This window comes from Winogradskyella aurantiaca, assembly GCF_003362725.1.
Lineage (GTDB): Bacteria > Bacteroidota > Bacteroidia > Flavobacteriales > Flavobacteriaceae > Winogradskyella_A > Winogradskyella_A aurantiaca.
Genome location: NZ_QKTV01000002.1, coordinates 288,357 through 346,027, shown reverse-complemented (window position 1 = coordinate 346,027; position 57,671 = coordinate 288,357). Strand labels below are relative to the sequence as shown.

The 57,671-nt window shown below is 36.6% G+C and carries 51 protein-coding genes and 5 tRNA genes (2 of these 56 cut by a window edge); 45 read left to right on the top strand and 11 right to left on the bottom strand.

Features of this window, described 5'->3' with window-relative positions; all coding sequences use genetic code 11:
- On the top strand, positions 1-977 hold the 3' portion of the coding sequence (locus DN064_RS05750; RefSeq protein ID WP_115461672.1) for an NAD(P)-dependent oxidoreductase. Its footprint begins 232 nt before the window's first position; 977 of the gene's 1,209 nt are visible here — the last part of the coding sequence; the start codon falls outside the window, past its left edge; it ends in the stop codon at positions 975-977.
- A gap of 6 nt (positions 978-983) precedes the next feature.
- Here the strand turns inward: DN064_RS05750 and DN064_RS05745 are convergent, their stop codons facing one another.
- On the bottom strand, positions 984-1,295 hold the full coding sequence (locus tag DN064_RS05745) for an EthD family reductase (protein ID WP_198659405.1): 312 nt from the start codon (positions 1,293-1,295) through the stop codon (positions 984-986).
- Between the two features lie 110 nt (positions 1,296-1,405).
- Here DN064_RS05745 and DN064_RS05740 point away from each other — a divergent pair, with 110 nt between their 5' ends.
- Entirely contained in the window at positions 1,406-1,765 is a 360-nt protein-coding gene (locus DN064_RS05740; protein ID WP_115461670.1) for a DUF1801 domain-containing protein, read from the top strand.
- Here DN064_RS05740 and DN064_RS05735 read toward each other — a convergent pair.
- Both DN064_RS05735 and kdsA read right to left on the bottom strand, forming a co-directional pair.
- Complete coding sequence (locus tag DN064_RS05735; RefSeq protein WP_115461669.1) at positions 1,762-2,520, bottom strand: META domain-containing protein; 759 nt, start codon at positions 2,518-2,520, stop codon at positions 1,762-1,764. The genes DN064_RS05740 and DN064_RS05735 overlap by 4 nt on opposite strands.
- Positions 2,510-3,328, bottom strand: a complete 819-nt coding sequence (kdsA, locus tag DN064_RS05730) for a 3-deoxy-8-phosphooctulonate synthase (RefSeq protein ID WP_115461668.1) — start codon at positions 3,326-3,328, stop codon at positions 2,510-2,512. Before kdsA ends, DN064_RS05735 begins: the two co-directional genes overlap by 11 nt.
- Positions 3,329-3,445: 117 nt before the next feature.
- Between kdsA and typA the strand changes: the two genes are divergently transcribed.
- Positions 3,446-5,245: a translational GTPase TypA gene (typA, locus tag DN064_RS05725; protein ID WP_115461667.1), complete on the top strand. Its 1,800-nt coding sequence runs from the start codon at positions 3,446-3,448 to the stop codon at positions 5,243-5,245.
- Here the strand turns inward: typA and DN064_RS05720 are convergent.
- Positions 5,242-5,847: a class I SAM-dependent methyltransferase gene (locus DN064_RS05720; protein WP_157962246.1), complete on the bottom strand. Its 606-nt coding sequence runs from the start codon at positions 5,845-5,847 to the stop codon at positions 5,242-5,244. The two genes, typA and DN064_RS05720, sit on opposite strands and share 4 nt — an antisense overlap.
- A gap of 50 nt (positions 5,848-5,897) precedes the next feature.
- Between DN064_RS05720 and DN064_RS05715 the strand changes: the two genes are divergently transcribed.
- The 7 genes from DN064_RS05715 to DN064_RS05685 all read left to right on the top strand — a co-directional run bounded on the left by DN064_RS05715 (position 5,898) and on the right by DN064_RS05685 (position 14,261).
- A complete protein-coding gene (locus tag DN064_RS05715) occupies positions 5,898-7,703 on the top strand; it encodes a glycosyltransferase family 39 protein (RefSeq protein ID WP_115461665.1) in 1,806 nt (601 codons plus the stop codon).
- A 49-nt stretch (positions 7,704-7,752) separates the two neighbouring features.
- The gene (locus DN064_RS05710) at positions 7,753-8,706 is read left to right on the top strand and encodes a glycosyltransferase family 2 protein (RefSeq protein WP_115461664.1); all 954 of its coding nucleotides are present in this window, start codon (positions 7,753-7,755) and stop codon (positions 8,704-8,706) included.
- Entirely contained in the window at positions 8,703-9,656 is a 954-nt protein-coding gene (locus DN064_RS05705) for a FemAB family protein (RefSeq protein WP_115461663.1), read from the top strand. Before DN064_RS05710 ends, DN064_RS05705 begins: the two co-directional genes overlap by 4 nt.
- Complete coding sequence (locus DN064_RS05700) at positions 9,653-10,753, top strand: DegT/DnrJ/EryC1/StrS family aminotransferase (protein ID WP_115461662.1); 1,101 nt, start codon at positions 9,653-9,655, stop codon at positions 10,751-10,753. The genes DN064_RS05705 and DN064_RS05700 overlap by 4 nt, the downstream gene beginning before the upstream one ends.
- Positions 10,754-12,055, top strand: a complete 1,302-nt coding sequence (locus tag DN064_RS05695; RefSeq protein WP_115461661.1) for an O-antigen translocase — start codon at positions 10,754-10,756, stop codon at positions 12,053-12,055. It begins immediately after the preceding gene.
- 5 nt (positions 12,056-12,060) lie between these two features.
- Entirely contained in the window at positions 12,061-13,356 is a 1,296-nt protein-coding gene (locus DN064_RS05690; RefSeq protein ID WP_115461660.1) for an O-antigen translocase, read from the top strand.
- Positions 13,357-13,430: 74 nt separating this feature from the next.
- A complete protein-coding gene (locus DN064_RS05685; protein WP_115461659.1) occupies positions 13,431-14,261 on the top strand; it encodes a phytanoyl-CoA dioxygenase family protein in 831 nt (276 codons plus the stop codon).
- Here the strand turns inward: DN064_RS05685 and DN064_RS05680 are convergent.
- The gene (locus DN064_RS05680; RefSeq protein ID WP_115461658.1) at positions 14,258-15,391 is read right to left on the bottom strand and encodes a glycosyltransferase; all 1,134 of its coding nucleotides are present in this window, start codon (positions 15,389-15,391) and stop codon (positions 14,258-14,260) included. The two genes, DN064_RS05685 and DN064_RS05680, sit on opposite strands and share 4 nt — an antisense overlap.
- A 105-nt stretch (positions 15,392-15,496) precedes the next feature.
- On the opposite strand from DN064_RS05680, the gene DN064_RS05675 reads away from it, so the two are divergent.
- Together DN064_RS05675 and DN064_RS05670 are read left to right on the top strand one after the other, a co-directional pair.
- On the top strand, positions 15,497-16,591 hold the full coding sequence (locus DN064_RS05675; protein WP_115461657.1) for a glycosyltransferase: 1,095 nt from the start codon (positions 15,497-15,499) through the stop codon (positions 16,589-16,591).
- Positions 16,567-17,004 carry a sugar 3,4-ketoisomerase gene (locus DN064_RS05670; protein ID WP_115461656.1) on the top strand — a complete coding sequence of 146 codons (438 nt, stop codon included), beginning with the start codon at positions 16,567-16,569 and terminating at the stop codon, positions 17,002-17,004. Before DN064_RS05675 ends, DN064_RS05670 begins: the two co-directional genes overlap by 25 nt.
- Here DN064_RS05670 and DN064_RS05665 read toward each other — a convergent pair.
- Complete coding sequence (locus tag DN064_RS05665; RefSeq protein ID WP_115461655.1) at positions 16,984-17,925, bottom strand: glycosyltransferase family 2 protein; 942 nt, start codon at positions 17,923-17,925, stop codon at positions 16,984-16,986. The genes DN064_RS05670 and DN064_RS05665 overlap by 21 nt on opposite strands.
- A gap of 1 nt (position 17,926) precedes the next feature.
- Positions 17,927-19,198 (bottom strand): capsular polysaccharide export protein, LipB/KpsS family, encoded by a 1,272-nt coding sequence (locus DN064_RS05660; protein ID WP_115461654.1) that lies wholly within the window; start codon positions 19,196-19,198, stop codon positions 17,927-17,929.
- 82 nt (positions 19,199-19,280) lie between these two features.
- On the opposite strand from DN064_RS05660, the gene DN064_RS05655 reads away from it, so the two are divergent.
- Positions 19,281-20,096 (top strand): 2OG-Fe(II) oxygenase, encoded by an 816-nt coding sequence (locus DN064_RS05655; RefSeq protein WP_115461653.1) that lies wholly within the window; start codon positions 19,281-19,283, stop codon positions 20,094-20,096.
- Here DN064_RS05655 and DN064_RS05650 read toward each other — a convergent pair.
- Positions 20,093-20,776 (bottom strand): cell division ATP-binding protein FtsE, encoded by a 684-nt coding sequence (locus DN064_RS05650; RefSeq protein ID WP_115461652.1) that lies wholly within the window; start codon positions 20,774-20,776, stop codon positions 20,093-20,095. The genes DN064_RS05655 and DN064_RS05650 overlap by 4 nt on opposite strands.
- A gap of 229 nt (positions 20,777-21,005) precedes the next feature.
- Here DN064_RS05650 and DN064_RS05645 point away from each other — a divergent pair, with 229 nt between their 5' ends.
- Positions 21,006-24,023, top strand: a complete 3,018-nt coding sequence (locus DN064_RS05645; RefSeq protein ID WP_115461651.1) for a tetratricopeptide repeat protein — start codon at positions 21,006-21,008, stop codon at positions 24,021-24,023.
- A 24-nt stretch (positions 24,024-24,047) separates the two neighbouring features.
- A complete protein-coding gene (locus tag DN064_RS05640) occupies positions 24,048-25,775 on the top strand; it encodes a porin family protein (RefSeq protein WP_115461650.1) in 1,728 nt (575 codons plus the stop codon).
- A 15-nt stretch (positions 25,776-25,790) separates the two neighbouring features.
- Here DN064_RS05640 and DN064_RS05635 read toward each other — a convergent pair whose 3' ends face one another.
- Positions 25,791-26,501: a class I SAM-dependent methyltransferase gene (locus DN064_RS05635; protein WP_115461649.1), complete on the bottom strand. Its 711-nt coding sequence runs from the start codon at positions 26,499-26,501 to the stop codon at positions 25,791-25,793.
- A 61-nt stretch (positions 26,502-26,562) separates the two neighbouring features.
- Here DN064_RS05635 and DN064_RS05630 point away from each other — a divergent pair, with 61 nt between their 5' ends.
- From DN064_RS05630 to DN064_RS05620, 3 genes are read left to right on the top strand one after another with little or no spacing between them, the layout of a single operon-like run.
- Complete coding sequence (locus DN064_RS05630; protein WP_115461648.1) at positions 26,563-27,057, top strand: YkgJ family cysteine cluster protein; 495 nt, start codon at positions 26,563-26,565, stop codon at positions 27,055-27,057.
- Positions 27,054-27,968, top strand: coding sequence for a hypothetical protein (locus tag DN064_RS05625; protein WP_115461647.1), 915 nt, complete (start codon positions 27,054-27,056; stop codon positions 27,966-27,968). Before DN064_RS05630 ends, DN064_RS05625 begins: the two co-directional genes overlap by 4 nt.
- Complete coding sequence (locus tag DN064_RS05620; RefSeq protein WP_115461646.1) at positions 27,969-28,811, top strand: sterol desaturase family protein; 843 nt, start codon at positions 27,969-27,971, stop codon at positions 28,809-28,811.
- A gap of 47 nt (positions 28,812-28,858) precedes the next feature.
- On the opposite strand, the gene DN064_RS05615 is transcribed toward DN064_RS05620, so the two are convergent.
- Positions 28,859-30,088 carry an exo-beta-N-acetylmuramidase NamZ family protein gene (locus DN064_RS05615; RefSeq protein ID WP_115461753.1) on the bottom strand — a complete coding sequence of 410 codons (1,230 nt, stop codon included), beginning with the start codon at positions 30,086-30,088 and terminating at the stop codon, positions 28,859-28,861.
- 9 nt (positions 30,089-30,097) lie between these two features.
- Here DN064_RS05615 and DN064_RS05610 point away from each other — a divergent pair, with 9 nt between their 5' ends.
- The 4 genes from DN064_RS05610 (at position 30,098) to DN064_RS05595 (ending at position 35,415) form a co-directional block, all read left to right on the top strand.
- Positions 30,098-31,330, top strand: coding sequence for an ABC transporter permease (locus tag DN064_RS05610; RefSeq protein ID WP_115461645.1), 1,233 nt, complete (start codon positions 30,098-30,100; stop codon positions 31,328-31,330).
- A gap of 102 nt (positions 31,331-31,432) precedes the next feature.
- Entirely contained in the window at positions 31,433-32,413 is a 981-nt protein-coding gene (locus tag DN064_RS05605) for a PLP-dependent cysteine synthase family protein (protein WP_115461644.1), read from the top strand.
- 150 nt (positions 32,414-32,563) lie between these two features.
- The gene (locus tag DN064_RS05600; RefSeq protein WP_115461643.1) at positions 32,564-33,688 is read left to right on the top strand and encodes an FIST signal transduction protein; all 1,125 of its coding nucleotides are present in this window, start codon (positions 32,564-32,566) and stop codon (positions 33,686-33,688) included.
- Positions 33,685-35,415 (top strand): PAS domain-containing hybrid sensor histidine kinase/response regulator, encoded by a 1,731-nt coding sequence (locus DN064_RS05595; protein ID WP_115461642.1) that lies wholly within the window; start codon positions 33,685-33,687, stop codon positions 35,413-35,415. The genes DN064_RS05600 and DN064_RS05595 overlap by 4 nt, the downstream gene beginning before the upstream one ends.
- On the opposite strand, the gene DN064_RS05590 is transcribed toward DN064_RS05595, so the two are convergent.
- Positions 35,412-37,112, bottom strand: coding sequence for a glycoside hydrolase family 43 protein (locus DN064_RS05590; RefSeq protein WP_115461641.1), 1,701 nt, complete (start codon positions 37,110-37,112; stop codon positions 35,412-35,414). The genes DN064_RS05595 and DN064_RS05590 overlap by 4 nt on opposite strands.
- A 60-nt stretch (positions 37,113-37,172) precedes the next feature.
- Here DN064_RS05590 and DN064_RS05585 point away from each other — a divergent pair, with 60 nt between their 5' ends.
- From DN064_RS05585 to rpoC, 23 genes are all read left to right on the top strand, one after another.
- A complete protein-coding gene (locus tag DN064_RS05585) occupies positions 37,173-38,438 on the top strand; it encodes a DUF2851 family protein (protein ID WP_115461640.1) in 1,266 nt (421 codons plus the stop codon).
- Between the two features lie 70 nt (positions 38,439-38,508).
- Complete coding sequence (locus DN064_RS05580) at positions 38,509-38,721, top strand: PspC domain-containing protein (RefSeq protein WP_232827393.1); 213 nt, start codon at positions 38,509-38,511, stop codon at positions 38,719-38,721.
- A 2-nt stretch (positions 38,722-38,723) separates the two neighbouring features.
- Positions 38,724-39,746: a potassium channel family protein gene (locus tag DN064_RS05575; RefSeq protein WP_115461638.1), complete on the top strand. Its 1,023-nt coding sequence runs from the start codon at positions 38,724-38,726 to the stop codon at positions 39,744-39,746.
- Positions 39,747-39,842: 96 nt separating this feature from the next.
- Entirely contained in the window at positions 39,843-41,441 is a 1,599-nt protein-coding gene (locus tag DN064_RS05570; RefSeq protein ID WP_115461637.1) for an alanine/glycine:cation symporter family protein, read from the top strand.
- Positions 41,442-41,456: 15 nt separating this feature from the next.
- Positions 41,457-42,320 (top strand): ComEA family DNA-binding protein, encoded by an 864-nt coding sequence (locus DN064_RS05565; protein ID WP_115461636.1) that lies wholly within the window; start codon positions 41,457-41,459, stop codon positions 42,318-42,320.
- A 17-nt stretch (positions 42,321-42,337) separates the two neighbouring features.
- Positions 42,338-43,504: an acyl-CoA dehydrogenase family protein gene (locus tag DN064_RS05560; RefSeq protein WP_115461635.1), complete on the top strand. Its 1,167-nt coding sequence runs from the start codon at positions 42,338-42,340 to the stop codon at positions 43,502-43,504.
- Positions 43,505-43,584: 80 nt separating this feature from the next.
- On the top strand, positions 43,585-43,779 hold the full coding sequence (gene rpsU / locus DN064_RS05555) for a 30S ribosomal protein S21 (RefSeq protein WP_115461634.1): 195 nt from the start codon (positions 43,585-43,587) through the stop codon (positions 43,777-43,779).
- Between the two features lie 84 nt (positions 43,780-43,863).
- The gene (locus DN064_RS05550; protein WP_115461633.1) at positions 43,864-44,748 is read left to right on the top strand and encodes a tyrosine-type recombinase/integrase; all 885 of its coding nucleotides are present in this window, start codon (positions 43,864-43,866) and stop codon (positions 44,746-44,748) included.
- A 26-nt stretch (positions 44,749-44,774) separates the two neighbouring features.
- The gene (gene hpf, locus DN064_RS05545) at positions 44,775-45,077 is read left to right on the top strand and encodes a ribosome hibernation-promoting factor, HPF/YfiA family (protein WP_115461632.1); all 303 of its coding nucleotides are present in this window, start codon (positions 44,775-44,777) and stop codon (positions 45,075-45,077) included.
- Between the two features lie 111 nt (positions 45,078-45,188).
- Positions 45,189-45,262, top strand: a tRNA-Thr gene (locus tag DN064_RS05540).
- A 30-nt stretch (positions 45,263-45,292) separates the two neighbouring features.
- Positions 45,293-45,375, top strand: a tRNA-Tyr gene (locus tag DN064_RS05535).
- 24 nt (positions 45,376-45,399) lie between these two features.
- Positions 45,400-45,472 (top strand) — tRNA-Gly (locus tag DN064_RS05530).
- A 64-nt stretch (positions 45,473-45,536) separates the two neighbouring features.
- Positions 45,537-45,608, top strand: a tRNA-Thr gene (locus DN064_RS05525).
- 50 nt (positions 45,609-45,658) lie between these two features.
- Positions 45,659-46,846 (top strand): elongation factor Tu, encoded by a 1,188-nt coding sequence (gene tuf, locus DN064_RS05520; protein WP_115461631.1) that lies wholly within the window; start codon positions 45,659-45,661, stop codon positions 46,844-46,846.
- A gap of 60 nt (positions 46,847-46,906) precedes the next feature.
- Positions 46,907-46,979: transfer RNA gene (locus tag DN064_RS05515), tRNA-Trp, on the top strand.
- 33 nt (positions 46,980-47,012) lie between these two features.
- Positions 47,013-47,207, top strand: a complete 195-nt coding sequence (secE, locus tag DN064_RS05510) for a preprotein translocase subunit SecE (protein WP_115461630.1) — start codon at positions 47,013-47,015, stop codon at positions 47,205-47,207.
- Between the two features lie 7 nt (positions 47,208-47,214).
- Positions 47,215-47,772: a transcription termination/antitermination protein NusG gene (gene nusG, locus DN064_RS05505; protein WP_115461629.1), complete on the top strand. Its 558-nt coding sequence runs from the start codon at positions 47,215-47,217 to the stop codon at positions 47,770-47,772.
- A 69-nt stretch (positions 47,773-47,841) separates the two neighbouring features.
- Positions 47,842-48,282 carry a 50S ribosomal protein L11 gene (rplK, locus tag DN064_RS05500; protein ID WP_115461628.1) on the top strand — a complete coding sequence of 147 codons (441 nt, stop codon included), beginning with the start codon at positions 47,842-47,844 and terminating at the stop codon, positions 48,280-48,282.
- Positions 48,283-48,292: 10 nt separating this feature from the next.
- Positions 48,293-48,985 carry a 50S ribosomal protein L1 gene (rplA, locus tag DN064_RS05495; protein WP_115461627.1) on the top strand — a complete coding sequence of 231 codons (693 nt, stop codon included), beginning with the start codon at positions 48,293-48,295 and terminating at the stop codon, positions 48,983-48,985.
- 15 nt (positions 48,986-49,000) lie between these two features.
- Entirely contained in the window at positions 49,001-49,522 is a 522-nt protein-coding gene (rplJ, locus tag DN064_RS05490) for a 50S ribosomal protein L10 (protein ID WP_115461626.1), read from the top strand.
- A 41-nt stretch (positions 49,523-49,563) separates the two neighbouring features.
- Positions 49,564-49,944 carry a 50S ribosomal protein L7/L12 gene (gene rplL / locus DN064_RS05485; RefSeq protein ID WP_115461625.1) on the top strand — a complete coding sequence of 127 codons (381 nt, stop codon included), beginning with the start codon at positions 49,564-49,566 and terminating at the stop codon, positions 49,942-49,944.
- 130 nt (positions 49,945-50,074) lie between these two features.
- Positions 50,075-53,887, top strand: a complete 3,813-nt coding sequence (rpoB, locus tag DN064_RS05480; protein ID WP_115461624.1) for a DNA-directed RNA polymerase subunit beta — start codon at positions 50,075-50,077, stop codon at positions 53,885-53,887.
- 76 nt (positions 53,888-53,963) lie between these two features.
- Positions 53,964-57,671, top strand: the 5' portion of a protein-coding gene (gene rpoC / locus DN064_RS05475; RefSeq protein ID WP_115461623.1) for a DNA-directed RNA polymerase subunit beta'. It continues 594 nt past the right edge of the window; the window shows 3,708 of its 4,302 coding nt (coding positions 1-3,708); the start codon lies at positions 53,964-53,966; its stop codon lies beyond the right edge, outside the window.

Below are 57,671 nucleotides of genomic sequence, written 5' to 3'. Positions count from 1 at the left end.
ATTTAATTCCTGGGAAGAAGTACTTTTTCTTTTCGCATACCATAAAAAAGCAACCGTATAACCGTGGCCTGCTTCAAGAAATTCTTAAACAGAAGATAGAATTGTTTGACCATGAGACCATTGTTAAATCCAATGGGGCTCGCTTGATAGGTTTTGGAAGGTATGCTGGACTCGTTGGGGCTTATAATGGCTTTAGAGCGTTGGGATTACGTGATGACTTGTATCAATTACCTAAAGTAGAAACCCTTGAAGATTTAAATGCAGTTAAAGCCGAATTGGATAAAATCACCGTTCCCAATATCAAGATTCTACTATCTGGAACTGGTAAAGTGGCCTATGGAGCTAAAGAGATTTTGGATCATTTAGGTATTAAAGAAATTAAGGATGCCTTATACCTAACGGCTGATTTTACCGAGCCTGTGTACTGCATGATTGATGTGATGGAGTACACCAAACGCAAAGACGGCAAAGTAGGGGACAAATGGGAATTTTTTAAAGATCCATCGGGTTATGAAAGTAATTTTATGCCCTATACTAAAGTCACCGACTATTTTATTGCTGGCCATTTCTATGGGAATAATTCTCCTTATTTTTTCACACGTGAGGATGCCAAAAATCCTGAGTTTCATATCAATCTGGTGGCCGATATCTCTTGTGATATTGATGGTCCTGTGGCTAGTACCATAAGACCGTCTACGATTGCTAAGCCTTTTTATGGTTATGATCCACAGACCGAAACAGAGGTGGCTTTTGATGCAAATGATGCCATTACGGTCATGGCCGTCGATAACCTACCTTGCGAATTACCAAAAGATGCCAGTGAAGGATTTGGTGAAACCTTTTTAGAGCATGTGATTCCTGCTTTTTTTAATGGGGATAAAGACGGTATTCTAGACCGTGCTCAAATCACCAATGGAGAAGGGAAACTAACCTCCAGATTTGATTACCTGCAAGAGTACGTCAACGGATCTGAATAAAAGTTACTAGACGTAGCTAACTGTATTTCCAATTAGAATGGTTACTCCAGAGGTGGCAAAGTGTGCCAGGTCATCTACAGTAGCCTGTCCTTCAGGGGAACTCATAGACTCATTCATTTGTTCTTCACTGGTAAAGTAAAGTTCGGCCATTAAGTGGTGGTCACTCGCTGTACCTCCCGGGCCTCTGATGATTTCCGTTAACTCAATGCGCGAAATGCCTTCAATTTGATTGACAAGGGGCATGTGTTTTTCTTTGTAGTACTTGTCAAAAGCGGTTTTATCTTCTGGATTGTTGTAGAGTACGGTAACTTTAAACATGATAGAAATAGTATGTATTGAAATTTTGCAAGGCTAAATGTAATCAAACTGAATGATATTATCCAAGACTAGCACTAACTGGACAAACGGATTATTATATATTTAATGCTATGAATCCTGCAGAGGCTTACATTTTAAAACAACCCGAACCTTATAAGTCCATTATGCTTCATGTGCAACTACTCATTGAACACGCAGCACCTGAGGCCGATATGATGTACAAATGGAGTATTCCCTGTTTTTATATTGGTAAAAAGCCCATCTGCTACATTAATCAAAGTAAAGACTTTGTTGATATTGGTTTTTATCACAGTAAGTACATGACCAAATATCAAGAACTAATGGTGTCTGAAAAACGCAAATTAGTGCGGTCCCTTCGTTATAAGCAGTTGGAGGATATAAATGACGAGGTCCTTTTATTCGTTATTGATGAAGCACGGCAACATGTGGATAAACCGCTCTTGGGTTAGTTGATCTTCTTAAATCGTAGCGTCTCGCGGTCTGGATTTGTTAGAATTAGTAGATCCCCTTCAATACTGTAATGTGTGCTGGATCGCAAGGCTTTTAAAAAATCCTCCTCCTGATTGGGAGGGGCACACAACATTCGCGTCTGAGCTATATCTGTAAACCGGATTAGATTCTGTTCTGTAAATAGGGATCCGTTGATCTGGTTGCAGCCACCAAAGCCTGCAAAACGTTTGTCCTCAGGTGTAATTTCAATCTTTGGGAGTTGCTCTCTAAAATTTTCAACAGAAACCGCTTCAGTCCATAAGCTTGACAATTCCCATGTACCACTGGTTTGATCATCTAAAAGATAGGTGCCGCAACCATTGAACTGAGTAAATTCTTTATCTATGCCTCTTTTAATCTTTATAGCTACCTCATAATCCATCACAGAATCGTTGCATGGGCCTTGAGCAATGCGAACATCCAATGTTCCAGACTCAACTTCGACTCTGTAGTTCTTAATGTTTGCGTCTGCAACTCTAATGGGTTCAGTAGTTGGCGTTATAAAAGACTCGAATCCCAAAGAATCTGATCTAAAACGTATTTGGTCTTCAGTGATTTGCAATTGCCATTCGTCTCCAGAACCTTTGAAGAATACATCATCATTTTCTTGAACTGAAGAAACCGAAGAATTAGATGCCTTCTCTGCATCCTGATTTTTGCAGCCATACATAAATGACAGAATTAATATGCCGATGATTCTAAGCTTATAGCCCATTGATGGTTTTTCTTATGGCTACGAGATTTGACAACAAGCCTTCCAGCCTGCTTAAGTCCAACATATTAGCGCCGTCACTTTTGGCATTTGCTGGATCAAAATGTGTTTCAATAAATAAACCATCTACATTGTTGACAACCCCTGCGCGAGCAATGGTTTCAATCATTTCAGGACGACCTCCAGTAACTCCTATGGTTTGGTTTGGTTGTTGAAGTGAATGGGTAACATCCAATACCGTTGGCGCAAATGCCTTCATAGTTGGGATACCTCTAAAGTCCACAATCATATCCTGATAGCCAAACATGGTCCCTCGATCTGTAATCCAGGCGTGATTATTTCCAGAATCCTGAACTTTTTTAACGGCGTGCTTCATAGCCTCTGGGCTCATAAATTGCCCCTTTTTGAGGTTTACCACTTTGCCAGTATTGGCAGCAGCCACCACTAAATCCGTCTGGCGAACCAGAAATGCAGGAATCTGAAGTACATCTACATAGTTGGCTGCCAGCGCCGCATCTGAAACTTCATGAATATCGGTAATGGTAGGGATATCAAAGGTTTGTCCAACTTTATGAAGGATTTTCAATGCTTTTTCATCCCCAATTCCGGTGAAGCTATCAATTCTACTTCTGTTGGCTTTTTTAAAACTTCCCTTAAAAACATAAGGTATGCCCAACTTATCGGTAATTGTGACAATCTGTTCGGCAATTCTTAAAGCCATGTCCTCCCCTTCAATGGCACAAGGACCGGATAAAAGGAAGAATTGATTTTTGTCTTGGTGTTTGATATTTGGAAGTGCAGAATAGTCCATGCAAATGTGTGCTTGAAATTAAGGTGCAAAGATAATTTAAATTACAGATAAATCGTTTAAATGAGCCTAATAGCTAAAATTAAGTGTACCTTTGCGCGCTTAAAATCAGCATCGTAAATGGCTCAGATTAAAAACATTGCAATTATTGCACACGTAGATCATGGTAAGACAACTTTGGTAGATAAGATTATGTACCATTGCCAATTGTTTCGTGATAATGAAAGTACTGGCGAATTAATCCTGGATAACAACGACTTAGAGCGCGAACGTGGTATCACCATTACTTCTAAAAATGTGTCCGTAACCTACAAAGGGACTAAAATCAATATTATTGATACTCCTGGTCACGCCGATTTTGGGGGTGAGGTAGAGCGTGTTTTAAACATGGCCGACGGAGTGTTATTACTGGTCGATGCCTTTGAAGGACCCATGCCGCAAACACGTTTTGTTCTTCAGAAAGCATTGGATCTGGGATTGAAGCCATGTGTTGTAGTCAATAAGGTTGATAAGGAGAATTGTACTCCTGATGAGGTTCATGAGGCTGTATTTGATTTAATGTTTGAGTTAGGTGCTGAGGAATGGCAGTTGGACTTTCCTACCGTTTATGGGTCTGCTAAGCAGAATTGGATGAGTGAGGACTGGACCCAGCCAACAGATTCTATTGAGCCCCTTTTAGAGATGGTCATTGAGCACATACCGTCTCCAAAAATTGAAGAAGGATCCACGCAAATGTTGATTACCTCATTGGATTATTCGTCATTTACAGGAAGGATTGCCATTGGTCGTCTTCAAAGAGGCGAGTTAAAGGCGGGTATGCCTGTGTCTTTGGTAAAACGAGACGGGTCTATAGTAAAGTCTAGAATCAAAGAATTACACACTTTTGAAGGTTTAGGACGTAAGAAAGTGGAATCTGTAGAAGCAGGTGATATCTGTGCTATTGTTGGACTTGAAGGATTTGAAATAGGAGATACCATTGCTGATTTTGAGAATCCTGAAGGACTAAAAACCATTGCTATTGATGAGCCTACCATGAGTATGCTCTTTACTATTAATGACTCTCCATTTTTTGGTAAGGATGGAAAGTTTGTAACCTCCAGACATATTAAAGAACGTCTTACTAAGGAGCTTGAAAAGAATTTAGCCCTTCGTGTTGAAGAAACAGACTCTGCGGATAAGTTTATGGTTTTCGGGCGTGGTGTATTGCATTTATCTGTTTTGATAGAGACCATGCGTCGTGAGGGTTACGAATTACAAATTGGGCAGCCACAGGTTATTATCAAAGAAGTTGATGGTGTAAAATGTGAACCATTTGAAGAAATGACCATTGACCTCCCAGAAGCTGTATCTGGAAAGGCTATAGAGCTTGTGACTATGCGCAAGGGTGAAATGACCAGCATGGAGGCCAAGGGTGATCGAATGGTTTGTAAGTTCATTATTCCATCACGAGGAATTATAGGACTAAGAAATAGTTTGTTAACCGCCACTGCAGGTGAGGCCATAATGGCGCACCGTTTCTTAGAGTATCAACCTGTAAAGGGCGGCATACCAGAACGTTTAAATGGATCTCTTGTATCCATGGAAAACGGTCAAGCGATCCCTTATTCAATAGATAAACTTCAGGAACGCGGTAAATTCTTTGTGGATCCAGGTGAGGATATTTATGAGGGTCAGGTCATTGGTGAAAATTCAAGAGGAGATGACATGGTAGTTAATGTTACCAAAACAAAGAAACTATCCAATGTACGATCAGCTGGAGCTGATGATAAGGCTAAGATTGTCCCAGCCATTAAGTTTTCGCTTGAAGAGGCTCTTGAATACATTCAAAAGGATGAATATGTAGAGGTAACACCTAACCATTTACGATTACGTAAGATTCTTTTAAAAGAAGTGGATAGAAAACGCAGTAAAGCGCTTTAAGACGTTTCGCCGCTCATAATAAGCAGCGTGTAGGGTATATGAAAATAGGATTCCTCGATTGTTCGGTTGACCGTATCAAATTGAGAGGACATGAGTTTCGTATACTCATCAACAGATCTTACAAAATTTCCGCGATCGTTGTCGATTAAGAATTTAGAAATTTTGTTTTGATTGGGAATATAACAACCGTCCAGCGTTAACAGTTTACCATTTGGTTTAAGGATGCTTTTAGCCCATTTTATAAAGCTCAAACATTCCTTGTCATCCATGTGATGCAACACCCCTGTGGCAATAACGTAATCATAAGCTTTGCCTGATGGTAGATCAAGTTCTTTGAGCTTAGAACAAATAAACTCACCTCTATGCCCGTATTTGGCCTTCGCTTTTTCAATATAAATGGGGTCAATATCGACACCGGTATAGTCGAGCTCAGGTAAAAACTCAAGAATGTCACCCGGACCGCACCCAAAATCCAAAAGGCTTTGATTGGGATTAAGATCCAAATAGTCTTCAACAAACTTTCGTCGGGCGCGATACCCTCCAACTAGCTTTTGATAACTGGTATAAACAATTGGGCTTTTAAGTACCGTTCGTAAATCCATTGGGAGCATGACTTTGTAATCGTATAAAGGTAATTCAATTTTATCTGTGAATGCATTTCAAAATTGATATCTTCGACCAATTAAATGGCGGCATCGTGACTTCATTTCTTGATCAATTTCAAAATAAAAAAGCGGTTGGATTTACCTTTCTTGGTGTAATACTGATTCAATTGGTATTGGCTTTTCAAGGCCTGGATGTTTGCGATGATGGTTTTGCGGCGACCTTCTACCAGCAATTTTTTAATGATGCCGATTCGGTGGAATACAATTTTGTATACTGGTTGTCCGGGTTGGTAGGTGGTATTTGGTATGAACTGTTTCCCGGGGGGGGCATCTTATGGCTGCGCATACTAGCAATACTTGTGAATACCACAACCATGTATTTGGCCTATCAATTATTAAAACCCTTTATACGGCAAGACTTTTTATTGCTTGGTTTAATAATGACCTTATTCATAAACGATTTTGGTTATTTACTTTTTTACAACAATCATATTACTGCCTGTTTGGCCGTACTCAGCATGTTATTGATGCATCGTGGATTGGTCCAAAATAATTTGAAATACCTTTTTCTATCTGGACTGGTTATTGGGCTAAATGTATTTTCAAGACTTCCTAATCTAAGTCAATTTGCATTAATACTGGTGTTTCCAATGTGGTATGGCTTAAAAGATGGGGGTTTTAAAGCCATGATAAGGCCAATAAGTACTTTTAAGTTTGGTTTTTTTGGTGCATTTGGTCTTGTGGCATTGCTTCTCTTGCTACTTGGGCAATTAGATATAATGAAGAGGGCGATCATAAGTTTATTTGATATAGGAAGTACGGATCAAAGCTCGCATAATGTTATAGACCTTTTAAGAATTTATGTTCGTAATTACTTAAAAATCGGTGTATGGGCCTTGTTGGCATCTATGGGCATAGTAGGAGCTTTTTTACTAAGAAGCCGATTTAAGTTAGGTTGGCTTAAATGGCTGGGATTAGGTCTTGTATTGATCCTGTCATTGCTGTGGTTTAAGATTAGCTATATTCATGGGTTTTATGCTTTAGGTTATATTGGTGTATTTGGCATAAGATGGTCTGCTGCTCATAAGGAAATACACTTGATTTGTTTTATGGGATTCCTGATGCAATTCTTGTTACCATTTGGTAGCGGAGGAGGGATTACATCAATTGGGTATGCATCTCTTTGGTTGTCGTTGCCCTTGTTTTTTTATGTTTTACAACGTTGGTCTCAAGGTGATTCAGTCTTGAACCAAATACCAAGACTTGAGTTTTATGAACTAAAGTCCTTTAATGGTCAGCATTTTGTCCTCATGTTTTTCATCACTTTTATGATGTTGAAACTTTACAGTTGGTCTCAACAGGCCTATTTTGATTCGGGATCTCGATTGGATAAAACCTATTCGATAAAAAGTCCATTTGCCAAAGCTATATATACAACTAAGGAACGTGCAGATATCCTTAACGAAGTGTTAGAAGTATTACCCAATTATGTCCAATCAGCGGATTATCTATTAGTTTATGATAAATCACCCATGATTCATTTTCTGACAGATACCAAGCCATATATGTATAATTCCTGGCCGTGGATTTATGATTCCTTAAGTTTTAAGAAGAAGCTTTTCTCCGCTCAAAAGAATAGAGACGAACTTCCCGTTATACTAATGCAAAAATTTGAAACCATTGTAAAATTTTCAGAGCCGCGACCAGATTATTTATCAAGTACTTCTGAAAACTCCTATTATCATAACAACAATATTGCGGCCATAATGGAGGATTTCCTGAATAAGAACAACTACAGCCTGTCCTGGTCCAATAATTACTTCGATATTTACATTCCACCTAGTTCCAATTGAAAATCCCTCTAATTTCCGTTAATTTGTTATTGTAAGCATTGTAAAGTCCATGTCTAAAGATCTTGCTGTTGTAATTCCTGTCTATAACGAGAAAGACAATCTTGAAGAGTTAATTGAACGAATTGAAGCGACTCTCAATAAAATAACGTCCAGTTATGAAATTATATTTGTTAATGACGGAAGTACTGATAATTCAATATCAGTAATACATGGCATTTCAGAAAATAAAACTAAGGTCTTCTATGTTAATTTGACAAGGAATTATGGGCATCAGGTGGCTGTATCAGCTGGTCTTCTGTATACCAATGCGAAAGCCGTGGTAATTATTGATGCAGACCTTCAGGACCCACCAGAATTAATAATTGAACTTTATGCGCAGTTTAATCAGGGGTTTGATGTGGTTAATGCCAAACGAAAAGACCGTAAAGGTGAATCGCTTATAAAAAAAGGAACGGCAAAGCTATACTATCGTTTGCTCAAGCGATTGGTCTCGTTTGAGATTCCTCTTGACACCGGTGATTACAGACTAATAAGTAGGAAAGTAGTTGATGCTCTTAATACGATGCCTGAACAAAATAAATACTTACGGGGGCAGATTGCTTGGTTAGGGTTTAAAACAAGTAGTGTCTTGTATGAAAGAGATTCTAGGAAACACGGTAAAAGTGGATACACTTATAGTAAGATGTTTAAATTAGCTATAGATGGAATTACTGGTTACTCCGATAGGCCTTTATGGCTGGTTAGTCGCATGGGTTTTATTATTGCCTTGTTATCCTTCCTGTTTATAATATATGCCATATTCGCCTATTTTGTCCTAGAAGCTACTATTACAGGATGGACATCCATAATTGTGAGTGCCACCTTTTTAGGGGGAATTCAGTTGTTTTCAATTGGTATTATAGGCGAATACATAGCACGAATCAATACCAACGTGAAGCGACGCCCTCTGTATATGGTTGAGTCTACAAATTTAGAGTCGCAAAAACATAAAAGTCTTTTGTGATCGAAAAGCTTGAGATTAGACTATACCAGGCTAGAGATGAATCCAATTGGAATCTGTTTGTTACTACCGAAGATGTTCCAAACCTTCTCTTCAAGCGTTCTTTTATGACTTATCACGCGGATCGCTTTGAGGATTATTCGCTAGTGGTTTATGATGGTGAGGATCTGATGGCCATTTGTCCGGCACATAAAGTAGAGGCTGAATTACGAAGCCACTGGGGACTAACATATGGGGGACTTCACTTTAGTAAAAATTTGAGCGCGGTAGAATTAAGGTCTATTTGGTCAAAAATAAAGGCCTATTTAAATCAACAAGGATTTTCATCTATTATGGTGAAACAAGTCCCCGGATTTTATTTGGGAGATCAAACGATTACTCAAGAGAATCTGTTTTATTCCAATTGGCAAATGGTTCATTCAGAACCTGTTTTTGCTATTGATTACAGTAAAGCACTGAATATTCATAAGACCAAACTGAAGCATTACAGGCGTAATCAGAATTCAAATTTTGAAATAGAAAGGACCAATAATTTTTCAGAATTTTGGGAGAATGTTTTAATTCCTAGACTAACTTCAAGACATGGAGTTACCCCGGTCCATAGTTTGTCTGAGATTAGTATGTTGGCGTTGAGATTTCCAGATAACATTATTCAATACAATCTTAGACTTGAAAATGAAATCCTTGCAGGAATTACGCTTTTCGATAAAGGCAAGGTTATTAAGAGTCAATATGGGGCCACAACTGATAAAGGTGAAAAACTTAGGGCATTGGAGTTTCTGTTTATCCACTTAATATATAAATACCAACAACTTGACAAGTCCTTTTTTTCAATGGGTACCATTGGCGATAAACGTTTCGCTGAAGGTTTTAATCCTGGATTAAAAAAACAAAAGGAAGAACTTGGTTGTGAAGAGTTTCATCAACATTTTTTTACTTTTGATTTATCATGATCCCCTTTTTAGATCTTAAGAAATTAAACCAAAGATTTCAGACTGAATTTGAAACTCAGTTTCAATCCTTTCTTCAAAATGGTACCTACATAAAAGGTGATCGAGTAGCTGAGTTTGAGCGGTTATTTGCGGCTTATTGTGGAAGTCAATATTGTATTGGTACCGCTAATGGACTGGATGCCCTTACCTTAATTTTAAAAGGCTATATGCATCTTGGTAAATTACAGAAGGGGGACCAAGTACTTGTGCCTTCAAATACTTTTATTGCAAGTATTTTATCAATTATTAATGCTGGCTTAAAACCCGTTTTAGTAGAACCTAATGAAACCTCCTTTAATATTGATATCTCAGGAATTGAATCACATTATTCTCAAAATATTAAGGCCATTATTGTGGTTCACCTGTACGGGCAATTAGTTGAAATGGATCCAGTTAAAAGCTTTTGTAAAGAGCACAATCTCTTATTAATTGAAGATGCTGCTCAGGCTCATGGAGCTGAGAATGACAAAGGCGAAAAAGCTGGTAGTCTGGGTAATGCTGCGGCCTTTAGTTTTTATCCTGCTAAAAATCTTGGTGCACTCGGTGATGGTGGTGCGGTTACCACCAATGACAAAGACTTGGCAGAAGCAATACAATTGTTAGGGAATTATGGAAGTTCTCAGAAGTATAAATTTGGAGCGATCGGTATTAATAGTCGATTAGATGAAATTCAAGCGGCATGGTTGACTATTAAACTAAGACGGTTGGATGCAGATAATGCTTTAAGACGCAATATTGCGAATCAATATGCAACTCAAATTAATAACCCTAAAATTACTCTGCCAAACTATTCAGGGAGCCTGGATCATGTGTTTTACGTTTATGTGGTAAGAGTTAAGGATAGAGACGATTTTATTAAATATCTGAAAATAAATGGTGTAGGGTCGCATGTTCATTATCCGGTGTCCCCAAATTTGCAAAATGCCTTAAAGTCACATAAATTTGGTTCGTATCCCGTTTCGGAACGGATTCACAATTCTGTTGTTAGCATCCCCCTCAATCCTATTTTAACAGATCACGAAGTCAAACACATAGTTGATGTTTTAAACGCCTACTAATTGAGATCTTTTCTTAAGTACATTAATGATCATGTGCTGCATAAAGCAGTCAGATTAAATCTAACCAACCTTTCAATAAAGGTTCTGGCAGGTGCGGTAATTACAAAGATGATTGCAGTATTTATCGGTGCTGAAGGAATGGCGCTTATTGGAAATTTGAGAAATTTTTCAACAGCAGTTCATTCTGTCTCTATTGGTGGTATGTATAAAGGTGTTGTCAAGTATATCAGTCGTTACAGAGAGGATGCGAAACAACTAGGTGAGATTATTTCAACCACCTATTTTGTTGGCTTTGTATTAACCTTCTTTTCAGCATTTGTCTGCTACTATAATGCCGAAGCCATAAGTAGGTTTTTGTTTTCCAACGCCTATCACTATGCTTACATCATAAAGATCATGGGTCTTCTCTTACCATTCTATTCATTAAATATGCTGAGTTTTTCAATTATGAATGGTTTTTCCAAGTTCAAAATCTTAATAATTATCAATATTATTGGACAAATCCTGGGATTATTAGTAACTCTTGTTTTAATATGGCAGGATAAGTTGGAGGGAGCCCTTATATCAATAGTAATAACGCCAGCATTGGTGTTTTTAATAACCTTAGTTGGGATATTATGGAGACGTAGCTTAATAGGGTTGATAAAGTTTAAAGATGTTACTATAAGTGCTTTTAAACAATTGGCGCCTCACACTATTGTGGCAATTCTAACCTCAATTTCTATTCCTTTTGTTCTTATTTTAATTAGAAACTATATCATGACAGAGATAGGAGTGAAAGAAGCTGGCTACTGGCAAGCTGTAAATAGAATTTCTGATTACTATTTGATGTTTGTCAACTCGTTAATGGTGTTGTATGTGTTTCCTAGATTAAACGCAGTAAATGACACAGCGACATTCAGAGCTGAGATTTATAAGTTCTACAAGTCTGTGGTGCCTTATTTTGCGGGTATTCTTATTCTTATTTTCTTATTTAGAACTCAAATAATAAGCCTGCTGTTGACCGATGAATTTTTACCGGCAGAAGACTTATTTATTTGGCAATTATTAGGTGATTTTATTAAGGTCATGGCTATGGTGATTGCATTACAGTTTTTGGCTAAGCGCATGTTTACACATTTTATAATTCTCCAAATATTTTTGTTTGTGATATTATATACCAGTAGTATATACTTTCTAGATGTTTTTGGGTTAACTGGAGCAGTAATTGCACATTGCGTTAGCTATAGTCTGTATTTTGTTATTATTTTATTACTTTTTGCTAGCTCTTTATTTGGGGTTATATCCGATCAACCAGAATAATCATTTTGAAGTTACCTAAGTTTCTCAACTCAAATCTCATTCTTAAGATTACTTCGGTGAATTCAACCGTAATTGTCATACGTCTTGTCATTGCTTTATTTGTACAACGGATTTTGGCTGAAATGGTAGGTCAACCTGGAATTGCCAAGGTAGGGAAGTTGAGGAATGTTCTTGCTATGCTTAGTAGTATATCAACTTTAGGAGTTTCAAGTGGAATTATAAAATATATTGCCGAGTATAAGTCCGATGAATCCTCGTTAAACAAATTGTTTTCGGGGGTGTTTATTTTGGGATCAATTGGAACCATCTTATCCTCTGCTTTATTGTTTTTGTTTTCAGAGACTATTTCCGTTTATCTGTTTGGTAATCCTTCTTTCGAAGTTATTATTTTATTATTGGCGGCACTGGTTCCCTTTGTTGCGATGCATCGTATTTTCAATTCTGTAATTAGTGGTCTATCTGATTATAAAAGTTATGCCAAGGCAGATCTTTTTGCCTATGTGATAGGTGTTGTATTACTTTTAACGGGACTCTATTTTAAAAATTTAAAAGGGGCTTTATTTGGTATTGCATTGATCCCTTTGGTTCAATGGACGATGCTTCTTTTAGTTTTTGGAAAAATCCTTAAATCTTATTTGAAGTTTAAAGAGTTAAACTGGTCTACCGATTTTGTGAGGTTATTACTAGTTTTCTCTTTGATGTCATTCGTTTCTACTTTTTTAATTAATACTGTAGAATTAGACATTATTACTCAAATAGAAAATAGAATTAGTGAGAATGACGCCGGAAATTGGACAGCCATGGTAAACATCTCCAAAAACTACATGGCCTTTGCAACAGGATTATACTCGCTTTATGTATTACCAAGATTTTCAACTATTAAGACTGAAATCGAATTTAAAAAGGAGTTAGTACATATTTATAAATCTATTTTACCTTTTTTTGGATTAGGAATGATCCTTGTCTATTTATTTCGAGAATTTATAATTGCTTTGGTCTATCCTGATTTTGTTGGAATGGAGTCATTATTTAAGTGGCAACTAATGGGGGATTTTGTAAAATTGTGTTCTGTGGTCATGGCTCATCAATTTTTGGCTAAAAAACTAGTGAGAAATTTCATTTTCTCTGAATTGTTGTCCTTGGCGTTATTCTATCTTTTGACTAAGATTTTTATCACTTCTTACGGCGTTGAAGGAGTTGTATTGGCACATTTAGTTCGATACGTGATATACTTTGTGGTTGTTGCCATTTTAATAAAAAGGTATTTTTCAAATTTAAATTCGAGGAGTAATAATCTGTAATTATGTATTTGGAATAGTAACCAATTAGTTTTTTAAATTCATTTACGTTAGAAACGGTACAACAACTTTGCTTCATGCTAAAAAAATGCAAACTAACTATTGACGATCAACCTTTTGAATTTGAAGTAGAAGGTGATTTTTTTTGGGGAAAGCCCGAGTTACTTTATCCTTTGGAAAATAATATTCTCTCTAATGTTCCCTGGGAACGACATGGTTATGCTTGTGTTGATGCTCTAAATAATTTTGAGATAGGTAGGTTAAAAAAATCTGTCAAAGACCTCATATTAGAGGCAATGCACAGAAATAATATTAAAGTTGATGCTGATTTTGAACTTAGAAACTACCACAAATATGCCACTTCAGATCAAGAGCATAGCAATGTGATTTCTATTACTAGGAACCTACAAGTGTCGGACTTTGATTTTGACATAGATAATTTGGCGAAACGATTTAGTAAAATATTGGGATGGCCCTTAACGTCTTGGGTAGAAGAGTTAAATAAGTCCCATGTTCAAATAAGGATAAGCCGACCAAATTCTTTGGACATCAATCCACCTCATAGAGACGGATACCTCAGTTATTGGGCAGATATAGTTAATGTTTGGCTACCAATTGAAGGTTGTAATAACAAGTCTTCTTTACCCGTATTTCCTGGAAGTCATCTAGTATCTGAAGATGAAATATTTAGAACTGAGAGTAAAGGAGCAACGATAAAGGGTAACGTTTACTATGTGCCGTGTATTATAGAAACGAAACAGGGAATTATTAATATGATTAGGCCTAATCCAAAAGAGGGACAAGCCCTCTTGTTTTCACCATATTTGATTCATGGTGCTGCTGTCAATCAAAATAAAGATATCACAAGGATATCTTTAGAGTTACGATTTCCTAAAGCTAACTCTTAGGACCATTTGATTAAATATTGTTTAGCACATTCTATATAGTCATGATGTTTCTCAACAAACTCTCTGGCATTTTTCGAAATTTCAATTATTTTTTTGGGATTTAAAATCAGCCACTCTAATTTATTAGCAATTATAGTGGCATCGGGCAATGCATTTATAGCAATGGTATCCTCTTCAATACGGTAATACTCTAACCATTCCTTTTCAGCCCCGGAAAAAACAACCTTTCCTTTAGCCATGGCTTCAAGAGCATTAAATCCTTGGTCATACGCATAAACCTGATCCATTAAAATATGGCACTTATTGAAAGCCTTTACGTATTCTTTATAAGGTAAATTATGAGTGGTAATAATCTCAACCTTATCTTCTAATTTGGACTTAATAGTTTCTAATGCTTCTTCGAAAATATCATTCCCTTTTTTATAATAGTTAAAGGTATTAATGCCATGGAAAATTACAACTTTATCTTCAATAATTGGTTCAGTAAAGGCCAAGGTATCTGTATTAATGGCATGTGGAATCATACCGAGGTACTTTTTGTACCCCTGCAGTGGAAGATGATAGTCTAGATCGTTAGAAATAACACCTTTTATTTTATTAAAAATATGATCATGCAGTTTTTTATGTTCTGGTGTTAAATAACTTAAGGCCGGAGAAAAGTCTCGTTTTGAACCCTTTCCTTCAAAATATGCCGTTAATACTGAATATCTAAAATCTTTATCAAAGGCGTATTTGACACTTGGATAATCTAATCCTGTTGAAAGTAGGTATGGAGATGAATTCCATTTGACTAGCAAATCAAATATTTCTTTCTGGTAGTTTCGATTAAAATCAAAGGGGGCTTCATTAATAAATTGTATCACATCATAGCCTGATAATAAACTCTCTTTTGACTTGATTTGTTTAATTATAGAAATTGCCGAAATATCAAAATTAAGAAACCTAATTATCGCCGACCTAATCTTCTTTAGAAAGGGGTTTCGGTATGGATCCTTTAGTTCAATATCAACATCAACTTTTTTAAAGCCATCTCTGGTACTTACCAAAATTGAATCATGTCCTAGGATTTTTAGACCTTCTCGAATATTCCAATGGGTTCTGTTGAATTCACCAAACAATAATACTTTCATGAAATAAATTAGCTGGATTATTAAGGCTTAGATTAGAAATAGCTATATGCTTCAGCGAATAAGAAATTTGATCTAATTATTGATATATTTAGTCCCATTCAGTTCATGCAAAATACGTACAAAAAAAGAATCTGTATAATTACACGTTCATTAAGTGAAGGTGGTGCAGATCGTGTTGCCTCGATTCAATCTTTTCTGTTTAGTAGCCTAGGACATCAAGTTTATTTGGTTACTGTATTAAATAGTATTGCTTATCCTTATCAGGGGACTCTTCTGAATTTGGGTAAAATGAAAGAGAAAAATGACAACGCTTTAGGGAGAATACAGCGATTACTTAAACTCAAGAGTTTTCTAAAATCAAATAAAATTGATGTTGTTATTGATCACAGGGTAAGGATTAAATCCATTTCTGAGTATATCATCTCTGGTTGGGTTTATCCTAGAGATGCTATATATATGGTCCATAACAGTACTATAGAGCGCTATTTTCCTTCTTCAAAACTCATAACTAGATTAATTTATGGAAACCAAGCTAAAATTGTCTGTGTCTCTGATGCAATAGCAAATAAGGTTCGAATTAAGTATAAGTTTAATAACATTCAAACCATCTACAATGCTATAGACTTTAATTACATTAATAAATTGAGTCAAGAACCATGTTCCATTGAAGGTCCATTCATTTTTTGGTACGGAAGACTTGAGAATGAACAAAAGAACATAGTTTTATTGCTAAAGGCTTACAATCAGTCAAGTCTTCCTGACAAAAAAATAAAGTTAGTATTAATGGGCTCTGGTAAGGATTTGCAATTAATTAAGAGGACTATAAATAATCTGAACCTTAATTCTAATGCCACATTGCTTCCTTTCTCTGAGAATCCCTTCCCCTTATTAAGAAAGTCTATATTTACTGTGATATCTAGCAACTATGAAGGTTTTCCAATGACCATTCTAGAATCCCTTGCTTGTGGAATTCCTGTGGTAAGTGTGCGGTATAAAAACTATGAGGACAGTATACTTAAACATAGATTCAATGGTGTTGTCACAGAACCTAATTCCTCGCAAGCATTGTCTGAGGGTATGGAACAATTTGTTGATGATAAAAAGTTATACCTTCGTTGTTGTAACAATGCTGTTGGAAGTGTTGAACCATTTAGAATTGAAAACATTTCAAAACAATGGGAAATTCTGATTCAAAATTGAAGTATCAAACCACAATAACTGAAGTAAGTATAATTGAGATTCCAAGGGTGCATGACGAGCGAGGTATTCTAGCCGTTGTTGAAGGCGATTCCATCCCATTTGATATTAAGCGGATTTATTATTTATATGATATTCCTTCAGATGCTTATAGAGGTGGTCATGCGCATAAGGAATTGTATCAACTAATAGTTCCTTTATCTGGAAGCTTTGATGTGAAAATTAATGACGGAAGGAATAATAGAGTTTTTAGCTTGAATAAACCACACAAGGCTCTTTTAATTGTCCCTGGTATATGGCGGGAAATTGATAATTTTTCTTCTGGAAGTGTGTGTCTAGTATTGGCTTCAAATGTTTATGATGAATCCGATTACATCCGAAATTTTGAGGATTTTTTAGCTTTTAAAATGCTTTAAGTACCAACTGTTTTTTAGTAGAAATGGTCTAGCTTTGTTGAGTAGTCTCAGGATAATCCTCGGTGTTTTGAGAAGTAGATTTTGTTTAAAGTTTAGGTTCTCTTTTGAAATATCACTCCTGACTTTATGGAAAATTTCTGTTTCACCATTTATTTTTGTGCGTAATGCAAGTCCGTATCTTTTGATGTCTAGGTATTGTTTCAGGCTTCGATTTAGTTTTTCGTCGTCTTTAAATGAACTGAAAAGTTTAAGCCTAACTAAGTTTTGTTCAGACTTGCCTAGACTATGCTCCAAGGCGTAGTTATAAATCATAGTTTTCTTGGGATTAAATATGAGTGGCTCTTTTAATCCAATCCTAATCCACAGATCTAAATCCTGACCAGTTGTATATTCAGGATTAAATTGACCATATTTAAAGAAGGCCTCCCTATTAAGGCAGGCGGCTGAAGTCCATATGATGTTGTTATGCAAACTTGAACCAAAAAGATCTTGAATAACAATGGGCTTATCATTTGTACTGTTTATATCAATCTTAGCTGGTGCAGAATAGCTGTCACTATACTTGATCCAGTAATTATTTGCTAAGAAATTAGATTTAGGGTAGACCTTGATGCTTTCCGCTAAGCAATGTAAATGGTCCTTTTTCCAAACGTCATCAGCATCTAAAAAAGCTAAATAAATTCCGCTGGCCTTAGCTGATGCATTATTTCTTGCCAAACTAACTCCTTGATTTTTCTGGTCTATAATTTGAATTTTATCTGACTGAATCGATTTGACTTTGCATAAACTATTATCTGTTGAACCATCATTTGTTATGATAACCTCAAAATCATTAAAGGACTGATTAAGAACGCTTTGTAAGCAATCTTCAATGTAGGATTCCTTATTGTACAACGGTATAATTACAGAGAAAAAGGGCATATTATTTTTTGAGGATTAAATCTCGGACAATTATTTTAGAGGCTATTAGATATTTATCTGAAATCCCCCCTTCAATTAAAACAGAGTTGAACAATAAATCCTTGAATTTGTCTATCGACTTCTTATTTGGGATATAAGACAAACTATTAAGTAATAGTTTTTTTAGTTCTGTTTGATTCTTTAGTTTCAAACATATCTGATTGTTGTCATAAAAGGCATTGCCTAGAACCACTGTGGTTTTATACAAACATATAGATTCAAAACCAACCGTCGAATTATTAACAAGTACAACCGTCGATTCTGAAATTGCATTGTTTAAATCTGAATGGTTTTCAATTTCGATACTGTGCTGTTTAATGTAATTATAAAATTCCTTGTGGTATTTACCTAAGAATAATGGGTGTTCTCGTACAACTAAGTAAGAATTACTTGGTAAATGTTGATGTACTTGTTTCAATATATCTACGTGTGATTGAAAGTGGGGGCTGTGTATTATGGAATTAACATCAGCAGGTATCTGGCATACAAGAAGAAATCGATTGCCCGCCTTCAAGTTTATAGGTGTCATCTGCTTACTCAATCTAAAACTATTGACATCTGTGTATTTTAAATCAGGTGGATAAATTCTGGTTTTTTCAAGAGAATACATGAATGCCATATCTATAAATCTGTATAGAGGTGATCGTCGATATTTAACCGATATTATTTTTTTTTGCGAATTAAAGGTTGAGGTATTCATCATAGATTGATTGCGCATGCTCAAATTAGCATTCACTCCCTTTTTATCATAAAACGTTCTGCTAAATGGTCCCTGTTCAATATACCTAATCTCAATGTCTCTAGCTTTGGCGAGAGCTACGGCAATTTGTATACACATTTTTGTATCCCCAATACAAATGATGTAGTCCGGATTGAATTGGGCAAAAGATTGATCTACAATGTCTATATATGCGAATGCTTGTAAAGAAAGTTGTTTTACCGAGTTGCTTGATGAAAGGAGTGTATGATAAGAAATAACTTCTTCTATGGTTACACCTTTATAAGTTCGGGTTGTTTCATATAACCTTGAGTAATGACGCCTTTTCTTGAGAGCCAGAAACCATGATTCAAGGGAGATGCACTTGCTATATTTGAATCGCAGTAATGTATAAAGAAAACCACTAAGATGAATTGAGAAAATTCGAAGTTGTCCATTGTTTGTCATTAACTCTTTACCTATGTCCAAGTAAAACCTCGAAAATTTATCTAAAGTGCCAAAACAAATAACCTTCATAAAACTTTAGTGGTACTTTTCACCATGATAAATGTAATATATTTATTCCCTAATCAATCTGCATTATCATATTTGATGAATCATGAATAGAATAGAAATAGCCAATTTAATTCTAGCCGAAATAAACAGCAACCGAGATAAACTGAAATCCAGTTTTTCTGCTTCAAAAGAAAAGATTGGATATTTTTATATAGACGATTTACTTCCACAGGAATTGGCTTCTGAGTTGGCATTGGTTTTTCCAAAAACCAAGGATATGAGAAGGCTCAAGAGTATCCGAGAATACAAGTACATCTCAGCTCAAATGAATGAGCATCATCCCTTACTTGAGGAGACTATTTACGCTTTTCAGGACAAACGCATTGTAGATCTTATTGGAAACATATGTGGAATAGATTCCCTCTATCCGGACGGCTTATTATATGCTGGGGGCCTATCCTCAATGGGTAAAGATAATTTTCTAAACCCCCACCTTGATAACTCTCATGACGCTGAACGAGAGCGTTGGCGTGTTTTAAATCTACTTTTTTATGTTTCTAAGGATTGGAGACTAAACAACGGAGGCCATCTCGAACTTTGGCCAAATGGACCTAAAAAGGAGTCTATTGTTATTGAAAGTAGATTTAATCGATTGGTTGTTATGGCCACCCATCAATTTTCCTGGCATTCGGTTAATAAAGTAAATGTTAACGAATCTCGAAATTGTATTTCAAATTACTATTTCAGTGAAGAACCATTGAAATCTGATGATAGGTTTCATGTGACTAAATATCGCGGACGACCCAATCAATTTTTTCTAAATGCGATTTTGGATTTTGATGCGTTCGCAAGAATGACCCTTAGAAAACTTTTCAGGAAAGGAATTCGCAAAAACCCACATATTTACAAGAAAGGCTAGTTAGATTTCCGCTGTACCACTTCAAATAGCTTATTCTCGTGACACTTAAGTGTTTTGCTAGGATATTTAAGCAATAAGGCATAGTCATGAGTAGCCATTAATATGGTGTTCCCATTCTTATTGAGATCTTGTAAGACTTCCATAACTTCAATACTGGTCTGAGGATCTAAATTACCGGTAGGCTCATCTGCTAGTATGAGTTTGGGCTCATTAAGTAAGGCCCTTGCGATTGCGATACGCTGTTGTTCTCCACCAGATAATTCATGTGGAAATTTAAATCCTTTTGTCTTCATTCCAACTTTATCAAGAACCATTTCAATGCGTTCTTTGATGTCTTTTGCATCTTTCCAGCCTGTTGCTTTAAGCACAAATTCAAGATTGCCGTTAACGGTTCGATCGGGTAATAATTTAAAATCTTGAAACACGATACCTAACTTTCTTCTTAAGAAGGGAATGTCTCTTTCTTTTAAGTTATGCAGTTCATAATCAACAATTTCTCCTTCTCCTTCTTCCAAATCTAAATCTCCATACAACGTTTTTAAAAGACTACTTTTTCCACTTCCTGTTTTTCCAATGAGATACACAAATTCCCCTTCTAGCATCTCAAATGAAACATTTGATAATACCATATTGCCGCCTTGAGAAATATTGACGTTAGATAACTTAAGGATGGTTTTCATTTTAGTTTGTTCTAGTCTTTGGGTAAAAGTATTATTTAAAAAATCAAAATCAAATTAGCTAGTTAATAACGCACATACAATTCTGGTATTGTAACATGTTGCTCATAAAGAAGTCGTTTAGATATATTGATAAATCCGTTTATAATTATAATGGAATTGTATCGTTATAGGTATGGCATTAGGTTATATTTGATGCCATTATCATCATCAAAAAATCGACTCTACTACAATGCGATTAAATTTTTCAATCTTCCTTGCACTGCTCATTTCGCTTAGTGTGATAGATGCCCAGGAATCTGCTATTTATACCAGTCATCTCAAAGATTATCAAAAGGCAATAACTCTTTACAATAACAATCAGTATAAAGCAGCACAATCACTTTTTCAAAGTATTGGAGATGGATCCTCAGATCGTCAGGTGAAATCGGAATGTGCCTATTACGTTGCTAATTGCGCTGTTAGGTTAAACCAAAGAAATGCGGATGACTTGATCGAGGGGTTTGTTGAAAACTATCCTACAAGTACCAAACGCAATATGGCGTTTATGGATGTTGCCAACTATTACTTTCAAAACTCTCAATATACATATGCAAAGAAATGGTTTGACAAAGTTGATGAACTCAGTATTGACAGGAGGGAGATTGATAAGTTTTATTTTGAGTATGGGTATAGTTTATATAAGACTGGAGATGAGCGCAAAGCTAATAAGTACTTAAAACGGGTTTCAGATTCGCAATTATATGGCTCTCAAGCTAAATACTATTTAGGCTACATGGCTTATGAAGGTGATGACTATGAATCAGCCTCTGATTATTTTGACCAGGTAAGTGGAGATAGAAAGTATCAACAGAAATTAGCCTATTATCAGGCCGATTTAAATTTTAAATTAGGTAAGTTCCAAGAGGCCATAGACCTAGTTTTACCGCAGCTTAATACTAGAGATAAACGACAACTGTCGGAGTTGAATAAAATAATTGGGGAGAGTTACTTTAATCTTGAGAAATATGAAGAAGCGATACCCTATTTACAGTCATATGAAGGGAAGAAAGGACAATGGAATAATACGGATTTTTATCAACTGGGTTATGCCTATTACAAACAAAAGGACTACGAAAGTGCCGTTAATGAATTTAATAAAATAATTGACGGTCGCAATTCAGTTGCCCAAAACGCGTATTACCACTTAGGTGAAAGTTATATCAACTTAGATAAAAAGTCTGAGGCATTAAACGCGTTTAGAAATGCAGCGCAAATGGATTTTGACCTGAAGATCAAGGAAGATGCTTGGTTGAATTATGCAAAGCTCAGCTATGACATTGGTAACCCATACCAATCCGTACCACAAGTATTAACCCAGTATTTGGATCAGTATCCTGATTCTTCATTTTTTTCAGAAATTGAAGTGCTTTTAATAGACTCTTATATTTCTTCTAAGAATTACGAAGAGGCATTAGTCTTGTTAAAGGGCAAATCTGGTTTTGAGAATAAGCTTGCTTATCAGAAGGCAGCGTTTTATCGAGGGCTGGAATTGTATAATGAGCTTAATTTTTCAGTCGCTCGAGATTTCTTCAAAAAATCCTTAAGCGAACCTCGTGATCCCATCATTAATGTAAGAGCAACCTTTTGGTTGGCTGAGACAGATTATAATTTATCAGACTTTAATGAAGCCTTAATTGGATTTAAGCAGTTTTCAGGAATGTCTTCGTCCCCTTCAACAGAAGAGTTTCAAGGATTAAATTATCATATTGCCTACACCTATTTTAAGTTAAAAGATTATGAAAATGCAACAATGTATTTCCAAAAATACCTCGAGCAGAATGATGACAACCAAATGCGCCGAGGCGATGCCTTTCTTCGATTAGGGGATGGCTATTTTGTAACCAGTAATTATAGCAAAGCAATTGATGCTTATAATGAATCCACTTCGTTCAGAGATGTAGAATCGGACTATGCCGCTTTTCAGAGTGCTATGAGTTATGGCTATATGGGTGATATCGATACCAAGACTCGGTCTTTAGAGCAGTTTGCCAATAGATACAAGAATTCTGCCCTTAGAGACGATGCTTTTTATGAATTGGGAAACACCTACGTGAAATCAAATGAGATTCCTCAAGCATTAAGCAATTATGAGAAACTCATTGATCAATACCCTAATAGTGTGTTTGTTCCTAAGGCTCTTTTGCGTCAAGGTCTGGTGTTCTATAATTCAAGTCAAAACGATAAAGCTCTGAGCCAGTTTAAGTCCGTAGCTGAAAACTATCCACGGTCAGAGGAGGCGGTTCAGGCTGTTGCTACAGCTAGGTTGATCTATATTGATATTGGGCAGGTAGATGATTACGCTAGATGGGTTAGGAGATTGGATTTTGTTGAGGTAACGGATGCGGAATTAGATAATACCAGTTATCTGGCCGCTGAGAAGCAATATATTGATGGCAATACAGATAAGGCCATCAAACAATTTAATAGCTATTTGAATTCTTTTCCTGAAGGAATCCATGCTCTGAAATCACATTTTTACTTAGCTCAGATGTATTATCAAAAGGACCTACCTGATAGTGCTCTAGAGTATTTTGAGTATGTTGTAAATGCACCAAAGAATGAATATTCAGAACAGTCCGCAGTACGCTTGGGTGAGATCTTATTAAATAACAAAAACTGGGATGCAGCTTTACCAGTGTTAGAAAACTTAGAAAAAAATGCAGACTATCCGCAGAATATCCAGTTTGCCAAGTCCAATCTGATGAAAGTGTATTACCAGATGGAAAATTTTAGCCTTTCTAAAACTTATGCCTCGCAATTAATGAATTCAACGAAGGACGAGCAGATTAAACGTGATGCCCAAATAATCTTGGCGCGTTCTTCTATGCAATTGGGTGATGAAGATACTGCAGCTGTTGTTTATAAAGCACTTGCCAAATCATCAAGTGGTAGTATTGCCGCAGAATCACTTTATTTTAAAGCCTATTTTGAAAATAAATCAAATGACCATGAAGCATCAAATAAAACGCTACAAGGTCTTATAAAAGATTATAGCAGCTATAAAGAATTTAGTGCCAAAGGCTTGGTTGTCATGGCAAAGAATTATGCTGCCCTAAATGATGCATTCCAGGCAACCTACATTCTTGAGAGTGTTTTAGAGAATTTTCAGGATTTTCCTGAAGTAACAGGTCAGGCAAAACAAGAATTAACGCTTATCAAATCAGAACAGTCAAAAACAAATTCATCAATCGAAACAGGAGAGAACTAGTTGATTTCCTAAAACCCAAATTCAATGAAGTTTAATTTTTATAGAGTTGTCCTGCTATTTTTGTGCGTCGTCCAGTTTTCTTGGTCGCAAGAACGCACAAAGGATAGTATTGAAGATCAGGTGGTAAATGTGGTAAAACCATACCAACCTACAATTTCAGATGCTTTTAAGGTTAAAGAGATTCCGGTCTTGAACGACTCCAACACCATTCAAAAGAAGTCTGTTAAATACAACATATTCAGTATTCCAGTGGCCTCAACATTCACGCCTGCCAAAGGAAGGGCTGCCAATGTTGATAAGCAAAAGCGTCCAAAGTTATTTGATAACTATGCCTCTCTTGGATTAGGAACCTTTAGAACCTTTTTGGGAGAGGTCTATTTAAGTCATGAATTACGAAATGAGCAAGTTATTGGTGGTTATTTTGGGCATCACAGCTCCTTAGGACAGATAGAAGGTGTAAGACTGGATAATAGTTTCTCAAAAACTCAGGCCAATGTTGATTTTTCGCAGAATAATGATGATTTGTCCTGGAAGGTTGATTTAGGTTATGACTTTTCATACTACAACTGGTATGGTCTTCCTGATATGATTTACTCAGATGAAGAGGTTAATTCTATAAATCCAAAACATAGCTTCAATACCTTTAGAGCAGGAGGACAGTTGCAATTTGATGAGAGTTTTTTTAATTCTGTTGACATCAGTTTTAAACGTTTCTCGGATTCTTATAGTTCAGGTGAGAACATTTTTAAGGCTGCATTTGATTTTGATATTCCATTAAGAACAAATCAACTAGAGAATAGTATTTGGGTGGATTATATCAATGGCGCTTTCAATCGAAATTACTTTACTGAAGAGACCATTAATTATGGATTTGTCAATGTTGGCTTGGGTACAAGTTATATCTTGACTGAAGATGATTTAACGGTAAATCTTGGAGTAAGATTAGTGTATTTAAACGACATCGAATTGGGAGAAAATAAATTTTACATCTATCCTAATATTGAAGCGACCTACCGTTTAGTGAGTGATGTGGTTATAGCGTTTGGTGGCATTACTGGAGATTTAAACCAAAACTCCTATCATGGATTTGCCAGTGAAAACCCTTTTGTTTCACCAACACTATTAGTGGCACCAACAGACCAGCAATACAATGCGTTTCTTGGTATTAAGGGGAAATTGTCTAATGATATAGGCTATAGCATCAAGGGTGGTTATATGAATGAGGCTAACAAACCCTTGTATATACTGAACCCGGCATTGACTTTTGCAGAGGAGAATTACCAATTTGGTAATTCATTTGGGGTGGTGTATGATGAGGTTACGACTGTATCTATTCAAGGGGAATTAAATGTAGATGTCAGTCGAAATTTTACTTTAGGATTAAAGGGTGCTTATTTTAATTATAATACAAAAGAGCAGAAAGAAGCCTGGAACTTGCCAGATTTTACGTCCTCTCTTTTTATTGATTATCAAATTTCAGAGCAATGGTTTACGGGGGTGAGCGCCTTCTTTGTTGGAGAACGAAAAGATCAGTTTGAAGCCATAGGATCTTTTGTTGAAATTGAACCAGAAACAGTGGTCCTTGACAGCTATTTTGACATCAACGCTCATCTTGGATACCGTATCAATAGTCAGTTTTCTATGTTTGCCAAGGTGAACAATATTGCCAATCAAAGTTACGAGCGATGGTTGAATTTTCCTGTTCAGGGCATACAGTTTGTTGCTGGAGCTACCTACCAGTTCGATTTTTAGATTCCAACTTGGCGTTTAATCCATTATTGGAGTGATCCGTGCCAGGTAATCGTAATGTGGTCCGTCCATAATTTTTTCACAAAACAATCCTACAATATGGCATGCTTGCTTGAGACGTTCAAAATCCAGATATAACCACTTCATAGCAAGTGCTTCCTCGCCTTTATAGGAAATGAAGTAGTCAAGGTCACCATAATACTTATTCTGAACATCTAGCCAGGTACCACCATCTTCATCTTGGTACATATACACAATATCAGATGAATCTATAAGAATCTGGCCACCAGGATTTAATAGTGATTTCAAATGCTTTAGATGGTCCGTTACCTGATGCAGTTCTTTAAAGATACCTGAGCCATTCATTAATAAAATTATAGTGTCAAAGCGTTCTATTTCATCCAATAGACTTAAACATTCGCAGTTAATAAGTCCTCTATATCTAGCAACTTTTATGGCACCTTCAGATATATCAATACCCTTGACTTTTATCCCCTTATTTTGTAGCCATAATGAATGAGAGCCAGATCCACAACCTACGTCCAATGTAGTGCCTTTACAGACCTTTAAGGCTTCTTGTTCGATGCTAGGCATTTGGTCAAAATCACGAAATAAGTAGCTTACTGGCAAAACATCCTTGTCAGAAATTGATGTCCATGTCATAATATCTTCTGGAGAGTTCTGGTTGTAATAATCTAGTAGGGCTTGTCCAAAAAGATCTCTATTCATGGATTTAAATTATAAATAGTTAGGACGTTCACAATTCAAGCGTTCTTTGTAATTTTATAACATGCAAGATCAAATTGCGAACCTGCCTAAATTAGCCAAAGATAAGTATAAGGAGAACAAGGTTTTTTTCAATAAATTGAGGAAAAAGCCACCCAAGCAATTGGATTACGTTATGCAAGAACTTCACTATAATGAGTTCGAACGTACGGATTGCCTCGACTGCGCTAATTGTTGCAAAACAACTGGTCCACTATTTACTGGTAAGGATATCTCAAGAATTGCGAAATTTTTCAAGATGAAGGATCAAAAGTTCATTGAAACCTATTTACGAGTTGATGAGGACGGTGATCATGTTTTAAAATCTGTTCCATGTACGTTTTTGGGGCATGATAATTGCTGTAGCATTTACGAAGTTAGACCAAAGGCCTGCCGGGAGTTTCCACACACCGACAGGAAGAAGTTTCAGCAAATTTCAAATTTAACTTTAAAGAATGTTGCTATTTGCCCTGCTGCATTCAATATTGTAGAAGAAATGAAACGCAGGATAAACGTATGAGAGACCTGTCAAAAATTATAGTATTTGTATTCGTACTAGCTCTATTTAGTATTCCAAAAGTTAAAGCACAGGAGTGGATGAAATCTCTTGATGTAGCAAAAAGGCTGGCCGTGACACAAAATAAAATGCTATTTGTCATGTGGGAAGAGGCCACCCAGTACGAATTACCGGTATTTATAAAAGATCAGAATGGAAGAACCATTTTTATCAAAGATTTACTTTTAAGTGAAGAAATAAACGAGATTATTTGGGACATGTTTGTTCCAGTATTGTTGAATGAAACCTCCTATGACGATATGTATGCTCAGATAAAAGATAAACGTTCCTATGGTTATCTGCAGTTATTTCGTGATGATTCTATTAAAATAATGGACGCTGGTGGGAACATTCTCAATACAGCCTATGTCAATTATAACTATTTTAACTTTCAGGATTTTGTCAATAAGTATGCTCTAAATACTAAAATGTTGGACCAGGAACTGCGGAATTATGATCGTAAAAAAGACTTTTATTCGGCCTTCTACCTTGGGGCTAAGTATATAGATTTTTCCATATACAGTTCTGAAGAAATAAGGCCTGAAATTATAGAACTGTCCAATATATATTTAGATGAAGCTGAGACATTTTTAGAAAATATCAACGAAGCTGATAAAACGAATCTCGAAATACGTTGCGAATTAGTTAGAATCAAACAGGAACTTGTTTTAAATAACCCTCGCAAGGTATTGAGACGACTTAAAAGACTCGATAGCGATAACATGTCTTCTGCAAATAAAAAATTAAGAGCATTCTTATACTTTACGTCCTATAAGCTCCTTAATGATGTAGAGAATGTTCAGGAATGGAAAACAGAAGTATCTTTAGTAAATATGAAAGAGGCGAATTTCATTTATAAAAATTTGAGAAACTAAGTGGAAAACATAATTGAATATTTCAGGACAATACCATCATTGCACAGAAGCATATTATTAGTTGGAGGTATTACATTTTTTTGGTTGTTAGAAGGTGCCATTCCATTATTTAAATTTAATTACAAGAAATGGCGTCATGCTCTACCTAACTTCTTTTTCACCTTTACCACCATAGTAATCAATTTTGGACTGGCATTTTTGTTATTAAAGACGGCTGATTGGGTGGAGGCGAATAATTTTGGGATCATTAACTGGTTGCCAGCTATGCCCCTTTGGCTTTATGCTTTAGTAGGTGTTTTATTACTTGATTTTTTTGGAGCCTATTTGGCCCATCTAGTAGAACATCGGGTGAAACCTTTGTGGATGGTACATTTAGTACATCATACAGATCACAAAGTAGATACCACTACTGGTAACAGGCACCACCCTCTTGAGAGTGTTATTCGATTTACGTTTACACTTTTGGGAGTGTTTATCGTGGGAACTCCTATTGCTTTGGTCTTCTTATATCAATCATTATCAGTGATCTTTACACAATTGACACACGCTAACATAAGAATGCCAAAATCTGTGGATAAGGCCATTAGCTATGTGTTTGTGTCGCCAGATATGCATAAGATACATCACCATTACAGGTTACCCTATACAGATGCCAATTACGGTAATATTTTTAGCATTTGGGATCGCTTATTAGGGACTTATATGTATTTGGACAGAGAAAAGATTGTCTATGGGGTTGACGTATTTCCTGATGAGGTAAAAAACAGTAATGTTGTAGATCTATTAAAGCAACCTTTTCAAAAGTATGACCGACCAACCTTATCGGCTGATTCTGATAATTAAAAGTCACAATCGTATAAAACAACTTATATTGGTTTTGTGAAATTACCTTAAGGGTACAAAAGATATTTTTTTCTTTTGATCTTAAATTGTTCAAGATCTCTGGTCCAACTCAATCTAATTTCTTTTTCGCTCAATCCACTTTCAATTTGTTTTTGAAGCTTTTCAGTGCCCGCATGAGCTGTGAAATTTGAGGTGTTGAAAAATTTGCTCTTGTCGGTACAATTATCATAAGCTTCCAATAGGAATCTCAATGAAAAACCTCTTTCAAAAACTCTCGTAGATAAGTCGTCACCATAACAAACTTCATTTTTGTGTTTCGGATACTTAGACCCGAAATTTGGTACTGGAGTATAGCTAAAACTATAGTGATTTTCATCTAGAAATGGTGCCCCATACCTTTGAAATTGAAACTCGGTTCCTCGACCAGCATTAATATTAGTACCTTCAAATAAACCTAAGCTTGGATATAGTTTTATGGATTGGTCATTAGGTAAATTAGGCGATGGTCTTATCGGTAGACTGTAATGACTTTGGTGTTGATAATTTGCAATTGGTACAACGGTGATATCACACTTAATTCCATTAGACAGCCATTCTTCGCCATTAATCATCTGTGCATATTCACCAATGGTCATGCCATGAACTAATGGTATTGGATGCATACCCAAAAAACTACTGTGTTCCTCTTCCAATACAGGCCCATCTACATAATTACCGTTGGGATTTGGTCTGTCTAATACAATTACGGGAATTTTATGTTCGGCACAGGCCTCCATAACATAGTGAAGGGTTGAGATATAGGTATAAAACCGTGCGCCTACATCCTGAATATCAAAAACAACAACATCAATCCCTTTTAAACTTTCAGAATTTGGTTTTTTGTTTTTTCCATGCAATGAGACAATAGGCAAACCTGTTTTAGTATCAAAGCCATCTTCAACAAGTTCCCCAGCATCGGCTTTCCCTCTAAATCCATGTTCAGGCGCAAATACTTTTTTTAAGTTGATATTGGAAGCAATTAAAGAATCTACTAAGTGAGTATAGTGTTTCTGTGATTCTTTAAAAACGACACTCGTTTGGTTGGCCACCAAAGCCACAGACTTATTTTCTATTAAGGGTAAATAGAGTTCGGTACGATTAGCACCAACTATTAATTCACTAATACTGTCTTTTGATACTTGTATTTTATTTACAGCACCTAGATTAATACTATCCTTGCATGAAATTGAGGTTAAGAAAATAAATAAAACAGTATTTTTGAGCAACTTAAAAGTCATCTGAGAAGTTTGAATTTCGAACGCTTTATAGCACAACGCATAATTGGTAGCAAAACGTATAAAAATAGTGTTTCGGGGCCAATAATTAAAATAGGAATTGTTGCGATTGCTATAGGGATAATTGTAATGTTAGTAGCAACAGCTACGGGTTTTGGACTTCAAAAGAAAATAAGGGAAAAAGTTGTGGCATTTAATGGGCATGTCATCATAAATAATTTTGATGCTAATGCTTCAGACGAGTCTCAAGTACCAATTTCACTGGAACAAGATTTTTATCCGGAATTCAAATCCGTTGATGGTATAGAACACATACAAGGTGTTGCTACCAAGTTCGGTGTTATTAGAACTCTTGATGGATTTGAAGGTGCTATAGCCAAAGGAGTTGGGAAAGATTTTAGATGGACAAGTTTTCAAGAATTTTTAGTTGAGGGTAGGTTACCGGTTTATGAGGATAAAATCAACAATGAAACCCTGATCTCTAGTTATTTGGCTAACAGAATGGAGTTTAAAGTTGGTGATAAGTTTCAAATGCTATTTGGTGAAGATTTAGACAGACCACCGCGAATACGAAGTTTTGAAATAGTTGGAATCTATAATTCAGGATTTCAGGAACTTGACGAAAAATATTGCCTGGTCGATTTAAGACATATTCAGCGATTGAATCGATGGGATTCGGATCAGGTTGGTGGTTTCGAAGTGTTTATAAGTAGCTACAATGAGTTGGTGGAAAAAGGTGATGAAATATATGCTGAAATTCCCTCCACTCTAAATGCTACCACAGTGTCGGACAAGTACTTCGTCATTTTCGAGTGGATAAAGATTTTTGATAACAACATTTATGCGATTATTGCCATAATGATTCTTGTTGCAGGGATAAACATGATTACGGCACTTTTAGTCCTTATACTTGAACGAACTCAGATGATAGGTATCCTTAAAGCTCTTGGACACTCCGACTGGGGAATACGAAAGGTCTTTCTTTATAATGCAGCCTATCTCATTGGTCTTGGATTACTGTGGGGTAATATTATTGGTCTTGGACTATTGTTCATTCAGAAATATTTTAAATTATTTCCTTTGAATCCAGATAACTACTATGTCACAGAAGCACCAGTTTATTTGAGCCTTGATTATGTGCTTTACTTAAACCTTGGAACATTTTGTCTTTGCTTATTTATGTTGATTGTGCCTAGTGTAATTGTAACCCGTATATCACCAGTTAAAGCCATTAGATTTGACTAAGGTTATATTGCCGTTAATTACCACCAAAATCCTCCAAGGCTCATTTATTTAAACTAAATTTGCAGCGTTTTTTAATGCCCAAAGGCTAGTAAAGAAAAGAGATTGGAATACGCAGAAAATATATTAGGAACTATTGGTAATACCCCACTGGTTAAGATTAATAAACTAACCGAGGATTTACCATGTTTGGTGTTGGCAAAGTATGAAACCTTTAATCCCGGGAATTCTGTTAAGGATCGTATGGCTTTGCAGATGGTTGAAGATGCTGAAGAAGATGGGCGTTTGCAACCTGGTGGAACCATAATTGAAGGCACCTCTGGAAATACCGGAATGGGCCTGGCTTTAGCGGCAATTGTTAAGGGCTATAAGTGCATTTTTGTAACTACTGACAAGCAATCCAAAGAGAAGGTAGATATACTAAAGGCCTTAGGTGCTGAGGTAGTTGTGTGCCCAACAGATGTACATCCTGAAGATCCAAGAAGCTACTATTCAGTCTCCAAACGTCTTGGCGAAGAAACCCCAAATTCATGGTATGTTAATCAATATGACAATCCAAGTAATACCAAAGGTCATTTTAAAACAACAGGACCCGAAATCTGGGAACAAACAGATGGTAAAGTGACGCATTTTATTGTTGGAGTTGGAACTGGAGGAACTATTTCAGGGGTTGGTACTTACTTAAAAATGAAGAATCCTAACGTTAAAATATGGGGGGTGGACACCTATGGTTCTGTATTTAAGAAATACCACGAGACAGGTATTTTCGACGAAAATGAAATTTATCCTTATATCACAGAAGGGATAGGTGAAGATATATTACCAGCAAATGTGAACTTTGATGTTATAGATGGCTTTACCAAGGTTACCGATAAAGATGCTGCTGTCTATACGCAGAAACTAGCGAAAGAAGAAGGTATGTTCTTGGGTAACTCGGCTGGTGCAGCTATAAAAGGGGTATTACAACTCAAGGAGCATTTTAAGCCTGAAGATGTGGTGGTGGTGCTTTTTCACGATCACGGAAGTCGCTATGTTGGCAAAATGTTTAATGATGACTGGATGAAAGCTCAGGGCTTCATAGAATAGCATCTAAGTCTCTCATATTTAGATAATAGCGAAGAAAAAATCTTCGCTTTTTTTGTTAAAAAATTTGGAAATTGTTTTTTTTGTAATATCTTCGACGAAATACATTTTTTATCGATAAAGTGTGTTTGCCCAATTTTAATATACCTACTTATGAAAGTCGAGCAGTTAACTTTGCACAGGGCAACGTGGTCTGATACCCTAAAAAATATAACCATACAGCCCAATTTATTTATCTTATTTGTATCTCCAAATTTTGATAAAAAACAACAGTTGGTAGATCAATTACATGCAGACTATCCAAATGCATGTATAACTGGTTGCTCAACAGCTGGAGAAATTTCAGATGTTAAGGTCGTAGATGATACAGTGTCGTTGACAATTGTAGAATTGGAACGCGTAACACCTCAACTGTATGAAGTTGAAATATCAGAGTCCTCTGCGAGTAGAGATGCTGGGATTGAATTGGCCAATGCATTACAACAAGACGATTTACAACATGTCCTTGTTTTTAGTGACGGTTTAAATGTTAATGGTGCAGAATTAGTCAACGGATTGAAGTCAATTTTAAAGTCGACAAGTATTACAGGAGGATTGGCAGGTGATGGTGCTGACTTTAAGGAAACTTTTGTTATAAATAATAATGTGATATCGGATAATGTAGTTGTAGGTCTCGGTTTTTATGGTAAATCTTTAAAGGTAGGATTTAGCTCTAAAGGTGGTTGGGATAGTTTCGGTATTGAACGAATAGTAACGCGCTCAGAGAATAATGTTCTTTACGAACTTGATGGTTTACCTGCTCTTGAATTATACAAATCATTCCTTGGCGAAAATGCTAAAAATCTTCCAAGCTCTGGATTACTTTTTCCTCTCAGTATGAGGCTTAATGAAAGTGATAAGCCTGTGGTTAGAACCATTTTAGCCGTTGATGAAGAAGCACAAAGTTTAACCTTTGCTGGTAACATTCCAGAGGGGTCCTATGTTAGACTTATGAAAGCAAATGTAAACCGATTAATTGGTGGTGCGGAAGATTCAGCCATAAAGGCTATGGAAGCTGCCAATCAGCAAGCTGAATTGGCTATTTTAATTAGTTGTGTGGGAAGAAGGTTGGTGTTAAAACAGTTGGTTGAGGAAGAAGTTGAAGTTGTAAGAGAGACTTTAGGTGAAAAACCAAAAATTACTGGTTTTTACTCATATGGCGAGATTGCACCATTTGGTAAATTCTCACCTTGTGAATTGCACAATCAAACAATGACAATTACTACGCTGTCAGAATGAAAAATCAAAACTTACATAGGCTTTTAAAACGGCAAATAAAAAAGGCCGAATTTTCAGACGCAGAACTTGAGAGGTATTCTCAGTTTTTTGAAGCTGTTAATGTTGCCTACAAGGACTTTGACAGTGATATTTCTCATGTTGAGAATATCTTAGAGCGCAGTTCCAATGAGTTATTTAAGGCCAATAAGACTCTAAAAAGGCAGATTCATAATGTTGAGTCAAAATTAGACTCTATAGTCAATAACATTGAGGGTGTAATCTTCAAAACCGATTTGGAAGGTAACTTCAAGTACCTAAATAAAGCCTGGGAAGAACTCATTGGTATTCCAATTGATAAGGCGCTTAATACTAACTATCGAGACTTACTCACTGGTATAAATCGTCGTGAGAAATTAAGACTTAACCAATTCTTTAAATCTCAGCATAAAGATTACACTACCATTTTTAAATATTTTAAGCCATCAGGCGAGAAAACATGGATTCAATTAAGGTTTATTTTAAATTATGATGAATATGGGAATCCTAGCGGGACTATTGGTACTATGACTGATGTTACTCAGTTAAAGGAGACTGAAATAGAATTGAATAATGCGAACAAAACCAAAGATGAATTTCTATCGACCATGTCGCATGAAATCAGGACACCATTGAACGCTGTTATAGGAATGTCTGAAATCTTGTTAATGGAAAAGTTTTTACCAGAGCAATTGGAAAATCTTCAGGTATTAAAGTATTCAAGTGAGCATTTATTAGCCTTGATAAATGATCTTTTAGACCTAAATAAATTGAAGTCAGAAGAAATGTCATTGGATGAGGATGATTTTAATATGGCTGAACTAGTTCAGAATATTCAGCTGCACTTTAAATTGTCGGCTTCCTCTAAGAAGCTATTCTTTAATACCAGGATAGACAAGGACATACCGTTTATGTTACGTGGGGATAGCTTGAAATTGAGTCAGGTCATTAAAAACCTCTTAAGTAATGCATTTAAGTTTACTGATAAAGGAGGAGTAACGCTCAATGTTATTAGCCTCAAGAATGTTGATGGTCACCAAACCATAAGATTTGAAGTTGAGGATACTGGTATAGGCGTTTCTTACGACAAGCAGAAGGATATTTTTAAGAGCTTTGTCCAGGCCAATAAAGATACTTCTAAGCTTTATGGTGGTTCTGGTTTGGGACTCTACATAAGTAAACAACTGTTAAAAATTCAAGATAGTAATCTTCATTTACAGAGTGAAATTGGAAAGGGTTCTAAATTTTGGTTCGATATTGAATTTAAACCCTCTACAAAACAAGTGGCTTTTAACACAAACTACATTGCTAAAACAGAAAAAATAAATTTGAAAGTACTTGTAGCAGAAGATAATAATTTGAATGCGCTTTTGTTGAGAAAACTATTTAAAAAATGGGACGTTACATATAAGATTGCTAAAAATGGATCGGAGTTGCTTAAGGTATATAAAGACGAAGATTTTGACCTAATCCTTATGGACTTGCAAATGCCAATTCTCGATGGTTATGAAACCACACGAGCCATTCGTAAACTAGATGATGAATCAAAGTCTATGATACCAATTATTGCACTTACAGCATTTATGAAATCTGAGATTCAGGATAAGACCGAACGTTATAAAATGAACGGCTATCTAAGCAAACCTTTCAATGTTAATGAGCTTCATAATTTGTTGAGTTTTTACTGTAAAAAGCAACAGCAAGTAGTTTAATCTCTAACCATCCAATCAGCATGAACCCAATCTACCTCCATGAAATCAGAGGAATCAATATTGGGTGAATGGCAGTACAGACCTAAATAAGCTCCGGTGTAACCTTTACTCAAAATAATATTGGCTTTCATGGAATGAAACTTCTTAAAAGCGATCTTATCATTGAGTCTGTATAAGAACTCATATTGTCCATTCATAGAAATAACTTTAAATTCAATAATCCCTTGGTAGTTAGTAATTGGATTTTCAGCGTTAAGAACAACCACCTTTCCTTCTGAGGCAATTTCTATAACTAGAGTCAGGGTACTAGCTGAAGTTTTCCTGAGTAAAAAATTGATGTAGTTGTCATCCTTTTGATATAAGGAGATACCTGCTTTAGACCCTACATTAGAAGGATTGAAAGAGAGTTTACTGCGATATTCAAAATCGGACTCCTTCTGCCGAAATCCCATAAGTGAGGTCTGTTTTCGATTTGCAATTGGAATGTGCGATCCAGTAATTCTCAATACACCTTGATTACTGTCAAGTTTATACCAATTATTGTTTGGAACTCTTCTGAAGCACCATTCAAGATTAAGTTTTGGGTTTTTAAAGTCATCCTTGAATTCATTCTCCAAGGATTGATTGGTATTTACAAATGGGGTGTTTTCATTCCTTTCTATCTTGCCTGAAATGGGAGCGATAACTGGCCAATAATATTTTTTTGCTTTCCATTCGAATGGTTCTTGCTCCCAAACAACAGGAACAAGAAAAGACTCTCTGCCCATGTTTGACGCACGTTTTTCATCCCCTCTGATGCCAAGAGCTACCAAATACCATTCACCATCATGCGTTTGAAATAGATCACCATGTCCTGTACTATGAACCCAGTTATCATAACTAAGGTGTCGGGTAGTAAAAATTGGATTGCGTTCATTGCTTATGTAGGGTCCGTTAATTTTTTCACTAATAGCAATAGTCACGGCGTGATTAAAACTTGTACCACCTTCTGCAATCATTACATAATACAGATTATCGTATTTATACATATGCGGTCCTTCGGCCCATACTCCTCCACAAGCTCCACGCCATAAAAAGAAACGCTCACCTATTAATTGCCAAGAATTTAAATCTAATTCCTGGAGCCAAATTTCACCTTCTCCCTCAAAATTGGGGTTCTCCGGTGCGTGGGTGCCTACGTACCATACCCTCTCGTCATCATCAAAGAAAATATCTGGATCAATACCTGGTGCACCGTCAATGACGTGAGGATCAGACCAAGGACCTGCTGGATTTTCAGCAGTAATTATGAAGTTGACGAAATCTGTGATTTGAGTGTCTTCGTGATAATACACATTCGTGGTGATGATGTAGAAGAGGCCGTTGTGGTAACGTATTGTTGGGGCATGAATGCCTCCATCTGATTGTACATCTTTCAAGTTCACCGCTCTACTAGTTTGAGATTTTCTATGCAAACCGTAACCAATGAGCTCCCAGTTGATGAGATCTGTACTCTTGTGGATTGGGAGTCCTGGAAAATATTCAAATGTTGAGTTGACTATGTAGTAGGTGCTATCAACACGACAAATAGATGGGTCTGGATGACTACCTCTTAAGATGGGGTTTAAAAATGTTTGTTGTGCAATGATGGGAAGAGAAAAAAGTAAGGCAAATAAAGTACTATACCTTATTGTGGAATTGAGAAAGAAAGACAACATAGAAAGATGTATTACTATCTAAATATAAGGATTCTAAAGAGGTTTTGTAATTTTAGAATTATGCAAGAGGAGTTCCTTCATTACATCTGGAAATACAAGCGATTTAATCAGTTAAATTTGGTTACAGAATCTGGTCAGTCCCTAAACATACTTTCTCCAGGGCAGCACAACCATGATTCAGGACCAGATTTCTTCAACGCCAAAATTATAATTGGCGATCAAGTTTGGGCAGGAAACATTGAAATTCATGTTAAATCATCAGATTGGTTTAAACACAATCACCAGTTTGATTTGGCGTATGATAGTGTTATTCTCCATGTGGTATGGGATAATGACGCGGATGTCAAACGGAATAATGGGGCCTTAATTGAAACAGTTCAGTTGAAAAATAATGTTGACAATCAACTCCTGACTCAGTATAAAGGATTAATGAATTCGAGGTCATGGATTAATTGCGAAAAGGATTTTAAGGAAGTTGACAGTTTTGTTTTGGAAAATTGGCTGGAGCGCCTATACATTGAGCGAGTGGATCAAAAGTCGCGTTCATTGGATAAATTACTTAATCAGAATCAGAACAATTGGGAACATGTTTTATTTATAAGTCTCTTTCGTTCTTTTGGTTTAAAGATTAATGCTGATGCCTTTGAAAGCTGTGCGCGTTCTATAGATTTTTCTGTAATTCAAAAAACACGCAGTGACCCCAAAGATCTGGAATCTTTGTTTTTTGGTCAATTTGGATTGTTAGATCAAAATGTCAAGGACACTTATTTTTTAGAATTGAAAGAACGGTATAATTATTTGTCTCATAAATTCAAAATTTTAAGAACTGGGGTGATACCTTTAAAATGGTCACGCTTGAGACCAGGAAATTTCCCTACCATTCGAATTGCTCAGTTTAGTCAGGTCTTAAGCAAGAAATCCAATCTTTTTTCAATTTTAATGAGTAGTAAAATTCTAGAAGACTTTTATACTGTTTTCGATGTATCTACATCTTCTTACTGGGACAATCATTACAATTTTGGAACTGCTTCTAACGCTTCTAACAAACGTCTAACTCCTGAATTTGTCAACTTGTTAATTATCAATGCGATTAGCCCAATTAAATTCTTGTATTTTAAATCAATTGGTCAATTGAATTTCAACGATGTGCTTTCTATATTGGCTGAAATTCCATTTGAGAGAAATAGCGTTACCTCAAGATTTAAGAAATTAAAGCCTCTTCCTGAAAATGCGATTTCATCCCAAGGCTTATTACAATTAAAAGGGCAGTATTGCGATAATAATGCTTGTTTGTCTTGTGCGATTGCCCATCATTTAATCCTTTGAAAAGACACCATTTTAGAGTATTATTGTGTGACTCAAATTTTAATGCTGACAGGGTTTGAAAGGCTTTTACATGTTGCTTTTATATTTCCAGAAACGTGGTTATTATGTGTGTCAACGTATTGCAGATCGTTTAGGTATAAGAGCTAAAGTTGTTAGAATTACATTTATGTATCTAACTTTTGTAACTGTGGGCTTTGGATTTGCATTGTATTTGTTTCTAGCATTTTGGATGCGAATAAAAGATATAATTTACACCAAGCGATCATCAGTTTTTGATCTGTAACAATGAAAAATCCCTTAATACGTTTATTCCGCTCTAAGTTCTACACAGCAATTACGATGCTTATAATATTGCTACTGATAGGGGTACTTGGTTATCGCTATATCTCTGACTATAGTTGGATCAACGCACTTTATATGACTGTGATCACTGTGACAACGGTTGGATTTGCTGAAGTCAACCCCTTAGATACAGAATCAAAAATATTCACCATATTTTTAATATTGACGAGTATTGTGGTGGTGGGATATGCCATTTCTATCATAACAGAGTATATATTAAGCAAAAACAATTACGAGGACATAAAACAACGAAACATGCAGAAGAAGATTGAAGCCTTGTCAAATCATATCATTATTTGCGGATATGGTAGAAACGGAAAACAAGCAGCTAAAAAATTATTAGCCTACAAACAACCTTTTGTTGTTATTGAAAAAGATAAAGAGATCATCAACCGATTTCAGGATGATCAAAACATACCCTTTGTATTTGGAAATGCGAATGAAGACGAGATACTTATTGAAGCTGGTATTAAAAGAGCCAAAACACTCATTTCTGCACTCCCAAATGATGCTGACAACTTATTTGTAGTATTATCTGCTCGACAGATCAATGGAAAATTAACCATCATAAGCAGGGCCTCTCAAGAGACTTCGTATAACAAGCTTAAGTTAGCGGGTGCTAATAATGTTATTTTACCCGATAATATTGGTGGTGATCATATGGCGTCTCTTGTGGTTGTACCAGATTTGGTGGAATTTATTGACAATCTTTCTATTATAGGTGCAGATAATATCAATATAGAGGAGGTGGCAGTTGAGAAACTCTATAATTCAGCCAAGGTGAAGACGATTAAAGAATTAGATCTAAGGAAGGTGACGGGCTGTACTGTTATTGGATTTAAAAGTGCCAGTGGAGAGTATTTAGTTAATCCTGGGGCTGGTACAGAGCTAGTTCCCAACTCAAAAATTATTGTTTTGGGAAGACCAGAGCAGATAGCTAAATTGAATTCTACTTATGACATTTAGGTTTTAAATCATTTTAACTTGTCATCTTTTAATAACTCATTTTTTTTTCCTTTCTTGCTCACTTTATCTAGCAAAATTTAACTAATCATTTACCTTATGAAGAAGAATCTTCTAGCACTTTTAGCGCTAATCATACCTTTTTTGTCAATGGCCCAAGATGGCGAAGTCGGTTTAGACCAAAAGATTGACGAGGCATTTACTCCAGTTTCCGACTTTTTTAATGATGTGATATTTTTCCTTGTTTGGGAGGATCCTGATATCCCATTTGTATTGGTGCTGCTCGTAGGAAGTGCATTGTTCTTCACTATTTATTTTGGCTTCCCAAATATTAGGTATTTCTGGAAGGCAATTAATGTGGTGAGAGGAAAGTATGATGATATTGATCACCACGTAGCTGGGAATACTGAACTAGCTATAGATGGTGATATTAAGGGCACTATTGAAGATGAGAGTAAAGAAGGTGAGGTGAGTCATTTCCAGGCTCTGGCAACCGCAGTTTCTGGAACTGTCGGTAATGGGAATATTGCCGGGGTAGCTCTGGCCATTGCTTTGGGTGGGCCTGGTGCTACATTTTGGATGATCATCTGTGGACTGTTAGGAATGTCTACCAAATTTGTTGAATGTACGCTTGGGGTGCAATTTCGTGATGTAGGAGAAGATGGTACGGTTTATGGTGGCCCCATGTATTATATATCAAAAGGGTTAAAGGCCAAAGGGTTTAAAACTTTTGGTAAAATTGCAGCAGGTATTTTTGCAGTTTTCTGTATTGGTGGATCGTTTGGAGGTGGAAATGCAGCACAGTCTAATCAAGCTACAATTGTTATCAAAGAACTTTTTAATTGGGAAAGTACTGCGGCAGGCGCCATTGTTGGTGTTGTGCTAGCCTTATTAGTTGGAATTATAATCATTGGTGGTATTAAACGAATTGCCTCGGTAACTGAGAAGGTTGTTCCTTTTATGGCCTTAATGTATGTGATTGCATGTTTGTACATTATCTTCAGTAACTTTTCATTCGTTGATGATGCGATTGCTTTAATTGTACGAGAGGCATTTAATCCAACTGCCTTTGGTGTCGGTTCTATCATGGGAGTTCTTTTAGTCGGATTCCAAAGAGCTGCGTTCTCAAATGAGGCTGGTGCAGGTTCTGCTTCTATAGCACACTCAGCTGTAAAAACCAAGTACTCCGCCTCAGAAGGATTAGTAGCCTTATTAGAACCGTTTATTGATACAGTGGTTATTTGTACCATGACGGCCTTAGTAATTATCATTTTTAACTTTGGCGGATTCTTTGAATATGGTGGCGACGGCTCAGGGTCAGTCTTTATTGATGGTGTTGCCTATGAAGGTGCCGGAATTACCTCCCAAGCCTTTGCACAATACATTCCTTATTCTAATATATTCCTAACGGTTGCTGTAGTACTTTTTGCAGTATCAACTATGATTTCATGGTCCTATTACGGACTACAATCCTGGAAGTTCTTGTTTGGAAGAGGTAAAACAGCTGACTTAGTCTATAAAATGTTATTCTTAGTATTTGTGGTTATTGGTGCTGCAGCAAGTATGGGATCCATCTGGTCTTTCTCAGATGCCATGATCTTTGCAATGATATTCCCGAATATGGTAGGTTTATTCTTCTTGTTCCCGATAGTGAAACAACAATTAAATCGTTATCTTAAGGCGATTAGAAGAGAGTAATAAAATTAAAATAGTATGAAATCCCATTTCCGTTTTTCAAAAAAACAGCGAAATGGGATTTTTCTTTTGGTACTAATTGTAGTAGGTCTACAGCTTTGGTCTTTTGTGCGTAACAATAGGTCGGCTAAGCAGTATTTTGATAATCCAGAGCTTCAGGAATGGAGACGTGAAGTAGATTCCTTAACTGCTTTAAAAGAAGCAGAAAGCCAATTTAAACTCTACCCATTTAATCCAAATTATATTTCAGATTACAAGGGATATACACTTGGTATGACTTTAGAGCAGATTGATGCCCTTCATGCATTTAGGGCACAGAACAAATGGATCAATTCCAGGCAAGAGTTTCAAAAAATAACGGACGTATCAAAGGAATGGATGGATAGTATTGCCCCCTATTTTAAATTTCCTGAATGGATATCCAAAGAACGACCTAAATCATACAATAACGATGCGTTCTCAATACCAAAGACCTATGAAGACAAGTATGATCTAAATAAAGCTACCGCTAGGCAGTTGGAGGGTATATATGGTATTGGACCTACTTTATCCAAACGCATTATTGAGTACAGAAGTAAGTTTGATGGCGGTTTTGCTGATGATATAGAATTAACTGAGATTTATGGTCTTAAGGACTCAACCATTACTAGGTTGTTAAATTACTATACTGTTAAAACTCCAAGGGATTTGGTAAAGTTTAATATTAATAGTGCATCAAGAGACCAATTGGTTCAAATTCCATACATAGACTACGAGCTTGCCTTTAATATAATTGAGTACAGAACTTTACATGAAGGCATTAAGGGAATTGAAGAATTAACAAAAATTGAAGATTTTCCTGAGAAAAAAATAAATTTGATTCGGTTATATTTGCAATTCTGAAAATTTACCCACAAATCATGTCACATTTATATTTTACTGAAGAACATAATCTGTTTAGAGAAAGCCTAAGAGACTTTCTGTCTAAAGAAGTGAGTCCACATATTGAGAAATGGGAGAAAACGGGAGAAATAGACCGATTTATCTGGAAGAAATTTGGAGATATGGGCTACTTTGGTTTAGCCTATCCAGAAGAATTTGGTGGGCTGGATTTAGATCTGTTTTACACCATCATATTACTAGAAGAATTACAGCGCATTAATTCTGGTGGATTTGCGGCAGCAATATGGGCACATGCCTACTTGGCCATGACACATGTCAATAAAGAAGGAAGTCCAGCAATAAAGGAAAAATACTTGGCTCAAAGTATCTCTGGTGATTTAATCGGTTGTTTATGTATTACAGAACCATTTGGCGGCAGTGATGTTGCGGGAATGAGGACTACGGCTGAATTAAAAGGGGATACCTATGTTATTAATGGGTCTAAAACATTTATAACTAATGGTGTTTATAGTGATTACTTGGTCGTAGCAGCCAAAACAAGCCCCGAATTAGGAAACAAAGGAATAAGCATCTTTATAATGGATAGAGATACTCCTGGTATATCTGCCACTAAACTCGATAAGCTGGGTTGGCGCGCTTCAGATACCGGTGAAATAGCTTTTGATAATGTTGAAGTTCCTGCGTCACAATTAATGGGAGAAGAAAATCAAGGCTTTCCTTATCTAATGCAACATCTGGCTCTAGAACGTTTAATTATGGGTGTTAATGCACATGCCCGAGCTGAGTTCGCGTTGGAATATGCCAAACAGTACATGAGTGAACGAACAGCTTTTGGTCGCAGTATCGACAAATTTCAGGCCCTAAGACATACTTATGCAGACTGTGAAACACAAATGGAAATTTGCAAACAGTTTAATTATTATGTGGCAGGACGATTGGACAAAGGAGATTATGTGGTTAAAGAAGCAACCATGTCTAAATTACAATCCACTAAAATGGCTGATGATGTTATCTATCAGTGTCTTCAATTTTTAGGAGGTTATGGTTATATGGAAGAGTATCCATTGGCTCGAATGCTCAGAGATAGTAGGTTGGGGCCTATAGGTGGAGGTACTTCTGAGATTCTTCGTGAAATCATTGCTAAAATGGTATTGGATGAAAAGGCGTATAAGCCAGCGACATAAAAATTGGAATTTAGATTGCAGAATTATAATATGTTAGTATATTTGCACCGCAAAATTTAAAAGAAGGGAGGTTAAGGTCTATGTTAATAATACCAATAAAAGAAGGAGAAAATATAGATAGAGCGCTGAAACGTTACAAGAGAAAGTTTGACAAAACTGGAACTAAGCGTCAGTTACAGACTCGTAAGCAGTTTACTAAACCTTCTGTAAAGAGAAGAGCTCAGATTCAAAAGGCACAATACATCCAAGGATTAAGAGATCAAGAGAATCTATAAGACTTGAATATAGATATAGAATCCCACCAAACGGTGGGATTTTTTTTGCTCTTATTTTATCTAATAAAGTAGTAATTTAGAACTATGAATGATCTTGAGGCTTTTATAAATTATCTGGAATTAGAAAAGCATTATTCTGTTCATACCGTAAAGGCCTATAAGAAAGATCTGGAATCTTTTAAAATATTTATAACTGAGGATACTTTTAATAGACCTGATACCATTATATATGGTGATATCAGATCCTGGATTATTGATATGGTGAATTCGGGAATTAGTAATCGTTCTATTAACAGAAAAGTATCCAGTCTTAATTCGTATTTCAAATTCTTGATTAAGATTGAACGCTGTAAAGTTAATCCTTTGAAAAAGCATAAGGCCCTCAAGGTTGAAAAAACAGTTCAAATTCCATTTTCAAAATCTGAGATGATACAAGTTTTAGATGCATTATCTAAGGAGTATGATTTTGTTTCCATAAGAGATAAAGCTATTGTCGAATTGTTTTACAGCACTGGTATTAGGAGGATCGAACTTGTAGATCTAAAGCTTAAAGATATCAACTGGTCAAATAGCACAATTAAAGTTCTTGGTAAACGTAACAAAGAGCGTATAATCCCGTTAATACCATCGGTAAGTGGGACACTTAAGAGTTATATCGATTTAAGAGCTGGAGTAGAACTTGCTGATTCAGAGGCGCTTTTCATTACTGAGAAAGGGGCTAAAATTTATGAAATGCTTGTTTACCGAATAATTAATAAGTATTTTAGTAGAGCTTCATCGAAGTTAAAATGCAGCCCTCATGTGCTTAGGCATTCGTTTGCTACACACTTGTTAAATGAGGGGGCTGATATTAACTCGGTAAAAGAATTGCTAGGTCATGCTAGTTTAGCAGCTACGCAAGTATATACACATAATAGTATAGCAGAATTAAAAAAGGCCTACAACAGGTCACATCCAAGGAACCAATAATAACTGTCTAACCAAAACAAAGTCGAATGAAGGTAAACACACAATCTGTAAATTTTGTGGCAGACAAAAAATTACTCGACTTTATTCAGAGGCGTCTGGATAAGCTGGAGTTGTTTTATGATAAGATCATCGAATCTGATGTATATTTAAAGGTTGAAAATACCAGTGATAAAGAGAATAAATTATTTGAAGCGCGATTAAAAGTGCCAGGGGATAGTTTCGTTGTAAAAAAACAATGTAAATCGTTTGAAGAAGGAGCTGATATTGCCGCTTCAAGTCTGGAGCGCCAACTAAAAAAACGAAAACAAAAACTCCGATCGTATCTCTAGGAAAAATTTCTAGAAATTGTTTTGATTAAAAAAATAAAACACTACATTTGCAGTCCGTTAGAAATAGCGGACTTTTTTATGCTAATTTTTTAGTTTAAAAAGGTAGAAAAAGCCGATATAGCTCAGCTGGCTAGAGCAGCTGATTTGTAATCAGCAGGTCGTGGGTTCGAGTCCCTCTATCGGCTCTTAAGTTCTTAAAAATATTAAAGTTTATTGGGGAGATTCCAGAGCGGCCAAATGGGACGGACTGTAACTCCGTTGTCTTTCGACTTCGCAGGTTCGAATCCTGCTCTCCCCACATAAATTTTTTGGATTAAATATTGCGGGAGTAGCTCAGTTGGTAGAGCGTCAGCCTTCCAAGCTGAATGTCGCCGGTTCGAACCCGGTCTCCCGCTCAAATTTTCCTGCGAAGGCAGGGTTTTTGCGCTTCATTGAGGGGTAAAATGTTAAACACTTTACGCCGGTGTAGCTCAGGGGTAGAGCGTTTCCTTGGTAAGGAAGAGGTCACGAGTTCAAATCTCGTCATTGGCTCTACTTATAAATGTAAACACTAATATTAAATAAGATAAAATAAATTAAAAATGGCAAAGGCAACTTTCGATCGTTCAAAACCACACCTTAATATAGGTACAATTGGACACGTAGATCACGGTAAAACTACCTTAACTGCTGCTATCACTAAGGTGTTAGCTGACGCAGGATTGTCTGAGGCAAAAGATTTCGATCAAATCGATAATGCACCAGAAGAAAAAGAAAGAGGTATTACAATTAATACGTCTCACGTTGAATATCAAACTGCTAACCGTCACTATGCGCACGTTGACTGTCCAGGTCACGCGGATTACGTTAAGAACATGGTAACTGGTGCTGCTCAGATGGATGGTGCTATTTTAGTTGTTGCTGCAACTGATGGTCCAATGCCACAAACTCGCGAGCACATCTTATTAGGTCGTCAGGTAGGTATCCCAAGAATCGTTGTATTCTTAAACAAAGTGGATATGGTTGACGATGAGGAGTTATTAGAATTAGTAGACATGGAAGTTAGAGATTTATTAAACTTCTATGAGTACGATGGTGATAACGGACCTGTAATCGCTGGATCTGCTTTAGGTGCACTTAACGGTGAGCAAAAGTGGGTTGATACAGTATTAGAGCTAATGGAAGCTGTTGATTCTTGGATTGAAGAGCCTGTAAGAGATATGGATAAGCCTTTCTTAATGCCTATCGAAGATGTATTCTCTATTACTGGTCGTGGTACTGTTGCCACTGGTCGTATAGAAACTGGTGTTGCCATGACTGGTGATCCTGTTGAAATCATTGGTATGGGAGCTGAGAAATTAACTTCTACTATTACTGGTATTGAAATGTTCCGTCAGATCCTTGATAGAGGTGAAGCTGGTGATAACGCTGGTATCTTATTAAGAGGTATTGAGAAAACTCAAATCTCTAGAGGTATGGTAATTACTAAGCCTGGTTCTGTAACACCACACCAAAAATTCAAAGCTGAGGTTTATATCCTTAAGAAAGAAGAAGGTGGTCGTCACACACCATTCCACAACAACTACCGTCCGCAGTTCTACGTACGTACAACTGACGTAACTGGTAACATTGCTTTACCTGATGGTGTTGAAATGGTAATGCCTGGTGATAACCTTACTATTACTGTTGATCTTATTCAGCCAATCGCAATGAACGTTGGTTTACGTTTCGCGATTCGTGAAGGTGGTCGTACAGTGGGTGCTGGTCAGGTAACTGAAATTTTAGACTAAACAATAGAATTTAATATAGATTAAGGTACTCCATTTTATGGAGTGCCTTGATTTATGTTTACGGGTTTAGCTCAGTTGGTAGAGCACTGGTCTCCAAAACCAGGTGTCGGGAGTTCGAGTCTCTCAACCCGTGCTAAGTATTCAAGCTCAATTTATTTTTAAAAAAATGGCAGGATTAATATCATACGTAAAAGATTCATTTGAAGAATTAAGAAACCATGTTACCTGGACACCTTGGACAGAGGCTCAGCGTTTAACTGTTATGGTTGCAGTTTTTTCAATTCTTTTTTCATTGGCCATTTGGGGTGTGGATACAGTTTTTAGTAGAGTAGTTGAAATCTATTTTGATCTTTTAAGTTAAGCAACACATGGCTGAAAGTAACGATAATAAAAAGTGGTATGTTGTTAGGGCTGTAAGTGGTCAGGAGAACAAAATCAAAAACTATATCGAGAATGAAATTTCAAGATTAGAGTTACAGGATTTTGTAGATGAAGTATTGGTTCCTACTGAAAAAGTGGTTCAAATCCGTAATGGAAAGAAAATTAACAAAGAGCGTGTTTACTTTCCTGGATACATTATGATAAAAGCCAATCTTAGTGGTGAGATTCCTCATATCATCAAATCAATAACCAATGTTATTGGATTTTTAGGTGAAACAAAAGGGGGTGATCCTGTACCATTAAGAGCGTCTGAAGTAAACAGAATGTTGGGTAAAGTTGATGAGTTATCACTTCAGGCAGATGCTAATATAGCTATTCCATTTACCATGGGTGAGACTGTTAAGGTAATTGACGGTCCATTTAATGGGTTTGATGGAACGATTGAAAAGATAAATGAAGAAAAGCGTAAGCTAGAAGTAATGGTTAAGATCTTTGGGAGAAAGACACCATTAGAGTTGAGCTATATGCAAGTTGAAAAAGTATAATAATTGTTACAATTATAGATCAGTGCTGTACATGGCTTCCAAAAATGTAGAGCGCAAAATTTTTTTAAAATGGCAAAAGAACTAGACAAAGTAGTTAAGTTACAAGTTCGGGGAGGTGCAGCGAATCCTTCGCCACCGGTTGGACCCGCTTTAGGTGCCGCTGGAGTTAATATCATGGAGTTCTGTAAGCAGTTTAATGCAAGAACCCAGGATAAACCAGGTAAAGTTTTACCTGTGGTGATCTCAGTTTACAAAGACAAGTCTTTTGAATTCGTGATCAAGACCCCACCAGCAGCAGTACAATTATTAGAAGCGGCCAAAGTAAAGAAGGGATCTGGTGAACCAAACCGAAAAAAAGTTGCAAAAGTCACTTGGGATCAAGTAAAGACTATTGCTGAGGACAAAATGCAGGATTTAAATGCATTTACTGTAGAATCTGCAATGAAAATGGTTGCAGGTACTGCAAGATCGATGGGTATCACTGTAAGAGGAGGAGAAGCTCCAAAATAATTTTTTTGAAATGGCAAGAGTAACAAAAAAACAAAAGGAAGCTAGAAGTAAAGTAGATAAGAACAAGCTTTATTCGTTAGAAGAAGCATCTTCTTTACTTAAAGAAATTACCTATACAAAGTTTGATGCATCTGTGGATATCGCCGTAAGATTAGGTGTGGATCCAAGAAAAGCTAATCAAATGGTACGTGGAGTAGTTTCACTACCTCACGGAACAGGTAAAGATATGAAGGTATTAGCCTTAGTAACTCCAGATAAAGAAGCCGACGCTAAAGAAGCGGGAGCTGATTATGTGGGATTAGACGAGTATCTTCAGAAAATTAAAGACGGTTGGACCGATGTAGACGTTATCGTAACCATGCCAAGTATCATGGGTAAATTAGGTCCTTTAGGAAGAATTTTAGGTCCTAGAGGTTTAATGCCTAACCCTAAAACTGGTACTGTAACGATGGATGTCGCTAAAGCGGTTAAAGAAGTTAAAGCTGGTAAAATAGACTTTAAAGTTGATAAAACAGGAATTGTTCATGCTCCAATTGGAAAAGCATCTTTTACTGCTGAAAAGCTAGTAGGTAATGCTAATGAACTACTTTCTACCTTAATGAAGTTGAAGCCGACTGCGGCTAAAGGAACTTATGTTAAGAGTATCTTCTTATCGAGTACTATGAGTCCTAGTATTGCAATTGATCCAAAAATTAACTCGTAGTAAACTTTATTAAAAATGACAAGAGAAGAAAAATCATTGGTAATTGAAGAGTTGACTGCACAGTTAGCAGATAATACAAATATCTATTTGACAGATATCTCTGGATTAAATGCGGTTGACACTACAAACTTAAGACGTGCTTGTTTCAAAGCCAACGTTAGTTTGGCAGTGGTAAAGAATACCCTTTTAGAAAAGGCTATGGAAGCCTCTGAAAAGGATTTCGGTGACTTACCAACAACTCTTAAAGGTAATACTTCGGTAATGTATTCTGAGACAGGTAATGCACCTGCTAAAGTAATTAAGGCATTCCGTAAAAAATCTGAGAGACCTCTACTTAAAGGTGCTTTTATAGAAGAATCAATCTACATAGGAGATGAACAATTAGACGCTCTAGTAGATATCAAATCTAAAGAAGAACTTCTTGGAGAGATCATTGGATTATTACAATCGCCTGCTAAGAATGTTATTTCAGCACTTCAATCTGGAGGTGGAAAATTAGCGGGTATTATTAAAACACTTTCTGAAAAGGAAGGATAAAAATTTAAATAAACACACACACTTTATAAAACGATAGAAAAATGGCAGATTTAAAAGATTTCGCAGAACAATTAGTTAATTTAACTGTTAAGGAGGTTAACGAATTAGCAGATATTTTAAAAGAAGAATATGGTATCGAGCCTGCTGCTGCTGCAGTAGCTGTAGCTGCTGGTGGCGGTGCTGCTGGTGGTGGAGAAGCCGCTGAAGAGCAAACAGAATTTGATGTAATTCTTAAAGCTCCAGGAGGATCTAAATTAGCAGTAGTAAAATTAGTTAAGGAATTAACTGGTTTAGGATTAAAAGATGCAAAAGCTCTAGTTGATGACGCACCAAGCGCTATCAAAGAAGGTGTTTCTAAAGATGAAGCTGAAGGATTAAAATCTTCATTAGAAGAAGCAGGAGCTGAAGTTGAGCTTAAGTAAGCTTAACACATACCTACAGAATATGGTTTAGGGTTACCTCGCAAAAGAATCGAGGTAACTCCTAGACCCTTTTGTGTATATAGGAATTATGTACACGTTTTTATTGTTTTAATCAAAAATTCGTTCATCGATGTTAGCACAAAAAGCTGAAAGATTAAATTTCTCTTCTATTATTAATAGAACTGAATATCCTGATTTTCTGGATATTCAAATCAAGTCCTTCCAGGACTTTTTCCAGTTGGAAACAAAATCAGACCACCGAGAGAATGAAGGACTTTTCCAAACCTTCATGGAGAACTTTCCAATTACTGATACAAGAAATCAGTTTGTTTTGGAATTTCTTGATTATTTTATCGATCCACCTCGATACACTATCGAAGAATGTATTGAGAGAGGTCTTACTTACAGTGTGCCCTTGAAGGCACGATTAAAACTGTATTGTACGGATCCAGAACACGAAGATTTTGAAACCATAGTACAGGATGTTTATCTAGGTACCATTCCATATATGACACCTAGTGGAACATTTTGCATTAACGGTGCAGAGCGTGTTGTTGTGTCTCAGTTACACAGATCTCCAGGTGTATTCTTTAGCCAGTCGTTCCATGCAAATGGAACTAAATTATATTCGGCCAGAGTAATTCCATTTAAAGGATCTTGGATTGAATTTGCTACAGATATCAATAGCGTAATGTACGCTTACATCGATAGAAAGAAAAAGCTACCTGTTACGACACTTTTTAGAGCCATCGGATTTGAAAGAGATAAAGATATCCTCGAGATTTTTGATTTGGCAGAGGAAGTTAAAGTAACTAAGACTGGTCTTAAGAAGGTTATAGGTAGAAAATTAGCTGCTCGTGTTCTTAACACATGGCATGAAGATTTCGTTGATGAAGATACGGGTGAAGTTGTATCTATTGAGCGTAACGAGATTGTTCTAGATCGTGACACAGTAATTGATAAGGAAAATATTGAGGAAATTCTTGAAGCAGGAGTTAAGACCATTCTTTTACATAAGGAAACGTCTCAACAAGGTGATTATGCAATTATCCATAACACCCTTCAAAAAGATCCAACCAACTCAGAGAAGGAAGCGGTAGAGCATATCTACAGACAACTTCGAAATGCTGAGCCGCCAGATGAGGAAACAGCGCGAGGAATTATTGATAAGTTATTCTTCAGTGATCAGCGTTACTCTCTAGGCGAAGTTGGTCGTTATAGAATGAATAAAAAACTTGGTTTAGATATTGGAATGGACAAGCAAGTGCTTACCAAAGAAGATATCATAACCATTATTAAATATTTAATTGAATTAATTAATTCTAAGGCAGAGATTGATGATATTGATCACTTATCAAACCGAAGAGTTAGAACGGTAGGCGAACAATTGTCGTCTCAGTTTGGTGTTGGTTTAGCACGTATGGCGCGTACCATTCGTGAGCGTATGAATGTTCGTGATAATGAGGTGTTTACACCAATTGATTTGATCAATGCCAAAACATTATCATCGGTAATTAATTCATTCTTTGGAACAAACCAGTTATCTCAGTTTATGGATCAAACCAATCCATTAGCAGAGATTACTCATAAACGACGTCTTTCAGCCTTAGGACCTGGTGGCCTTTCAAGAGAAAGAGCAGGTTTCGAGGTTCGAGACGTTCACTACACACACTACGGACGTTTATGTCCAATTGAAACTCCAGAAGGTCCGAATATTGGTCTTATTTCATCATTGGCAGTTTATGCTAAGGTGAATAATATGGGCTTCATTGAGACTCCGTATCGTAAAGTAGAAGAAGGTGTTGTAGACATTAAAAATGCTCCTACATATCTAAGTGCGGAGGAGGAAGAGGATATGTTGATTGCACAAGCCAACATTGAAGTAGATAAAATAGGTAAGATTGTAGAAGATAAAATTATCTCCCGTCAGGAAGGTGATTTTCCAGTCATCGATCCATCAAATGTCAACTACACGGATGTTGCACCAAACCAGATTGCATCAATTTCGGCGTCTTTAATTCCATTCTTGGAGCACGATGATGCGAACCGTGCTTTAATGGGCTCAAATATGATGCGTCAGGCAGTTCCACTTTTACGTCCTGAAGCACCAATTGTTGGTACAGGACTTGAAAGACAGGTAGCATCTGATTCTAGAGTGTTGATCAACGCTGAAGGAAACGGTACTGTAGAGTACGTTGATGCTGATAAGATTATAATCAAGTACGATAGAACTGATGAGGAGGCTATGGTAAGCTTTGATAGTGAAACCAAAGAATACCCTCTTGTGAAGTTTAGAAAAACTAACCAGGGAACCTCAATCAACTTAAAGCCTATTGTTCAAAAAGGTGATAAGGTGGCTAAAGGTCAGGTTCTTTGTGAGGGTTATGCAACTCAAAACGGAGAATTGGCGCTTGGTAGAAACATGAAAGTGGCCTTTATGCCTTGGAAAGGGTATAACTTTGAGGATGCGATCGTGATTTCTGAGAAAGTTGTTCGTGATGACGTATTTACATCGATACATATAGATGAGTATTCATTAGAAGTAAGGGATACAAAACTTGGTAATGAAGAATTAACGAATGATATACCAAACGTTTCTGAAGAGGCTACTAAAGACCTTGATGAAAATGGTATGATTAGAGTCGGTGCTGAAATCAAGCCTGGAGACATTCTTATTGGAAAGATTACTCCTAAAGGAGAATCTGATCCAACACCAGAAGAAAAACTATTACGCGCCATCTTTGGTGACAAAGCAGGTGATGTAAAGGATGCTTCCTTGAAAGCCTCTCCATCATTAAATGGTGTGGTTATCGACAAGAAACTTTTTGCAAGAGCCATAAAAGATAAACGTAAGAGAGCTCAGGATAAAGAAGATATTGAAGCACTAGAAAATGCTTATGACAAGCGTTTTGATGATCTTCAAAATGTTCTTGTAGAAAAGCTCTTTGCTATTGTAAATGGAAAGACAGCTCAAGGAATTTATAATGACCTTGGTGAGGAGATTATTCCAAAAGGTAAAAAGTATACCTTAAAAATGTTAAATGCTGTTGATGATTATACGCACTTAACAGGAGGAAAATGGACCACTGATAATCATACTAATGAGCTTGTTGCTGATTTGATCCATAACTATAAGATTAAAGAAAACGATCTTCAAGGATCATTACGACGTGAGAAGTTTACCATCTCTGTAGGGGATGAGCTTCCGGCTGGAATCATTAAACTTGCTAAAGTTTACATTGCTAAGAAACGTAAGCTTAAAGTAGGGGATAAGATGGCAGGACGCCATGGTAACAAAGGTATTGTTGCTCGTATCGTAAGAGAAGAGGACATGCCATTCTTGGAAGATGGGACTCCGGTAGATATTGTATTGAATCCATTAGGTGTACCATCTCGTATGAATATTGGTCAGATCTATGAAACTGTTCTAGGATGGGCAGGTCAGAAGTTGAATAAGACTTTTGCTACCCCAATCTTTGATGGTGCAACCTTAGAACAGATCAATGGATTTACGTCTGATGCTAATGTGCCACAATTTGGTCATACTTATCTGTATGATGGAGGAACAGGTGAACGTTTTGATCAACCAGCTACAGTTGGTGTGATTTATATGATCAAGCTTGGTCATATGATCGATGATAAAATGCATGCTCGTTCAATTGGCCCTTACTCATTAATTACGCAACAACCACTTGGTGGTAAAGCACAATTTGGTGGTCAGCGATTTGGTGAAATGGAGGTATGGGCGCTTGAGGCCTATGGTGCATCAAGTACCTTGAGAGAGATCCTAACTGTAAAATCAGATGACGTAATTGGTAGAGCTAAAACTTACGAGGCAATCGTAAAAGGTGAGCCAATGCCAGAACCTGGACTACCTGAGTCGTTCAATGTATTAATGCATGAATTAAAAGGATTAGGACTAGATATTAGATTAGAAGAATAATAAAATAGTTTACAGTAATCAGACAGTAGTTGCTAACTACAAACTGAAAGCTAAACACTGAATACTATAAAACAACATGGCAAGAAAACAAGATAAGAATACAGTTCAGAAATTTAATAAGATTTCTATAGGATTAGCATCACCAGAATCTGTTTTGGCAGCATCACGTGGTGAAGTCTTAAAGCCAGAAACAATCAATTATCGTACTCACAAACCTGAGCGCGATGGTTTGTTCTGTGAACGCATTTTTGGTCCTGTAAAGGATTTTGAATGTGCTTGTGGAAAATATAAAAGAATCAGATATAAAGGTATCGTTTGTGACCGTTGTGGTGTAGAGGTTACAGAGAAGAAGGTAAGAAGAGATCGCGTTGGTCACATAAACCTTGTAGTTCCTGTTGCTCATATCTGGTATTTCCGTTCCCTTCCAAATAAAATTGGTTATTTACTAGGGTTACCGTCTAAGAAATTAGATATGATTATTTACTACGAACGTTACGTAGTAATTCAACCAGGTAATGCAGTTAATGCCGAAGGTGAACCAGTGCAAAAAATGGATTTCCTTACTGAGGAAGAGTACCTGAATATTTTGGAGGCACTTCCACAGGAAAACCAATACTTAGAGGATACAGATCCAAATAAGTTCATCGCAAAAATGGGCGCTGAATGTTTGATTGATATTCTTGCTAGAATTGATTTAGATCAGTTGTCTTTTGATTTAAGACACAAAGCAAATAATGAAACCTCTAAGCAGCGTAAAACCGAAGCGTTAAAACGTTTACAAGTGGTGGAAGCCTTTAGAGAGTCAAATGAGAATCGTGAAAATAAGCCAGAGTGGATGGTTATGAAGGCCATTCCGGTGATCCCACCAGAATTAAGACCATTAGTACCTTTAGATGGTGGGCGTTTTGCAACTTCTGATTTGAATGACTTATATCGTCGTGTGATTATTAGAAACAACCGTCTAAAAAGATTAGTTGAAATTAAAGCACCTGAGGTAATCCTGCGTAATGAAAAGCGTATGCTTCAGGAATCTGTAGACTCGCTGTTTGATAACACGCGAAAGTCTTCAGCTGTAAAAACAGATTCAAACAGACCATTAAAATCGCTTTCAGATTCATTAAAAGGTAAACAAGGACGTTTCCGTCAAAACTTGTTAGGTAAACGTGTGGATTACTCTGCTCGTTCGGTTATTGTCGTTGGACCTGAATTGAAGTTATTTGAATGTGGTCTTCCAAAAGATATGGCTGCTGAGTTATACAAACCATTTATCATTAGAAAGCTTATTGAGCGTGGTATTGTAAAGACAGTAAAATCAGCTAAAAAGATTATTGATAGAAAAGAGCCTGTAGTTTGGGATATCTTAGAGAATGTTTTAAAAGGGCATCCAGTCTTATTGAACCGTGCTCCAACACTTCACAGATTAGGTATTCAGGCATTCCAACCAAAACTTATTGAAGGTAAAGCTATTCAGTTACACCCATTAGTATGTACGGCCTTTAATGCCGACTTTGATGGTGATCAAATGGCGGTGCATTTACCATTAGGTCCAGAGGCTATTCTTGAGGCGCAATTGTTGATGTTGGCGTCACATAATATTCTTAACCCTGCAAATGGTTCACCAGTGACCGTCCCATCTCAGGATATGGTTCTTGGTTTATATTATATGACCAAGCACAGAAAATCTACGCCTGAAGTACCAATAAAAGGTGAAGGATTAACATTCTATTCTCCAGAAGAGGTAACAATTGCTTATAACGAAAAGCAAGTGGATTTGAATGCTGGAATTAAGGTTCGTGTTATGGACTTTAATGAGGAAGGAGAATTGACTAGACAGTTGATAGAAACAACTGTTGGTAGGGTATTATTTAACGAAACAGTCCCTGAGGCTGCTGGTTATATCAATCAGGTTTTAACTAAAAAATCTTTAAGGGATATTATTGGTAATATCCTTAAGGTAACTAGTGTTCCAGAGACTGCTGAGTTCTTAGATGAGATCAAGACTTTAGGATATAAATTTGCCTTCCAAGGTGGATTATCATTCAGTTTAGGGGATATTATTATTCCTGAAGAAAAGCATGGAATGATTGATGCTGCCAATAAGCAAGTTGACGGTATTATGGCCAACTATAACATGGGTCTTATTACTAACAATGAGCGGTATAATCAGGTTATCGATATATGGACTTCTACCAATGCCGAGTTAACAGAATTATCCATGAAGCGTATCCGCGAGGATCAGCAAGGATTCAACTCGGTATTTATGATGCTTGATTCTGGAGCTCGTGGTTCTAAAGAACAAATTAGACAGCTTACCGGTATGCGTGGGTTAATGGCTAAACCTAAAAAATCCAATGCTGGTGGAGGAGAGATTATTGAGAATCCAATTCTTTCTAACTTTAAAGAAGGCCTATCAATTCTTGAATACTTCATCTCAACTCACGGTGCGCGTAAAGGTCTTGCCGATACAGCTTTAAAAACGGCTGATGCTGGTTACCTAACACGTCGTTTGGTAGATGTGTCTCAAGATGTTATTGTTTACGAAGAAGACTGTGGTACCCTTAGAGGAATTGAAGTTTCTGCGCTTAAGAAAAATGATGAGGTTGTTGAAGGACTAGCAGAACGAATTGTTGGTAGAACATCACTTAATGATGTTTATCATCCATTAACGGAGGAGCTACTTGTTGAGGCTAATGGACATATTAATGATGAAATTGCCAAGAAAATAGGAGATTCTCCAATTGAAAGTATCGAGGTACGTTCACCATTAACTTGTGAAGCTAAGAAAGGTATCTGTGTGAAGTGTTACGGTAGAAACCTGGCAACCGGTAAAATGGTTCAAAGAGGTGAAGCGGTTGGTGTCGTTGCTGCGCAGTCTATTGGTGAGCCTGGTACACAGTTAACATTACGTACATTCCATGTGGGTGGTATTGCAGGTAACATTTCTGAGGAGAATAAGTTGGCAGTTAAGTTTGACGGAGTTGCTGAAATTGAAGACCTTAGAACAGTTAAGTCAAAAGATGGCGAAGGTAATGAGGTTGATGTTGTTATCTCAAGAACTTCGGAGCTTAAACTTACAGATGCTAAAACCGGTATTGTACTTAGTACTAATAATATCCCTTATGGTTCACATATCTTTGTTAAGAATGGAGCTAAATTAAAAGCAGGTGATGTTGTTTGTCAATGGGATCCATATAATGGTGTTATTATCTCTGAGTTTGCCGGTAAAGTACGTTACGAAAATATCGAGCAAGGTATTACCTATCAGGTAGAAATCGATGAGCAAACTGGATTCCAAGAGAAAGTCATTTCAGAATCTAGAAATAAGAAGTTGATTCCAACACTTGTCATTGAGGATAATAAAGGTGAGGTTGTTAGATCTTACAACTTACCTGTTGGTGCTCATATTATGATCGACGATGGTGAAAAGATTGAAGTTGGTAAAATATTAGTTAAGATTCCACGTAAATCTGCTAAAGCAGGGGATATTACTGGTGGTCTTCCTAGAGTTACAGAGTTGTTTGAGGCACGGAACCCGTCTAACCCGGCTGTTACGAGTGAGATTGATGGTGTGGTATCATTTGGTAAGATCAAACGTGGAAACCGTGAGATTATCATTGAATCTAAACTTGGTGAAGTGAAGAAGTATTTGGTCAAGTTGTCTAACCAAATTCTTGTTCAGGAGAACGATTATGTTAAAGCTGGAATGCCATTATCGGATGGATCCATTACACCAAATGATATTTTAAATATTAAAGGCCCTTCTGCGGTGCAACAATATTTGGTG

What these genes read in the sequence shown, in the direction of transcription:
- DN064_RS05745 (WP_198659405.1), bottom strand. Translation starts at nt 1,295, where the DNA reads ATGTTTAAAGTTACCGTACTCTACAACAATCCAGAAGATAAAACCGCT.
- DN064_RS05740 (WP_115461670.1), top strand. Translation starts at nt 1,406, where the DNA reads ATGAATCCTGCAGAGGCTTACATTTTAAAACAACCCGAACCTTATAAG.
- DN064_RS05735 (WP_115461669.1), bottom strand. Translation starts at nt 2,520, where the DNA reads ATGGGCTATAAGCTTAGAATCATCGGCATATTAATTCTGTCATTTATG.
- kdsA (WP_115461668.1), bottom strand. Translation starts at nt 3,328, where the DNA reads ATGGACTATTCTGCACTTCCAAATATCAAACACCAAGACAAAAATCAA.
- typA (WP_115461667.1), top strand. Translation starts at nt 3,446, where the DNA reads ATGGCTCAGATTAAAAACATTGCAATTATTGCACACGTAGATCATGGT.
- DN064_RS05720 (WP_157962246.1), bottom strand. Translation starts at nt 5,847, where the DNA reads ATGGATTTACGAACGGTACTTAAAAGCCCAATTGTTTATACCAGTTAT.
- DN064_RS05715 (WP_115461665.1), top strand. Translation starts at nt 5,898, where the DNA reads ATGCATTTCAAAATTGATATCTTCGACCAATTAAATGGCGGCATCGTG.
- DN064_RS05710 (WP_115461664.1), top strand. Translation starts at nt 7,753, where the DNA reads ATGTCTAAAGATCTTGCTGTTGTAATTCCTGTCTATAACGAGAAAGAC.
- DN064_RS05700 (WP_115461662.1), top strand. Translation starts at nt 9,653, where the DNA reads ATGATCCCCTTTTTAGATCTTAAGAAATTAAACCAAAGATTTCAGACT.
- DN064_RS05685 (WP_115461659.1), top strand. Translation starts at nt 13,431, where the DNA reads ATGCTAAAAAAATGCAAACTAACTATTGACGATCAACCTTTTGAATTT.
- DN064_RS05680 (WP_115461658.1), bottom strand. Translation starts at nt 15,391, where the DNA reads ATGAAAGTATTATTGTTTGGTGAATTCAACAGAACCCATTGGAATATT.
- DN064_RS05675 (WP_115461657.1), top strand. Translation starts at nt 15,497, where the DNA reads ATGCAAAATACGTACAAAAAAAGAATCTGTATAATTACACGTTCATTA.
- DN064_RS05670 (WP_115461656.1), top strand. Translation starts at nt 16,567, where the DNA reads ATGGGAAATTCTGATTCAAAATTGAAGTATCAAACCACAATAACTGAA.
- DN064_RS05665 (WP_115461655.1), bottom strand. Translation starts at nt 17,925, where the DNA reads ATGCCCTTTTTCTCTGTAATTATACCGTTGTACAATAAGGAATCCTAC.
- DN064_RS05660 (WP_115461654.1), bottom strand. Translation starts at nt 19,198, where the DNA reads ATGAAGGTTATTTGTTTTGGCACTTTAGATAAATTTTCGAGGTTTTAC.
- DN064_RS05655 (WP_115461653.1), top strand. Translation starts at nt 19,281, where the DNA reads ATGAATAGAATAGAAATAGCCAATTTAATTCTAGCCGAAATAAACAGC.
- DN064_RS05650 (WP_115461652.1), bottom strand. Translation starts at nt 20,776, where the DNA reads ATGAAAACCATCCTTAAGTTATCTAACGTCAATATTTCTCAAGGCGGC.
- DN064_RS05645 (WP_115461651.1), top strand. Translation starts at nt 21,006, where the DNA reads ATGCGATTAAATTTTTCAATCTTCCTTGCACTGCTCATTTCGCTTAGT.
- DN064_RS05640 (WP_115461650.1), top strand. Translation starts at nt 24,048, where the DNA reads ATGAAGTTTAATTTTTATAGAGTTGTCCTGCTATTTTTGTGCGTCGTC.
- DN064_RS05635 (WP_115461649.1), bottom strand. Translation starts at nt 26,501, where the DNA reads ATGAATAGAGATCTTTTTGGACAAGCCCTACTAGATTATTACAACCAG.
- DN064_RS05630 (WP_115461648.1), top strand. Translation starts at nt 26,563, where the DNA reads ATGCAAGATCAAATTGCGAACCTGCCTAAATTAGCCAAAGATAAGTAT.
- DN064_RS05625 (WP_115461647.1), top strand. Translation starts at nt 27,054, where the DNA reads ATGAGAGACCTGTCAAAAATTATAGTATTTGTATTCGTACTAGCTCTA.
- DN064_RS05615 (WP_115461753.1), bottom strand. Translation starts at nt 30,088, where the DNA reads ATGACTTTTAAGTTGCTCAAAAATACTGTTTTATTTATTTTCTTAACC.
- DN064_RS05600 (WP_115461643.1), top strand. Translation starts at nt 32,564, where the DNA reads ATGAAAGTCGAGCAGTTAACTTTGCACAGGGCAACGTGGTCTGATACC.
- DN064_RS05595 (WP_115461642.1), top strand. Translation starts at nt 33,685, where the DNA reads ATGAAAAATCAAAACTTACATAGGCTTTTAAAACGGCAAATAAAAAAG.
- DN064_RS05590 (WP_115461641.1), bottom strand. Translation starts at nt 37,112, where the DNA reads ATGTTGTCTTTCTTTCTCAATTCCACAATAAGGTATAGTACTTTATTT.
- DN064_RS05585 (WP_115461640.1), top strand. Translation starts at nt 37,173, where the DNA reads ATGCAAGAGGAGTTCCTTCATTACATCTGGAAATACAAGCGATTTAAT.
- DN064_RS05580 (WP_232827393.1), top strand. Translation starts at nt 38,509, where the DNA reads ATGTTGCTTTTATATTTCCAGAAACGTGGTTATTATGTGTGTCAACGT.
- DN064_RS05575 (WP_115461638.1), top strand. Translation starts at nt 38,724, where the DNA reads ATGAAAAATCCCTTAATACGTTTATTCCGCTCTAAGTTCTACACAGCA.
- DN064_RS05570 (WP_115461637.1), top strand. Translation starts at nt 39,843, where the DNA reads ATGAAGAAGAATCTTCTAGCACTTTTAGCGCTAATCATACCTTTTTTG.
- DN064_RS05565 (WP_115461636.1), top strand. Translation starts at nt 41,457, where the DNA reads ATGAAATCCCATTTCCGTTTTTCAAAAAAACAGCGAAATGGGATTTTT.
- DN064_RS05560 (WP_115461635.1), top strand. Translation starts at nt 42,338, where the DNA reads ATGTCACATTTATATTTTACTGAAGAACATAATCTGTTTAGAGAAAGC.
- rpsU (WP_115461634.1), top strand. Translation starts at nt 43,585, where the DNA reads ATGTTAATAATACCAATAAAAGAAGGAGAAAATATAGATAGAGCGCTG.
- DN064_RS05550 (WP_115461633.1), top strand. Translation starts at nt 43,864, where the DNA reads ATGAATGATCTTGAGGCTTTTATAAATTATCTGGAATTAGAAAAGCAT.
- hpf (WP_115461632.1), top strand. Translation starts at nt 44,775, where the DNA reads ATGAAGGTAAACACACAATCTGTAAATTTTGTGGCAGACAAAAAATTA.
- tuf (WP_115461631.1), top strand. Translation starts at nt 45,659, where the DNA reads ATGGCAAAGGCAACTTTCGATCGTTCAAAACCACACCTTAATATAGGT.
- secE (WP_115461630.1), top strand. Translation starts at nt 47,013, where the DNA reads ATGGCAGGATTAATATCATACGTAAAAGATTCATTTGAAGAATTAAGA.
- nusG (WP_115461629.1), top strand. Translation starts at nt 47,215, where the DNA reads ATGGCTGAAAGTAACGATAATAAAAAGTGGTATGTTGTTAGGGCTGTA.
- rplK (WP_115461628.1), top strand. Translation starts at nt 47,842, where the DNA reads ATGGCAAAAGAACTAGACAAAGTAGTTAAGTTACAAGTTCGGGGAGGT.
- rplA (WP_115461627.1), top strand. Translation starts at nt 48,293, where the DNA reads ATGGCAAGAGTAACAAAAAAACAAAAGGAAGCTAGAAGTAAAGTAGAT.
- rplJ (WP_115461626.1), top strand. Translation starts at nt 49,001, where the DNA reads ATGACAAGAGAAGAAAAATCATTGGTAATTGAAGAGTTGACTGCACAG.
- rplL (WP_115461625.1), top strand. Translation starts at nt 49,564, where the DNA reads ATGGCAGATTTAAAAGATTTCGCAGAACAATTAGTTAATTTAACTGTT.
- rpoB (WP_115461624.1), top strand. Translation starts at nt 50,075, where the DNA reads ATGTTAGCACAAAAAGCTGAAAGATTAAATTTCTCTTCTATTATTAAT.